Source organism: Taibaiella lutea (assembly GCF_008629695.1).
In the GTDB taxonomy this organism is placed as follows: domain Bacteria; phylum Bacteroidota; class Bacteroidia; order Chitinophagales; family Chitinophagaceae; genus Taibaiella; species Taibaiella lutea.
On record NZ_VWSH01000003.1, the window covers coordinates 367,359 to 425,029 of the forward strand.

Annotated in this window: 47 protein-coding genes and 1 tRNA gene (2 of these 48 cut by a window edge); 26 read left to right on the plus strand and 22 right to left on the minus strand. The window is 39.3% G+C overall.

What is annotated here, in order from left to right:
* Positions 1–1,942, minus strand: the 5' portion of a protein-coding gene (locus F0919_RS12825) for a dipeptidyl-peptidase 3 family protein (protein ID WP_150033165.1). It extends 191 nt beyond the left edge of the window; the window shows 1,942 of its 2,133 coding nt (coding positions 1–1,942); the start codon lies at positions 1,940–1,942; its stop codon lies off the left edge, out of view.
* A 251-nt stretch (positions 1,943–2,193) separates the two neighbouring features.
* Between F0919_RS12825 and F0919_RS12830 the strand changes: the two genes are divergently transcribed.
* A complete protein-coding gene (locus F0919_RS12830; protein WP_150033166.1) occupies positions 2,194–2,691 on the plus strand; it encodes a GNAT family N-acetyltransferase in 498 nt (165 codons plus the stop codon).
* 169 nt (positions 2,692–2,860) lie between these two features.
* Positions 2,861–3,673, plus strand: coding sequence for an LPS export ABC transporter ATP-binding protein (gene lptB / locus F0919_RS12835; RefSeq protein ID WP_150033167.1), 813 nt, complete (start codon positions 2,861–2,863; stop codon positions 3,671–3,673).
* A 19-nt stretch (positions 3,674–3,692) separates the two neighbouring features.
* Here the strand turns inward: lptB and F0919_RS12840 are convergent, their stop codons facing one another.
* The gene (locus F0919_RS12840) at positions 3,693–4,028 is read right to left on the minus strand and encodes a DMT family transporter (RefSeq protein WP_150033168.1); all 336 of its coding nucleotides are present in this window, start codon (positions 4,026–4,028) and stop codon (positions 3,693–3,695) included.
* 103 nt (positions 4,029–4,131) lie between these two features.
* Between F0919_RS12840 and F0919_RS12845 the strand changes: the two genes are divergently transcribed.
* The 5 genes from F0919_RS12845 to gldC all read left to right on the plus strand — a co-directional run bounded on the left by F0919_RS12845 (position 4,132) and on the right by gldC (position 6,494).
* Complete coding sequence (locus tag F0919_RS12845; RefSeq protein WP_150033169.1) at positions 4,132–4,371, plus strand: DUF433 domain-containing protein; 240 nt, start codon at positions 4,132–4,134, stop codon at positions 4,369–4,371.
* Positions 4,355–4,636: a DUF5615 family PIN-like protein gene (locus F0919_RS12850; RefSeq protein ID WP_150033170.1), complete on the plus strand. Its 282-nt coding sequence runs from the start codon at positions 4,355–4,357 to the stop codon at positions 4,634–4,636. The genes F0919_RS12845 and F0919_RS12850 overlap by 17 nt, the downstream gene beginning before the upstream one ends.
* Positions 4,637–4,696: 60 nt before the next feature.
* A complete protein-coding gene (locus tag F0919_RS12855; protein WP_150033171.1) occupies positions 4,697–5,518 on the plus strand; it encodes an NHL repeat-containing protein in 822 nt (273 codons plus the stop codon).
* A gap of 11 nt (positions 5,519–5,529) precedes the next feature.
* The gene (locus F0919_RS12860) at positions 5,530–6,060 is read left to right on the plus strand and encodes a hypothetical protein (RefSeq protein ID WP_150033172.1); all 531 of its coding nucleotides are present in this window, start codon (positions 5,530–5,532) and stop codon (positions 6,058–6,060) included.
* Positions 6,061–6,143: 83 nt separating this feature from the next.
* Positions 6,144–6,494: a gliding motility protein GldC gene (gene gldC / locus F0919_RS12865; RefSeq protein WP_150033173.1), complete on the plus strand. Its 351-nt coding sequence runs from the start codon at positions 6,144–6,146 to the stop codon at positions 6,492–6,494.
* Positions 6,495–6,566: 72 nt separating this feature from the next.
* On the opposite strand, the gene F0919_RS12870 is transcribed toward gldC, so the two are convergent.
* Positions 6,567–7,820 (minus strand): aminotransferase class I/II-fold pyridoxal phosphate-dependent enzyme, encoded by a 1,254-nt coding sequence (locus F0919_RS12870; protein WP_150033174.1) that lies wholly within the window; start codon positions 7,818–7,820, stop codon positions 6,567–6,569.
* A gap of 334 nt (positions 7,821–8,154) precedes the next feature.
* Positions 8,155–8,586 (minus strand): acyl-CoA thioesterase, encoded by a 432-nt coding sequence (locus tag F0919_RS12875; RefSeq protein ID WP_150033175.1) that lies wholly within the window; start codon positions 8,584–8,586, stop codon positions 8,155–8,157.
* A 25-nt stretch (positions 8,587–8,611) separates the two neighbouring features.
* Between F0919_RS12875 and F0919_RS12880 the strand changes: the two genes are divergently transcribed.
* Positions 8,612–9,220: a fumarylacetoacetate hydrolase family protein gene (locus F0919_RS12880; protein ID WP_150033176.1), complete on the plus strand. Its 609-nt coding sequence runs from the start codon at positions 8,612–8,614 to the stop codon at positions 9,218–9,220.
* Positions 9,221–9,359: 139 nt separating this feature from the next.
* Positions 9,360–12,311, plus strand: a complete 2,952-nt coding sequence (locus F0919_RS12885) for a ligand-binding sensor domain-containing protein (protein ID WP_150033177.1) — start codon at positions 9,360–9,362, stop codon at positions 12,309–12,311.
* A gap of 4 nt (positions 12,312–12,315) precedes the next feature.
* Here F0919_RS12885 and F0919_RS12890 read toward each other — a convergent pair whose 3' ends face one another.
* Complete coding sequence (locus F0919_RS12890; RefSeq protein ID WP_150033178.1) at positions 12,316–12,663, minus strand: helix-turn-helix domain-containing protein; 348 nt, start codon at positions 12,661–12,663, stop codon at positions 12,316–12,318.
* Between the two features lie 132 nt (positions 12,664–12,795).
* On the opposite strand from F0919_RS12890, the gene F0919_RS12895 reads away from it, so the two are divergent.
* The gene (locus tag F0919_RS12895) at positions 12,796–13,041 is read left to right on the plus strand and encodes a hypothetical protein (protein WP_150033179.1); all 246 of its coding nucleotides are present in this window, start codon (positions 12,796–12,798) and stop codon (positions 13,039–13,041) included.
* Between the two features lie 49 nt (positions 13,042–13,090).
* On the plus strand, positions 13,091–13,375 hold the full coding sequence (locus tag F0919_RS12900) for a hypothetical protein (RefSeq protein ID WP_150033180.1): 285 nt from the start codon (positions 13,091–13,093) through the stop codon (positions 13,373–13,375).
* Between the two features lie 82 nt (positions 13,376–13,457).
* Here the strand turns inward: F0919_RS12900 and F0919_RS12905 are convergent, their stop codons facing one another.
* From F0919_RS12905 to F0919_RS12930, 6 genes are all read right to left on the minus strand, one after another.
* Entirely contained in the window at positions 13,458–14,015 is a 558-nt protein-coding gene (locus F0919_RS12905) for a cysteine hydrolase family protein (RefSeq protein ID WP_150033181.1), read from the minus strand.
* Between the two features lie 30 nt (positions 14,016–14,045).
* Complete coding sequence (locus F0919_RS12910; RefSeq protein ID WP_150033182.1) at positions 14,046–15,320, minus strand: MFS transporter; 1,275 nt, start codon at positions 15,318–15,320, stop codon at positions 14,046–14,048.
* 63 nt (positions 15,321–15,383) lie between these two features.
* Positions 15,384–16,001 carry a TetR/AcrR family transcriptional regulator gene (locus F0919_RS12915; RefSeq protein WP_150033183.1) on the minus strand — a complete coding sequence of 206 codons (618 nt, stop codon included), beginning with the start codon at positions 15,999–16,001 and terminating at the stop codon, positions 15,384–15,386.
* Positions 16,002–16,137: 136 nt separating this feature from the next.
* Positions 16,138–16,210, minus strand: a tRNA-Ala gene (locus tag F0919_RS12920).
* A gap of 77 nt (positions 16,211–16,287) precedes the next feature.
* Positions 16,288–17,283 (minus strand): DNA polymerase III subunit delta, encoded by a 996-nt coding sequence (gene holA, locus F0919_RS12925; RefSeq protein WP_150033184.1) that lies wholly within the window; start codon positions 17,281–17,283, stop codon positions 16,288–16,290.
* A 9-nt stretch (positions 17,284–17,292) separates the two neighbouring features.
* Positions 17,293–18,036, minus strand: coding sequence for a 3'-5' exonuclease (locus tag F0919_RS12930; RefSeq protein ID WP_235903507.1), 744 nt, complete (start codon positions 18,034–18,036; stop codon positions 17,293–17,295).
* Between the two features lie 87 nt (positions 18,037–18,123).
* Between F0919_RS12930 and F0919_RS12935 the strand changes: the two genes are divergently transcribed.
* The gene (locus tag F0919_RS12935; RefSeq protein WP_150033185.1) at positions 18,124–19,047 is read left to right on the plus strand and encodes a hypothetical protein; all 924 of its coding nucleotides are present in this window, start codon (positions 18,124–18,126) and stop codon (positions 19,045–19,047) included.
* A 23-nt stretch (positions 19,048–19,070) separates the two neighbouring features.
* Here the strand turns inward: F0919_RS12935 and F0919_RS12940 are convergent, their stop codons facing one another.
* Both F0919_RS12940 and F0919_RS12945 read right to left on the minus strand, forming a co-directional pair.
* Positions 19,071–20,342: an O-antigen ligase family protein gene (locus F0919_RS12940; RefSeq protein ID WP_150033186.1), complete on the minus strand. Its 1,272-nt coding sequence runs from the start codon at positions 20,340–20,342 to the stop codon at positions 19,071–19,073.
* Positions 20,343–20,356: 14 nt separating this feature from the next.
* Positions 20,357–21,616 (minus strand): O-antigen ligase family protein, encoded by a 1,260-nt coding sequence (locus F0919_RS12945; RefSeq protein ID WP_150033187.1) that lies wholly within the window; start codon positions 21,614–21,616, stop codon positions 20,357–20,359.
* 185 nt (positions 21,617–21,801) lie between these two features.
* Between F0919_RS12945 and F0919_RS12950 the strand changes: the two genes are divergently transcribed.
* On the plus strand, positions 21,802–23,391 hold the full coding sequence (locus tag F0919_RS12950) for an Ig-like domain-containing protein (RefSeq protein ID WP_190277385.1): 1,590 nt from the start codon (positions 21,802–21,804) through the stop codon (positions 23,389–23,391).
* Positions 23,392–23,456: 65 nt separating this feature from the next.
* Here the strand turns inward: F0919_RS12950 and F0919_RS12955 are convergent, their stop codons facing one another.
* From F0919_RS12955 to F0919_RS12985, 7 genes are all read right to left on the minus strand, one after another.
* The gene (locus F0919_RS12955) at positions 23,457–24,689 is read right to left on the minus strand and encodes a hypothetical protein (protein WP_150033189.1); all 1,233 of its coding nucleotides are present in this window, start codon (positions 24,687–24,689) and stop codon (positions 23,457–23,459) included.
* Between the two features lie 60 nt (positions 24,690–24,749).
* Entirely contained in the window at positions 24,750–29,927 is a 5,178-nt protein-coding gene (locus tag F0919_RS12960; protein ID WP_150033190.1) for a hypothetical protein, read from the minus strand.
* A gap of 33 nt (positions 29,928–29,960) precedes the next feature.
* Positions 29,961–30,779 (minus strand): hypothetical protein, encoded by an 819-nt coding sequence (locus F0919_RS12965; protein WP_150033191.1) that lies wholly within the window; start codon positions 30,777–30,779, stop codon positions 29,961–29,963.
* Positions 30,780–30,800: 21 nt separating this feature from the next.
* Complete coding sequence (locus F0919_RS12970; protein ID WP_150033192.1) at positions 30,801–33,410, minus strand: hypothetical protein; 2,610 nt, start codon at positions 33,408–33,410, stop codon at positions 30,801–30,803.
* 107 nt (positions 33,411–33,517) lie between these two features.
* Positions 33,518–34,129 (minus strand): sterol desaturase family protein, encoded by a 612-nt coding sequence (locus tag F0919_RS12975; RefSeq protein ID WP_150033193.1) that lies wholly within the window; start codon positions 34,127–34,129, stop codon positions 33,518–33,520.
* Positions 34,130–34,246: 117 nt separating this feature from the next.
* Positions 34,247–35,188 carry a 1,2-phenylacetyl-CoA epoxidase subunit PaaA gene (gene paaA, locus F0919_RS12980; RefSeq protein WP_150033194.1) on the minus strand — a complete coding sequence of 314 codons (942 nt, stop codon included), beginning with the start codon at positions 35,186–35,188 and terminating at the stop codon, positions 34,247–34,249.
* 326 nt (positions 35,189–35,514) lie between these two features.
* Entirely contained in the window at positions 35,515–35,712 is a 198-nt protein-coding gene (locus F0919_RS12985) for a hypothetical protein (RefSeq protein WP_150033195.1), read from the minus strand.
* Positions 35,713–35,860: 148 nt separating this feature from the next.
* Here F0919_RS12985 and F0919_RS12990 point away from each other — a divergent pair, with 148 nt between their 5' ends.
* From F0919_RS12990 to F0919_RS13045, 12 genes are all read left to right on the plus strand, one after another.
* Positions 35,861–37,366 carry a malate:quinone oxidoreductase gene (locus tag F0919_RS12990; protein WP_150033196.1) on the plus strand — a complete coding sequence of 502 codons (1,506 nt, stop codon included), beginning with the start codon at positions 35,861–35,863 and terminating at the stop codon, positions 37,364–37,366.
* Between the two features lie 207 nt (positions 37,367–37,573).
* Complete coding sequence (locus F0919_RS12995; RefSeq protein WP_150033197.1) at positions 37,574–38,029, plus strand: ribosome maturation factor RimP; 456 nt, start codon at positions 37,574–37,576, stop codon at positions 38,027–38,029.
* Between the two features lie 56 nt (positions 38,030–38,085).
* Positions 38,086–39,342 carry a transcription termination factor NusA gene (gene nusA, locus F0919_RS13000; protein WP_150033198.1) on the plus strand — a complete coding sequence of 419 codons (1,257 nt, stop codon included), beginning with the start codon at positions 38,086–38,088 and terminating at the stop codon, positions 39,340–39,342.
* Between the two features lie 287 nt (positions 39,343–39,629).
* Positions 39,630–42,812 carry a translation initiation factor IF-2 gene (gene infB, locus F0919_RS13005; protein ID WP_150033199.1) on the plus strand — a complete coding sequence of 1,061 codons (3,183 nt, stop codon included), beginning with the start codon at positions 39,630–39,632 and terminating at the stop codon, positions 42,810–42,812.
* A 92-nt stretch (positions 42,813–42,904) separates the two neighbouring features.
* A complete protein-coding gene (locus F0919_RS13010) occupies positions 42,905–43,318 on the plus strand; it encodes a RidA family protein (protein WP_150033200.1) in 414 nt (137 codons plus the stop codon).
* A 112-nt stretch (positions 43,319–43,430) separates the two neighbouring features.
* Entirely contained in the window at positions 43,431–43,616 is a 186-nt protein-coding gene (locus tag F0919_RS13015) for a CsbD family protein (protein ID WP_150033201.1), read from the plus strand.
* Between the two features lie 185 nt (positions 43,617–43,801).
* Positions 43,802–44,437, plus strand: a complete 636-nt coding sequence (locus tag F0919_RS13020; protein ID WP_150033202.1) for a response regulator — start codon at positions 43,802–43,804, stop codon at positions 44,435–44,437.
* Positions 44,438–44,651: 214 nt separating this feature from the next.
* Positions 44,652–48,197 (plus strand): DUF7948 domain-containing protein, encoded by a 3,546-nt coding sequence (locus F0919_RS13025; protein WP_190277386.1) that lies wholly within the window; start codon positions 44,652–44,654, stop codon positions 48,195–48,197.
* A 337-nt stretch (positions 48,198–48,534) separates the two neighbouring features.
* Positions 48,535–50,514 (plus strand): DNA topoisomerase (ATP-hydrolyzing) subunit B, encoded by a 1,980-nt coding sequence (gene gyrB, locus F0919_RS13030; protein ID WP_150033204.1) that lies wholly within the window; start codon positions 48,535–48,537, stop codon positions 50,512–50,514.
* A 77-nt stretch (positions 50,515–50,591) separates the two neighbouring features.
* Positions 50,592–51,599, plus strand: coding sequence for a hypothetical protein (locus F0919_RS13035; protein WP_150033205.1), 1,008 nt, complete (start codon positions 50,592–50,594; stop codon positions 51,597–51,599).
* 256 nt (positions 51,600–51,855) lie between these two features.
* The gene (locus F0919_RS13040) at positions 51,856–53,835 is read left to right on the plus strand and encodes a BatD family protein (RefSeq protein WP_190277387.1); all 1,980 of its coding nucleotides are present in this window, start codon (positions 51,856–51,858) and stop codon (positions 53,833–53,835) included.
* Positions 53,836–53,845: 10 nt separating this feature from the next.
* Positions 53,846–54,610 carry a tetratricopeptide repeat protein gene (locus F0919_RS13045; RefSeq protein ID WP_190277388.1) on the plus strand — a complete coding sequence of 255 codons (765 nt, stop codon included), beginning with the start codon at positions 53,846–53,848 and terminating at the stop codon, positions 54,608–54,610.
* A gap of 75 nt (positions 54,611–54,685) precedes the next feature.
* Here the strand turns inward: F0919_RS13045 and F0919_RS13050 are convergent, their stop codons facing one another.
* Complete coding sequence (locus tag F0919_RS13050; RefSeq protein WP_150033208.1) at positions 54,686–56,716, minus strand: S9 family peptidase; 2,031 nt, start codon at positions 56,714–56,716, stop codon at positions 54,686–54,688.
* Between the two features lie 54 nt (positions 56,717–56,770).
* Entirely contained in the window at positions 56,771–57,121 is a 351-nt protein-coding gene (locus tag F0919_RS13055; RefSeq protein ID WP_150033209.1) for an ArsC family reductase, read from the minus strand.
* Between the two features lie 130 nt (positions 57,122–57,251).
* Here F0919_RS13055 and nadB point away from each other — a divergent pair, with 130 nt between their 5' ends.
* Positions 57,252–57,671 carry the 5' portion of an L-aspartate oxidase gene (nadB, locus tag F0919_RS13060; protein ID WP_150033210.1) on the plus strand. Its footprint extends 1,179 nt past the window's final position, so only the first 420 of its 1,599 coding nucleotides appear in the window; the start codon lies at positions 57,252–57,254; the stop codon falls past the right edge of the window.

The window sequence follows — 57,671 nt, forward strand, 5'->3', positions numbered from 1 at the left end:
GTAATTCCTGATTTACTTTTACACCATAAGTTTCGACAAGACCCTTTCCTGCGTTGAAATCGCCTTCGGATTTGATACGTTGAATTTCTCTCAGCAATTCTCCAAATAATACACGTAATTTATCATAATCATTTACCTGCACGTAAGTCTTGCCGTCTTTTTTCACGAATTCTACGACCTTGTCTTTTTTGCCCTTTTCATAAACCCAGTAAGCATTTAAAGCTCTGTTGCGCATGTGTGCTTCTTCAATATTGTCGCCCAATTTCAAACGGGTTAATTGTGTCATCAATCCATTCATCATATAGCTGTCATATTCAGCTTTACCAACTTCCAGAGATGGCATTACACCAATTTCTATCAATTTTGGATCCATGATGTAGTATAAACCGACTAAATCGGCGCGTGCTTCTTCAAGACAAGATGCATAGTTTTTCAACGTTTTATCCGGTGTAGCAACACCCGGATTTATTTGCCCGGAAGCATGGCCAATACATTCGTGCATATCGGTGTGTAAGTCACTGGCAAGATTTCCGTATTCTTTGATTCGTTTTAATCTGTCTGCATCTACTACAAATTCATCCAGCATTCCGCCACCTGCGCTTGATTCATTATAAGCATGTACAATGTTGCTTAATGCCACAGATTTAGAACCATGTTCTTTTCTTAACCAATCAGAATTCGGGAGATTGATACCAATCGGTGTGCTTGGCGCCGCATCGCCTGACTCGACAATAACTGTAATGGCTTTTGCTGTAATGCCTTTTACTTCTTTCTTTTTATGTTCCGGCATCAACGGCGAATTGTCTTCAAACCACTGTGCTTCTTTTGCAATGGCAGCGATTTTCTTGGTAGTTTCCATATCTTTTAAAGAAACCACAGATTCAAAACTTCCTTTCTTTCCAATCGGATCATTATACACTTCAATGAAGCCAAGGCTTGCGTCGATACGACTTTCTGTATCGTTTACCCATGCAATGTTGTATTCATCCCATTTGTGCAAATCGCCTGTTTTATAATATTCCGAAAGCAAAGTAAGCGCCTTCATTTGCTGTTCATTTTCAGCTACGGTTGCAGCTTTATCCAGCCAATAAACTACCTTCTGCAAAGCAGCATCGTACATGCCGCCAACTTTATAGGTTTTTTCTACTATCCGGCCATTTTCTTTAACTACTTTACTGTTCAATCCCCATTCAGGTTCCTGGTCGGTATGTGGAAATTTATCGGGATTGTTATAATAATCCTCCACTTCTTTTTGGGTTACACCTTCGTAAAAATTTACGGAAGAATTGGCCACATTATCTATGCCCGCACGCAGATCCACCTGTTTAGGCTGAAAATTAGGATCAAAAATAACAGGTTTCATCCTGGTTAAAAACGCATCTACACTTTCGCCGTTCATTAATGGCAACAAGCTTTGGTCACTGCTTTTAACCAATTGCGAGAAATAATCAAAAGAACATTCCGGAACGAATTTTTCTTTTCCGTAATGATGATGGTTACCTGTGCTGAACCATACGCGGCCGGCATAAGTTTTAAATTTATTCCAGTCATCGCCACTTTTATTGCCGGCATAACTGCTGTAAATAGCTTCAATGGTTTTACGCAGGGTCAAGCCATATTTACTTGCCTGATCATAATATATATCGCGGCCTGAAAGCGCAGCCTGATAAAGATAGTAAGCTAAGGTTTTTTGTTGCAATGTCAATTCATCAAAGCCGGGGACCTGATAACGTAATAACTGCAGGTCAGCAAAGGCTTCTGCATTTACCTGAAATTGCTGATTCATCTTAAATTTTGTGAGTGATTTGTTTGAAAACGATGTTTTTGAAAGTGACGTTCTTGAAATCGGTACTGTTTGGGTTTGGGCAATTGCTTCCATGCCAAGGCAAGAGAATAACAATGTTCCGGAAAGCAAAGCTGTTCCCAGTTTGGTTTTATTCATAATTATAGATTGTTGTAATATTCACATTAAAATTTCAGAAACAGGCTGTTTGCAAAGCATATTTCATATTTAAGAGGCGTAAAAATAGGAAAAAATGGCCGTCAGTTATGACATGAACTGAAAATCACCTCTTTGACGTTAATTCCGCTGATGCTTAAGAGAGATAAATTTGTACCATCTTTAAGGTACGCTGAAAATAGTCCTTACACAGATTTGCACAAAGAATATACTAAGCTTTCACAAAGAAAATTATGACCAGGAATCTCAATACCTCCAGACTTTCATTACAAACATTGACAGCGGAAGATGCAGCATTCATTCTTGAATTAGTAAATACTCCGGGTTGGTTACAATTTATTGGCGACAGAAATGTAAAGGATGAAAGCAATGCATTGGCTTATATCCAAAAGATACTGGATAATCCCAACGTTACTTATTGGGTAGTGAAATCTAATGTCAATAAAACATCTATCGGAATCATCACTTTTATGAAGCGTAATTACCTGGAACATCATGATATCGGATTTGCATTTCTGCCGCAATATAACGGCCAAGGTTTTGCTTTTGAAGCTGCAGAAATAGTGCTGAACTATGTTTTGGAAAAACATCACTGTATTTTAGCAACAACTTTGCAGGAAAACAGAAGTTCAATAAGGTTATTGGAGCGATTAGGGTTTACCTTTAAAAAAATGATACAGAGGGATGAAGAACAGTTGATGGTTTACAAAACTCAAAAGAAGAAACTATAATTCATCATTATCTGATTCTTTAAAGGAATCGTCAAGAGGAATCAATCTATACCCAAAATAACCGTTTATTATTCCTTCCAAACGGACAAATGTTCATACTACAATATTTTCTCAGGCTCTCCGTTAAACCTCTTACTTTTGTAAAACAATTAATAATAGTCTTTACATCTTGAAAGAAAGAATCCATACCGTCGAGTTGATTAAACGCTATCGTGGCCGCACGGTGGTGAATAAAAGTTCTATTGAAGTATCACAAGGTGAAATCGTCGGGTTGCTCGGCCCAAATGGTGCAGGTAAAACGACTTCCTTTTATATGGTGGTAGGTTTGGTAAAACCGGATGAAGGCGAAGTATTTCTGAACGATGTGAATATTACCAAACTGCCCATGTATAAGCGTGCGCAGATGGGCATAGGTTATTTGCCACAGGAAGCATCGGTATTCCGTAAACTTTCGGTAGAAGACAATATTGCGGCTGTTCTGGAAATGACAAAACTGAGTAAACAAGAGCAAAAAGATAAACTCGAAAGCCTGCTTGCAGAATTCCGGTTGGGTCATGTGCGCAAAAGCCCGGGAGATGTATTGAGCGGAGGAGAAAGAAGGAGAACCGAAATTGCACGGGCATTAGCCGTTAATCCCAAATTTATATTGCTGGACGAACCTTTTGCAGGTATTGATCCTATTGCCGTAGAAGATATTCAGGGTATTGTGGCCAGACTGAAATATAAAAACATCGGTATCCTTATTACCGACCATAATGTTACAGAAACTCTTTCCATTACAGACAGGGCCTACCTTATGTTTGAAGGTCGCCTGTTAAAAGCCGGCAATGCTGAGGAATTGGCTGCAGACGAAGAAGTAAGGCGCCTGTATTTAGGCCGCGACTTTGTATTGAGAAGAAAAGATTGGTTGCATGAAGAGGCATTGAAAGATACCAATGACGAAAAAAATGCAGCCCAATCCAAAATTGATTTATCAAAATAAAGCCGTTCTTAATTTTGACTTAGTGCGAAACCATCTTCAATCCCACTACAGAACCGATTAAAGTGAAGATGAAAAACACGCGCCAGAAAGTAACCGGTTCTTTAAAAAAAAGAATACCAATCAATACGGTTCCGACCGCGCCAATGCCTGTCCATACAGCATATCCGCTGCCTAAAGGTACCGCCCCAATGCCGGAAGTAGCTTTATAAAGCAAATACATACTAAGGCTAAGGCTAAGGAAAAAGCCCGCTATCCAAAGTGCAAAAGTATTTCCCTGGCTTTGATTGGCTTTGCCGAGACAAGTGGTAAAGCCAACTTCAAATAATCCGGCAATGATTAAAAGTATCCAATGCATTATATCTGTTTTCTTATGCCTGCGAAATTAGGTTATTGCTCCGGCTATATTTTTGTATTTTTTAGTGTATAATGTAGACTGTATTTTTTTGTAATTTTATAAAATGGATATCAGAGATTTTATTTCAGCCGATAAAGATACTTTAAGCGGGCAAACGGTATTTAAGGGAACACGGGTACCCGTCGAATCTATGTTTGATCATTTAGAAGCAGGCATTCCATTAAATGAATTTTTAGAAGACTTTCCAACTGTTTCTAAAGAACAAGCTATTGCAGTTCTGGAGTGGGCTAATAAAACTTTAAATACCAAAACATTGGATGCGTATTATGCGACTGTTGCTTGATGAAAACTTACCGAAGCGGCTGAAAGAAGATTTCAAGTTACATGAAGTTTTTACGGTACGTGATATGGGTTGGAATGGTAAGAAGAATGGGGCATTGATGCAATTGTTAATTGAAAATAATTTTGATGCACTTTTGACTTTTGATAAGAATCTTCAGTATCAACAGAACTTTGTTAAATATTCTATTTCTGTTATTGTACTTTCTGCCCCCTTAAATAGCTATTCGGTTTTAACCAAACTGAGCAATAATATATTGTGTTTTTAGATAAATAAATATTGCCAATTGTTGCTACCATTTTTCAAATAGAACAATAAATTTCAGGTCTTGAATAAAAATTACATTTTATACTCCCTACTATTATTCTTTTTTTTTCAGGATATAAATGCGTTTGCACAAAACCTTCTCAAATCTATTCCTACAGAAGAAGCAAGGTTTATTACTACAGACGAATTAGGGAATGTATATCTGGTAAGGGAAGACAATGCCTTGATACGATATAATAACAATGGCGACAGTACCGGGAATTTCAGAAGCATCCAGAATGGAGAGTTAAAATCTATAGATGCTTCCAATCCTTTACGCATATTGCTTTATTACAGCAATGCTTCCAAAATTTTGTTGCTCGACAGGATGCTTTCTGTAAAGAATGAACTGGATTTAAAAAAGCTGCAGATATTCAATGCCCCGGTAGTGGCTATGTCAACAGATGGCAAAATATGGGTGTATGATTATGTAAACGCCAGACTTAAAAAATTTGATGATCAGTTGAATATTACCAACACCGGAAATGACATGCGTCAGGAATCGCAAACGGTTCCCAATCCGGCTGTGCTGATTGAGAGAGATAGCAAAGTTTATATGGCAGATCCTCAGAATGGTATTTATACGTTCGATCGTTTTGCAGGTTATATCAATACACTTGAGATTAAGAATGTTTACGGACTGCAGATTTTCGGAACACAATTGGTTTACCCCGAAGCAGATTCTCTGATTTCGTATGATCTTCAAACACTTGCCAGAAAAGCTATTCAATTGCCGGGCGACAAAAAATTCCTGCAAGCCAGAATGGAGCGAAACCGTCTTTATTTTCTTTTCGAAACCAGGTTAGAAATTTATGAGATTGGTAATGAAGAAGGAGAGAAATAAAACGGAATTTAATGGATAGCAAATATTACGTAACAAAACGGTGTAAAAAATGCGAAAATCAAGATAGGTTTTATCTTACAAAGAAAGAAAAAGCTTTTGAGTTATTCGATCTTTCCAGAATTAGAGATACACCATGTACTAATTGTTATTCAAAAGAATATCTCTCGATCGGTGGCGATTTAATTGAATTAGATAAAGAGTTGTTTCTCGAATGGGCTTTTGATCTTAATCTTCAGTTTATGGAGCAAGATGAAGATCTTTTGATAGCAGAGAAAAAGTACATTGATATAATTCTTGACTTAATCGATAATTATGAAATTTTAAATGAAAAGAAGATAGTATTGATTGAGGCCTTATGTACAATAGTATATGACAATCTCAAAAATCAAGAAAATAAAGGCAGATTAGAAAGACAAATGCTTATTGATAACGTTGTTTATGAATTGAGAAAACGACGAGAACAAGTATTTGATGTAAGAGCTTCAATATTTGGCTATATAAAAGATGTTGTTTTCCCCCTAATCAAAGTGGATAAAGAGTAAATCTGCTTCTATTATCTGATATCTAAATTCTATTTTTCTCATTCCCGAATATTTCCTGACCTTTGCGGCTTCAATAAAATGCTATGAATAAACATTCGATAAATATCAATGTGCATCTGGATAATGAAAAAATGCCGGAACACATGGACTGGAGCGCAACAGGAAGCAATGCAGAAGATCCTAAAGCGGCCAAGGGCATGTTACTGTCTTTATGGGACGGAACAGAAAAAACTGCCTTGCGTATTGACCTTTGGACCAAGAAGATGATGGTGGATGAAATGAACGATTTCTTTTTCCAAACCTTAATGACTATGGCGGACACTTATACAAGAGCCACCCGCAATGAAGATCTTTCAAATGAAATGAGAACTTTTGCACGCGATTTTAAAACAAAAGCGGATCAAAAGCTGATGGATGAAGAAGCTGCAAAGTAAAATTCAAAAATCCATTTTAAAATAGAATGGCGGTTGCATTTGCAACCGCCATTCTATTAAAACCTTTAAAAATTAAGCTAAAGCATTACTAACCTGTGGAATCTCTTTAGGATACAGTTGCTTCTCAACTTTCTCGCGCACAGCAGTAAATGCCTCTAAAGTCAATTCAATATCTTCATCTGTGTGAACAGCCGTAGGAATCAATCTTAGAATCAATTGTCCTTTGGGAATAACGGGATACATTACCATAGAACAGAAAATATTATAATTCTCACGAAGGTCAACAACCAATTGTGTGGCATCCGTTACACCACTTTCCATATAAACAGGCGTTACAGGAGAATTCGGATTGCCGATATTAAAACCTCTTGCTCTCAAGCCTGATTGTAATTTGTTTACATTATCCCAAAGCTTTGCTTTCAGTTCCGGCATGGTACGAATCATTTCCATACGTTTCAAACCGCCGATAACCATTGCCATTGGCAATGATTTTGCAAAAATCTGAGAGCGCATATTATAGCGCAAATAATAAATCATATCTTTTGTACCGCCAATAAAGCCACCGACACCTGCTAAGGATTTAGCGAAAGTGGAAAAGTATAAATCAATGCCGTCTGTACAATTTTGTGCTTCCCCAACACCGGCACCTTTTTCGCCGATAGTTCCGAATCCGTGTGCATCATCTACAAATAAACGGAATTCATATTGGTCTTTAAGTGCAACAATTTCAGCAACTTTCCCCTGGTTTCCGTTCATGCCGAAAACACCTTCGGTAATAACCAAAATACCGCCGGGCGTACCTTCTACTAATTTAGTGGCACGTTCCAACTGCTTTCTGCAATCTTCCACATCATTATGGTTGAATTTAAAACGTTTGCCCATGTGCATACGTAACCCATCAATGATACAAGCATGGCTTTCCGCATCGTAAACCACCACATCATGACGCGATAATAAGGAATCAATTGCCGAAAGCATACCCTGATAACCGAAGTTCAGCAGCATAGCGTCTTCTTTGCCGATAAAATCTGCAAATTCTCTTTCCAGCTGGTCATGGTAATTAGAATTTCCGCTCATCATACGGGCGCCCATAGGATAAGCCAGACCCCATTTGGCAGCGGCATCCGCATCTGTTTTCCTGATTTCAGGATGATTGGCAAGGCCTAAATAATTGTTTAAGCTCCAGACTATTTTTTCTTTGCCACGAAACATCATTCTGTTACTGATTTCACCTTCCAGCTTAGGGAAAGCAAAATACTCATGTGCTTGTTCTTTATATTGGCCGATAGGGCCACCGTCTTTTTGAAATTTGGCAAAAATGTCCATTATTATGTGATTTGAACTATGATTTGAGCATGTTAAAAAAACTCAACGGCTCATAGGGTTATATAGTTTTATATTGTTAATGCAAATTCATTTTACAGTATGGAATTCTTTAGCGCTCAACAAATATTTAGTATCAATGTTTTAAAAATAATAAAAAACAGGTAACATTTTTTTTGAACATAAATAAATTTCGTATTTTTCTTATGGATTTAAGCGATAATTTATTAAGCATAAAAAATCAACACAAACTCTGTTTCTTTCACAACGGTGCAAATTTAATAAAATATAGATCAATATTCCTTTTTAGATTATAATGCTGTTTAAAGTCCGGGAGTTATTGCAACACTTCCAAAAGCGCGGTTGGTGTATTACATATTTTTTTAAGTTCATAATCATAACTGACCATTCCAGTCTTCGCTTCTGCAATTTCAATAGAAATCTCATTTCTTGTTGTGCTGATTTTATATAAGAAGTCAAAGGAGCGGGTTGTAATGTTATCAGAGTAAATTTCTATCTTCAATACATCGCCATATAATCCTTCGTTCTTATAAGCTATCATAACATCAGCCATTATCATACCTTTGCCATTAATATTCAGCTCTGTAAAGCCGAGTGAATGCAAAAATTGCATCCTTGCATCATGAATTATAGACAACATTGCATCATTTCCAAGATGGTTTCCATAATTCATGTCCGTAATCCTCAAAGGAATATGGGTAGTAAATGTGGGAATTTTGAAAGGAAAATTTAATTTTACACGAGCCATAGAAAACTGGATTTAAAAAACCGAGATGAAAATAATTTGTATCGGGCGAAATTACGCCGATCATGCAAAAGAACTGAATAACCCTTTACCGAAAGAACCCGTCATTTTTATGAAGCCAAAGTCTGCTTTGGCAAGACCCGGCATTCCTGTTCATTACCCCCAATTTACAGATAATTTACAATATGAATGCGAAGTGGTATTACGTGTATGTAAGAACGGGCGACAAATACCACAGAAATTTGCAAAACAATATTTTGACCATTGGACGGTTGGCATTGACTTTACGGCAAGAGATTTACAGAATAAGCTAAAAGAAGAAGGTTTGCCATGGGAACGGGCCAAGGCATTTGATGACTCTGCGGTTGTAGGCAATTTTGTACCTGTAGCAGAAGCTGATTTATATACTACTCAATTTTCTTTAAGTCAGAATGGAGTAATGGTTCAGAAAGGGCATACCTCCGATTTGATTTTTTCTTTTGAACATCTGATAAGTTACATCTCTCAATATTTTACACTTCAAATCGGCGATTTGATATTTACAGGAACTCCGAAAGGGGTGGGTCCCGTTTTGCCTTATGACAAGCTGGTTGGTTATCTGAATAATGAAAAAATGTTTGATATAGAAATTAAATAGCCACACAACGAAGTTGCCAGCTTTCAAAAAGTTGGCAGCTTTTTCTTCAATAAGTAAGACACATCATTATACCGCTTTATGGGTGAATGCAGGCTCAGAAATTTTGTTGTACTTTGTATAGGTTGAAAACGATATTCAGATGAATGTGAAAGTAAATATACAATGCAGCAGAATTATCAGAATGCTTTGCTATAGCTACTTTTTTTTGCTTTTAATCTTTGGCGCAACCGCTTACGCGCAGAAATACAATTTCATCAATTTTAATGTAGAAAACGGATTGTCCCAATCGCAGGTAACCGCCTTTGCGCAGGATAAAAACAATGAGCTGCTTATAGGTACTTTCGGCGGCCTTTCCATTTTCGATGGAACTAATTTTGTTAATTATAACAAAGCAAACGGACTATCTCAAAACAGGGTACAAACAATAGCCTGCGATAAAAAGCAAAATATCTGGATCGGTACGAATAACGGCATCTCGAGATTTGATGGCAAAAGCTTTAAGACTTTCAATCCCATTAATAAATCGGGCGACAATACGGTGCAAACCATCATTACGGATGTTGACCAAAATGTCTGGGCATTGGTTAATAGTAGTCTATATCGCTTTGACGGAAAGAGCTTTGTACAGGAGCGCATGCAGGATACTATAAGGTGCATTACGCTCGACAATACGGGAAAACTATGGATGTTCGCTTTTCATAAAGGCATTTATGTTTATAAGTCAGGTCGATGGCATCTTGAAATCGATGTAAAGAAAGATCCCGACCTTGACATTTTCAAGATGAATTTTGGTGCTTACAGTGGCACTCTTTTTACGTTTGGCAACCGTTATATACAGATTGCGGATAATGGTGAGCTGAAATCTCCCGATTGGCTAAAGTCCATGCCTGTACAGAATTTCGTATTAGACCTTATCGAAGATAGTAAAGGAAATATCTGGTTGGCATCTATTGATGGCGGTGCATGGCTTTTTACGCAAAAGGACTGGATTCATTACACCTACCAGAATGGCCTGACGGATGATAACGTAAATGACTTTTATGAAGATAATGAGGGTAATATCTGGATAGGCACCAATGGTTCCGGCATTTTCAGATATACGGGCAGCATCTTTACTTATTATGATCGCTCATCGGGCCTGGCTTCGCCAAGTGTGATGAGTATTACCCAAACAAAAAAGGGCAATATTTTTTTAGCCAGCAGCAGTTCCGGTTTGTATCAGCTGTCGGATGGTCATCCGCAAAGAATGGATTTGCCTGTATATTCCAGGCGAATCAGTACGGTGGTTATTGATTCTATGAATACGCTATGGATTGGAACAGAACAGACGGGTATCTGGAAATATAATAGCAGCGGTATTCATTTTTTCAGGCCTTCTTTAACGCAAAATGCTTTTAGCATTACAAACCTTTACAGAAACGGCAATATTATCTGGGTGGCCTCAAGCGGAGGCTTGTTCAGGTTGCAGAACGATAATCTGGTAAAAGCAAATACCGGAAAAAGTTTAGTGTACGCTACCATGTCAATCGGTACTGATTCTCTATTAGTCGGCACATTAAAGGGCGCTTATATTTACAGAACGGATATTGAAAAATTAATACCGCAACCTTTTATAGAAAATTCCGCTACTTTATGCTTTGCTACGGATGCTACTAATGTTTATGTAGGCACGGATGATAAAGGCGTAATGATCTGGAACAAAAAAACAAAGACATTTACCAATATCAATCATCAATCGGGGCTTACATGTGATTATGTTTACAGCCTTTTGCGTGACCGGAATGGTAATCTTTGGGTCGGGACAGGCTGCGGTATTGATAAAATCACATTTGCAGATAATAGTTATCATATCCGCAGCTTCGGAAAATCAGATGGTTTGTTAGGCGTTGAAAATAATGCCAATGCTTCTTTTGAAGACCGGGAAGGTTATCTGTGGTTTGGAACGACAAAAGGTGTTTTCAGATATAATCCTTATGTCTCAACGGCAAAGCAGCAAGCACCTAAAGTATTATTGCAAAATGTAAAATTGTTTTCAAAAGATATTCCCGCCGGAAAATATACGGACAGTACGACACCGTTCAACAATCTTGAATGGAATCCCATATTACCGCCGGGGCAAAATCATCTGACGTTTACTTTCAAAGGCATTTACTTATCTAATCCGGAAAAGATAAGATACCGCTATCAATTGGCAGGTATTGACAGAGCCTTTACAGAGACAGATCAGAATACCGTTGTTTACCCCAATCTTCCGCCCGGAAAATATCTGTTTAAAGTTTGGGCTTCTGATGCGGATGGTAATTGGTATGATAATGGAGTCAGCTACCCCTTTACTATTAACGCGCCTTATTATACTACCTGGTATTTCAGGTTGGGCGGAACTTTACTGCTAATAGGACTGTTTCTTGGAGGTGTATATTACCGTAACCGTCAAAAAGAATACCGTCGTCGCTGGCAGGAAAAATTAAGAGAAGAGCAACAAGCTATTGTAAGGCAGAAAACAGCAGAAGATTTTCATGATGAAATAGGCAACAAGCTGACGCGTATCAATTTATTGACGACGATTGCAGAAAGTAAGTTACAGAAGCCGCCGGAAGAGTTGCAAAAGATCCTGCATCAGATTCAACAAAATGTCAACTCTCTTTATCGTGGGTCTAAAGATATTATCTGGTCGTTGCAACCCGACAGTGATTATCTGAATGAAATCATTTTCCGCATTCGCCAGAATACGGAAGAGTTGCTGGAAGGCACCAATATTACATTCCGCTATAAAGAAAGCGAGGATTTAGACAGGCAGGTAAAAATGCCGGTTGACTATAGCAGGAATATGATTATGATTTTTAAGGAAGCGGTCAACAATGCAGTAAAACATGCAGATTGTACTATTATCACATTCTCTGTTGAAGTAAACGAACAGCATATTTTACTCAGACTTAAGGACAATGGCATTGGCTTTAATGCGCCCTTAATTAGTAACGGCAATGGATTAGGAAATATGAAGAATCGTGCAAAAAGAATCGGTGCACAATTGAATTGGAAAAGTGAAGCAGACAGAGGTACTGAGTTATCCCTTTTAGTACTGGTAAAGTAAACGGTTATTCTTTTTGCTTGCTTTCATTTAATAGCTTTCTGCTCAGTGTATCTTTTTCTTCAAGACAAGCGTTGTATTTTTCTAACAGGTTATAATACTTTGTTTTCCAATAAGTTTTGGTGTATTCTTCATCTTCATCTTCGTTTACAATAGAAATTCTGTTGTAACTCTTGTATTCTTCCACATCTATACCAAATACTTCATTTAATTTATCAAGAAATGAGTCGGTAATTGGCTGCCTCCCGCTCTCAAAATTTGACAAAGATGCACGGCTATAACCCACCATAGCCCCCAAGCCATCCTGTGTTAATCTTTTTTCCTTTCTAAATCTCTTTAAATCAAATTGATACATAGTTTAGAATAAAATATTTCATGTAATTACTTGGAATGTGTTGAAATGTGCTATAAATTAGTGCATATTTTACGTAGTCTCTCTGAGGCGGACGCATAATATGGCCTAAAAATAGAAAAAAATTCCACAATAATGGAAAAATCACGTAATTCTTCAGATCTGAGATACAATATAAAATTGCGTATGAAACCAATGAAAAGAGCTGCCAAGGCAGCTATAAAGAACAGCGTTCTGAAAGATTCCGGTATGTGTAAGAGTTCTTATTACAAAGCCTGGACACTAAAGCATAACGATCCGAAAGACATTCCGGCTAAAATGCTTCTTGCATTCTCAAAAGCGCTTAAAGTCGAAATGGAGGAATTGTTCAACAAAAAATGAAGGAAATCCATTTAAAACGAGCTTTCTTATTTTTTCAACACCTAAAAAGATGAAGTACGAAACAACAGAATTTTTGAAAATGAAAGTAAATGACCTGATACATGAAATAAGGGAAACAGATACCAGGTACCAACATTGGTATCATAAAGGTTGTTACCAACTGGCTTCATTATATAAGAAAAAGCTGGAAAGACTCTTTACCGAATTGTCGGATGCTAATACCTCTTTCCTCAAAGAAAAAACCACGGATCAATTAAACAGGATTTCAACTTGTGTATTACTTTCTGATATGGGAATTTCATACAATGAAGCTGATGGGCTTATATACATTTAAGCCATCCGGGATAAAGAGATTTTTATAAGTTTTTAAAAAGATCTTTTTATCCCGGAAATAATTGAGAGCAGTTTTAAATTTATCAAATCCATTCATCAACAGTTAGTACATCGGCCTGCGATGGAAAAACTTTAGTGGTCAATATGCGATGTACTTCTTCATCTCTGTCAGCACAGCAATCAGACAATACCGTCATTTTGTAATCTTTATCTGCTGCTTCACGCAAAGTGGACAATACCACTCCGCTGGTTGCAATGCCGGTTAATACCATATGCTGAATATCGAATGATCGTAGAATCATTTCAAGGTCGCTGCCTGCAAATGCACTGACACGACGTTTTATGACAGTCAGTTCGCCTTCTGCCGGAAATAAATCAGGATGAACCTTCATAAATTCGTCCATATCAACAGTTGAGAAATGTGCTTTGGCAGCAGAAAAGCCTTTATTCCTTTTGCTCACTTCAGGCGCTCCGTTCCTGAATCCTACAACCACATAAATAACAGGGATGTTATTATTGCGTGCTGCCTTTATTGCTTTGCTCACATTCTCTATAATTGCTGATGAATCAGGAAGCATAGCCACAATGCCGGCTTGCATGTCCATCACCAAAAGTGCTGTATTCGAGGTGTTTTGTTCCATTTTTTTTATTGTTGTTTTAATTGAAATCGTTTATTTATGCTCAGTTATCAATGCTTCTTTTTCCAATACTACGTTCCCCGCTTCCTGCTGTTTCTTCTTTTGCAATAACTTATAGAAAATTCCGGCAACAATAAGTGCAAACATTCCCTGACAAAGCATGGTCAAAGGCGCCCCTATTTTCTGAGAAACGATGCCGACCATCAGGCTGCCAAGAGGAAGCATTCCAAAATAGGCCAAAGCCACAAAGCTCATCACACGCCCTCTCATATGCGGAGCTGCTTCCATCTGTATAATAGTAATGCTGGTGGACATGGGCGTTATAGATCCCAGTCCAAGTATAACTGCAAAAGGTAAGGCTAATCCTAAGTAGTTCATACGGGAGAATAAAATCAATCCTGTGCCTAATACTGCTATACTCAATAGCAAAATATTTCTGTAGCTCGTTCCTTTTTTGGCCGAGGCCAGCAAGAAGCTCCCCGTCAGTGCACCCAATCCTATAAAACCGCTTATATAACCATAGGTCGTGGCATTGCCTTTAAAAACAACTTTAGCAAAAACAGGTTCCAAAGTATCGTACGGTAAGATGAACAGGCTCAAACACATTAGCAGAAGTATAAGTATACTGATAGCCGGCGTTTCCTTCAGGTAGCGAAGCCCTTCAGCCAATTCGGCAATAACTTTTTTCTTAATAGCCGGTGGTTTAAATTCTGGAAATTTCATCAGCAGTAAAGAAGTAATGACCGCTATGAAGCTCAATGCATTTAAACTAAAACAAACGCCTGCACCAAATTGCTGCAATACCATACCGGATAATGCAGGTCCTATTAATCTGGCCATATTCACCATAGCCGAATTAAGCGATATTGCATTGGCCAGATCTTCTTTATTATTTACCATATCATGAATCATGGGCTGTCTTGCAGGAACATCAAAAGCATTGATGATGCCCAATAATACGCTCAGGGTAAGTATTTGCCAGATGACATAATGATGGGTCAATATTAATATGGCCAGCAAAATAGCCTGTACCATTGATGCTGTTTGGGTTGCAAGCAGAATTTTGTATTTGCTGTATCTGTCAGCAACGACACCGCCAAACAAAGAAAGCAGGAATGAGGGAAATTGCTGGGCAAACACTGCGAATCCGATCATGGAAGCAGAATGGGTAAGGGAATAAATGACCCAGATCACGGCAGTACGCTGCATCCATGTTCCGATTTGTGAAATGGATTGCCCTGCAAAAAAAAAGGAATAGTTTCGGTTACTGAACGCACGGAAAGTACTGTTGGTTAAGTTTATTTTCATTAATTTTATTCCTTGGCCGTTTCGACATTTTTTGTCTTTTTGTCGAATGGGAGACAAAAATTTTTATTTTATTAATCCACGCATCAATAGCCGCGTCAATTGAGCCACAACAGGTTCGATATTTCTTACATTATTCTCAAGTCTCATTTCGGATTTCAGGCCATGCAAACTACTTAGCAATACAAAAATCAGGGATTCCATATCCTTTTCATCAATAGTTCTTAATTCGCCTTTTGCAATTCCGTCTTTTAATATCTGCATCATTAGAGCGCCTTCAAATTTCAGCGTCTGTTCGTGATGGACAATTTTAGCTTTACTAAAATAGGATATCGTATCTGCGTCCATACCGGACTCTAAAGTGCGGAAGAACGGACCTTTCTCACGTACGACTTTCAGTTTTGTAGTATAAAATGCACTGATTTTTTGTTCAACTGTTACTGCTTTCTCAATAGCTTTCTTCATGGCCGCCCTGACTTCGGAGAGTTCAAGGTTTATCACGCCATCCAATATTTCATCCTTGCTTTTATAATAATAGTACAATGAACTTCGGCCTTTGCCAACGGCTTTAGCTACATCATCCATCGTTACTTTGGCAACGCCATATATTGCAAACAGCCTTTTGGCTGCCTGTAGTATTTGTTCCTGAATGATATCTTCTTTTATTGGAGTATTTAAAGACATGAATGAAGTGTAAACTTATATCGGCAAATGTAAATAGTTTTAGACATTTTGACAAATTTTGTCGAATTGATTTAAAGCAACACCTGAAATTTCAGGCATAAAAAAGCCCCGCAAATTTTGCGGGGCTTTTTTACTGTGGAGGATACCGGAATCGAACCGGTCACCTTTTGCATGCCATGCAAACGCTCTACCAAATGAGCTAATCCCCCATGGCCGGGTTGCAAATGTAATCCAAATCAAGCCGTATTTCCAAATCTTTCAATAAATTATTTTTATCGAAACCGGCTTAATATCCGTACAAAACAGCGTTCAGTTTTGCTGTCATTTCGCGTAATAACGAACCGTCGCCACTGCTGTTGCCAATGCCTACCATCTTACGACTGTATTCTTCCAGCAAAGCTATGCTTCTGTGAATATGTGTCAGTGAAAAACGTTGCGAAGCCTTTCTGTGATGCGACCAGATTCCTAATTTCCTATCCGACTGAAAGTCTGCGGGCGAATAGTGACATAAATAAAGCTTGTTGAGATAACCATAAAAAGTTCCGATAACCAATGCCATAGGGGCAGATTTTGGATTGGCCGAAAAGTAGCTCACCATTCTCGCAAGTTTACTATTGTCTCCTCTGAATATTACATCAGGCAAATCAAAGACATTGTATTCCCTGCTGATGCCTACATATTTTTCAATATGCTGTACGGTTAATTTTTTAAATCCTGTTTCATTGATAACAATCTTTTCCAGTTCATTGGAAATTTTTTGCAAATCATTACCAAGATAAACGGCCAGCATTTCTGCTTCCTGCGGGCCAATCTCAAATCCCTGCTGTTTCCCGAAAGCCATTACCCATTGAGGCACTTCATCGTCTTTCAGTTTTTCGGAAGTAAAATAAATGCCCTTCTTAGGAATCAGTTTTGCAAGCTTGTTACGGCCGTCCAGTTTTTTAAATCTATGTTCAATTACAAGAATGGTGGTAGGCGAAGGATTTTCAATATAACCGCTTAATTCTCCCAAATCCTTCATTTGCCAGGCTTCTTTCAATATTACAACCATTCGTTCTGCAAACATGGGAAAACGGCGTGCCGCATTTACCACATCTTTCCATTCAGACTCCTTGCCATAAAGTGTAATAAGGTTAAAATCACGTTCTTCCGGGCTCAGTATTTTTTCTTCGAAATGGTGCAATAATTTATCAACATAATAAGGTTCTTCTCCATCCAATAAATAAACGGAGGCATAATTGCCTTTTTGTAAATCCTGAAATATCTGCGTGTATTCTTTCATGAACAATCTTTAAACATAATGCGCCTCGGGCAATGTGTCCGGCCAGCCTTTTAATTTCAGCATTACCAATGTAGTGGTATAAACATCTTTTAAACAATAAGAAGCGATTCGCCCTAAATCTCCTTCATGCCAATAGATATGCGCTACTTCACTTCCGTCAATATCATTCTTTGAAGTGGGCACCTGCAAAACCTGTGCCAGCAAATCAAGAGAAACATAACTTTTATAATCTCCGAAGCGCCATAGTTCCAGAGTATCCAGATGATTTACCTGCCATGGCTTCAGGCCTGAAATATTGAGACATGAGGGCAGTGGCAGTCCATTGATGATAAGCCGCCGGCAAATGTAAGGAATATCAAATTCCTTGATGTTATGTCCGCAGAAGAGAAAATCTTTTTGCTGTGCTTCATATTGTCGCAATAAATCACAAAACTCTTCCAATAACTGCTTTTCATTGTCATTTTGTATAGATTTCAATCTAACCACGTTCTGCCCGTCCTGTTTTGAAATATAGCCCAGACCGATACAAACTATTTTTCCGAATTCGGCATAAATACCGGCCTTGCTTTCAAAAACAGTGTTGGGTTGCTGTAAATCTATTTCATTAAGATACAGAAATTGTGTTTTATGAATCCAGTGATGTTGCAGGGGCTCAGGCAACATATTCCAATGTTTGGTAAGCGGTACTGTTTCAATATCAATAATTAATGTTTTGTGAAAAATTGTCTTTTCACTTTTCATTTGCGTCATCATAGAACTATATTTGTTAATCGAATTTAACCAATACATTCTTAAATATCACCTGAATCATTTTTAAAAAACAAAAAAACAGGAAAAGAAATGGAAGGAACAAACCAAAATCAAGAATTAACCAACAACTCAAAACCAAGACGTAGCAATACCTGGATTTATTTAGTAATTATTGCATTGCTGTTAGGAACCAACGTTTATCTCTATTTACAAAAAAATAAAAGTACAGAGCAGTTAGGAGTTTCTCAGGTAATGCTTCAACAGGCAGATACTTCATTAAACCAACTGCAGACTGAATATAATGCATCATTAGCACGTCTGGACGAGCTTACCGGTAAAAATGCGATGCTTGATCAGCAATTAAAAGATAAGGATTCCGAGCTTGGAAAAACAAAAGCAAGAATTAAAGAGCTTTTGACAAAATCTAATGCTACGAAGGCCGATTTGGCAGAGGCCCGTACGTTGATCAATTCATTGAATACTACCATTACAGGTTATGAAGAGCAGATTGCAACCTTGAAAAAAGAAAATACGGACCTTACCGGACAACGCGATTCTGTAGTAAAAACGAATAATGATTTATCTCAAAAAGTAGATCTTGCCAAAGTACTACATGCGTCTAATATCAGACTAAAAGGTATTAATCTTACACATAGCGGCAAGAAAGAAAAAGAGACAGAAAAGGCACGCAGAGTGGATTTGCTTAGAATAACCTTTGATATTGATGAAAACAGAATAGCAGAAAGCGGACCGAAGGAATTACAGATTTGCATTACCAATCCTGCAAATGAATTGTTGAGCAATGCAGCTTTCGGTTCAGGTAGCTTTACTACTGCAGACGGCGCTTCAAAATATTACTCCATCTCAAAAACAGTTAATCTGACAACCGGTCAATCTGTTACAGATATTAGCGCTGATTGGCAACAAAGCGCAGAATACGCAAAAGGAAATTATTCTGTGGAAATATACCATAAAGGATATCTCATTGGAAAAGGTACTGTTAGCTTAAGATAAGTTACCGAATGCTGAACAAAGTTTTATGGACTGACATTTGATTTATTAATCGGAATGTCGGTCCATAAATATATAAAGAAGAGAAAAACGAAAATCCCGAATTGTACTTCGAGCATCGGTTCTATCATTAACCCGAATAAAAGAATGACCCAGGTTGTTATGAAATAAATACTTCTGCTATTATTCTTTTCCAGCCAAGGAAAGAATACCATAGGAATTAAAGTCAATAAGGACAATACTATACCAATTGCCATTGCACCGCACAAAAATTCATTATGAGGTATTATCCGTGCATCTACATTTAATTTCGGAAAATCGCGCACATACAGCTTATCCATTTCCTGTTTCACATCGCCTGCCCCCACTCCGGCAACCGGATGCTGCTTTATTATTTTTGATGCTACTTTATATGAATTTAAACGAAGAATAACGGAACCGGTCTGATTTGCAACTGCTGTATCATTAGGGATTTCTATTACTTTTTTTTCGTCTGTAAAGCGGTTTATTTGAGTTGAAACGGAAGGCGTTTTACTGAAAGCATATTCTCCGGCGGCAAACAGCCCCAGATATATAATCATCGCCCCGAACTTCTTTTGACGGATGCCATAATCAAGAATAAAAGCAACGCTCAAAATACTAAAAGCCACGATTCCGGATTTGGCTGCCTGTATATGTATATAAGCGACTGCAATTAATGCCCAAACGATCAATAAGCCTGCTACTGCCTTAGGCAGCTTTAACTGATTGCTGTTATTAATGAAAAAGACAAAAAACATCAACGCCAATACAATAACAATGGTGAAACGAATATAATCGCCTTCCATAGGCGAGGGCATATGACCAATTGCAGAAATGGAATCAGGCTGAAAAATGGCAAAATAGAAACTATAACACATGCCTCCCAACAGAAAGATGAACAATCCAAAACCCACTATTTTAAGCCATTTGTTGTTCTTTAACGGCAGGCTGAACATTGCAAAAGGGAAAAAAAGAAAAGGTAGCTTTGTTTGTATAACCGAAAGCCAGCTGCTTTTGTCTTCACTCCAGAAGCCTGAAATCAGATAAGCTATGAAAAAAGATAATGAGGCCCATGCAAATCTTGAAGCTTTGAATTTCTGCCAGCATTCTTTTATCTGATTGGGATGTAGCGCATTTAAGAATAATAAAATCATGCCTACCGACAGCAACAGCCGGGAAAAGACCATACCGCCAAGCATAAGAAGACAGCTTAAACAAGACACCCAATCCTGCCATTTTAATGAATGTTCATTACGATGGTAAAATTCTTTTGGCATAAATGGTTTTGGTTTTATTGAACGGTTGGTTTTTTTAGAATACTAATCCACGTAAGAATGAAAAACAAATAGGTAAAGACGCCGAACTGCAATTCCAAAGGGGCTTCCACCATTAAACTTATAAACAATGCCAGCGCTGTAATAATCAGGTAGATTCTGTCATTTACCTTTAAGAAAAAAGGAGCAATACACATTGCCAATAATATAAGGCAAAGCGGAATACCTACCGAAAGTGCTGTAAATAAAAATTGATTAATAGGCCCGAATTGTTGTTCTTCACTTACTTCCGGATAGTATTTTCTATAACCTTCCCTCATTTCATCCATAAGATCTCCTGCACCCATGCCTGAAACCGGATGTTCTTTTATGGCTTTTATTCCGATATCATAAGTAATCATCCTGCCTGCATCACTCAGGGTGTAATCGTAATGTTTATCCTCTTTTGTTTTTTGTTGTTCATACCGGACATAATCAATCTTGGTTTTGAAAGTAGGAACAAAAATATAACCGAGAAACGGCAGGCTTGCAATTATCAATGTCAGCAATAAGGCAAGCAGTTTATTCTTCCTGCCTATTTTGAAAATTACAAAAACAAGCATTCCCAGATACAGGCAAAGTATTCCGGATTTGGCTGCCAGGATATGGATGTAAACAAAGAAAATACAAAGTATGATTGTCAATATCCATTTCGCAGATTTATTGATTAAGTCTTTTTTCTTTTCTAATAATAAGTAAAGCAAAAGGAAAAACGATAGCACCAAAGAAAGGCTGAACCTTATGTGGTCATTATATTTTGTGGTAGGAATCGGCCTTGAAAAGTGATAGCCTTTCATGTAATAATTCCAGTGTAAAGCCAATTCGGCAAGACTGTACCCGATCAGCAATAATTGCATAGCAGCTAAACTAATGATGATCAGCCGTTGTACTTTTTCTTTATGAAGCGGAACGGATAGGAAAGAAAACGGCAATATTACAAACGGCAATTTGTTGATGGTGGCTTTCAGCCAATAGTTGTGGTCTGCGCTCCAAAGCCCTGAAATAAAATAAGAAAAGAAGAAAGCCACACAAAGCATAAAGAAGGCATTTCTGCGCCATTCTTTCCAATATTGTCTTAAAAACCGGGGATGTAAGGCATTTACAAACATCACAAACATAGACAAGGATAGTAATGCCCGTGAGAAAAATAATCCGGCAATCATCAGCAAACAACATATTATGCCAATTTTTTCATGGATATCATTCCATTTATTCAGCAATTTAGTTGTCGGCTTCATTCAGTATTGTGAAATTATTTTAAACGGCAAAGTACGCTAAAATACATTTTGTGTACAAAAAAACGAATGCGGTAATATAAAGCTGCATTTTGCGTTATTGCAACGATTCATTTATTTAGCCTGTTCATTATTGGAATAAGCTTATTTTTGATGCCAATATTTTTCATAACTCCATCTGACATACTGTGAAGGTTTTAAAAAATTACCTTTTACCGCTACTTGTTTTTGTAATCTTTAATATGTGTAGCTGTGCCAATATGGTACCGCCATCGGGTGGTGTTACAGATACTATACCTCCGGTTTTACTTGCCATTGCCCCTGCAGATTCCGCATTGAATGCCAGGCCAACCAGAATAGAGCTGAGGTTCAATAAATTTATGGTGGTTAAGGAATTAGATAAAAATCTGGAGCTTTCACCAATTTTATCTGTTGCGCCGACTGTAACAGCCAATGGCAGAAGGATCACCATTAAATTCGCCGATTCTGTCCTGGAAGAAAATACAACTTACAGAATTGGCCTTGGCAACGCACTCACAGATAACAGGGAAAATACTCCTTACAAAAACTTTGTTTATGTTTTCAGTACGGGGCCTTATTTCGATTCACTGGAATTACATGGAAAGGTTTTTGATGCCCAGACAGGTAAAAACGATACGGCTGTACTTATAGCTCTTTATGCTACGACAGAGAATGATACTGCTGTAATGCGTAAAAAACCAAGATATATCACAAGAGTGGACGGTTCAGGTAATTTCAGTTTTAAATCTTTGCCAAAAAGAGACTTCAGAATGTATGCCATTCAGGATGCAAATAATAACTACATCTATGATTATGGTGAAGAGAAAATAGGATTTTTGAATTACAACGTAACGCCATCTTTAGAGAAAGACAGCAATTATGTTTTCTATACATTTAAAGAAGTAAAAGATACTGCCGTTGTCGTAAATACGCTGGATTCTGCAACTGTAGATAGTTTGGCAAAAAAGGCCGCTGCGCTTGCTGAAGGAAGAGAAGCCAAGAGGAAAAACTTTTTCGGTGTAAAGATGGGTAAACTATCTAAGACCAATATGGGTTATCGGGTTCTGGCTGATACAAGCGATCTCAATAAAAGAAGTTTTGATATAAGAACCGATTTAGTCATTCAAATGACGACAGAGATTGTTACGCTTGATTCTTCAAAAGTTTATCTGAGTTATGATAACAATGGCATTGAAGTGGAAGCTATTCAAAAGCTAAGCGTGGATTCCGAAAAAATAAAGATAAACACACAATGGCTTTACGACAAAGTTTATACGCTCAGGTTGGTAAAGGGCTGGGCTAAAGATTCTGCGGGAACAGAGCTGGCACCCGGTAAATATAAATTCAGGACCAAAGGCGAGCCTGATTATGGAAGCCTGATTCTTCATCTGGATAAGGCTTATGTAAGCGATTCGTTAGTGCTGAATGTTTATAAAGGAAAAGATTCTCTTATCTACGCAAAAAAAATAACCGACTCTATCGTTTCGCTGAAGCTGCTGGATCCGGGCGATTATAATGCGAGAATTATAATTGACGATAATAAAGATGGCAAATGGAATACCGGGATTCTGTTCAAACATTTACAGCCCGAAAAAGTGATAAATTACCCAGGTTCTATTTTGCTGAAAGCGGGTTGGGACAACGAAATTGACTTCAATCAAAAGAACGCTTCCGTTCCCGGAAGCAAAGACACAAAACCTGTTGCGGAACCTACTCCGAAAGATGCCCCCAAACAGAATGAAGCACCTGAAAAGTAAATAATCCTTATGGATACAAAAAAGAACCGAATGACATTCGGTTCTTTTGATTTTATGCAATTAAATTATTGAACAGGCGCCGGTACCGTATCTGAAGGATCAGTAGCATCCCCATTCCCTAAAATGTCATCAATGATATTTGCAGGTGCTTCATATACAAATGAAGCAATATTCCCATCGCTATTTTTTTGAGACTTATAATTTGTAACGGCATTTGTCAGGCAATCATATAATACAATACGCCCATCCTGGTTAATGAAACGATAAGCGCCTGTCATAGGTTTCGATTCGCCATCAGCATCAATCATCATTATTTTTTGCGGTGCTACATATTCGTTGTTTTGAATGTCTCCGACAAAACTGTAATAATATCCATCCGACAAACCTGCTATAATATTATACTTTACATTGGTTTTAATAGACTGCTTAACAATGCCATAAGTAGCATTAACAGCCGATCTCGGAAGATTATTGGTATGTAGTGAAATGTATTTTTCGCCTGTCGATGCATCAATGCTCATAGAACCTATAATAATCTTACGATAAATTGCTTTTAAATCTGCATTTTCGTCTTTGTTATTCTTCACTTCTTTAAAAGCTGTTTGATACAGGTCAAATTCCTTTACATTATCCACCACGTAATTTGTGTTTACATAACCTGTTTCTTTATTTTGTCCAAAGAGATAAGTAATGAAATTATCTTCTTTCAGCAGCACTTTACGGAAAGGAAACAATTGTCCGCTATTGTCAATGCTTTTATAATAAATCTCATCATCCTGCGCCTTTAATTTTTGAAACGATGGCGTAGAACCTTGCACCGGAAATAGATCCATCCTTGCTACAATCCTGTTATCGTCATTCCTGATGGAAACATTATCTGTAATAGTGTACAGGTATTTTGTGTTTTTAAAAGCAATGTATTTATATCCCAGAAAACATAAGAGTATCAATAAAACAGCCGTTCCGTAACGGACAAGCATTTTATTGCTTTTTTTCTTTTTAAATACCGGTTGGTTTTGTTGCATAGTATCTGATGGAGGTGCAACAATAACCGCCGGTCTTTTGACGGGAGCCGGTTTGGGTGTAAACAAATAATCCTTCAGGAAACTATTAATTTCCATTCGCTTGTCTTCATCTGTCAGTCCCCATGATTGAAAAAGTCCGCTTAATTGCGTTGCAATTTCATCATTGCTCAAAGCAGACCAGCCATCCAGCAATGCTTGTGGCGGCTCAGTGCCTTTTCTTTTCCTGAATAAGTACCTGATAAAATCAGCAATATTATTTTTATTGATTGACATTTTTTCTGACTATGCTTTTCCTGTTTTATAAAAGTAATTAAGGGAATTAATTTTGACCTATTAATTCCTGAAATAATTGGCAAATGAGTTAGATGCCATGGTTTCATTTAATATCTGGTTTAATAAGCTCCAATCGAAATCTTTATTGTTATCAATAGCGAAATACAAAGCATAAAGTTTAGTGTCTTTACTGCCGATGTTTTCTGGCTGTTGCATGTTTTTATTTGTTATTACAACAACAAGCCTTCTTGAATTGCGCACACCTGAACCCTGTTCATTTATCGTACCTGTTTTTGCATACACAAAATAACCCGGATGTGCTGCCGCTAAACCACCGATACCATGCGCTGTACCCCATGCACCATAAATCACATCGTTCATGCCTTTGAAAATATTCGCAGCAAGAAAACGGTTAAAGTTTGCATTGCCATTCCATGTTGTATCTACCTTCCATGCTACATTCCGCTGCGGGTTTTCTACTATGCTCAACCCGAAATTTCTGTTTTGAGTAAACAGAGAAAGATACATTTCCAGCATCTTATAAGCAGAAACCTGATAAGGATATCCGCCTAATGTAGTGGTCTTCAATCCGATATTAAAATTCTGATAAGGCTCTTTAAAGCTACGTTGAGATTGCAATAGCGAAGATTGCTCCGGCATACTCCATAAGTAGTAAATAGATTTATTGGGAGATAAAAAGCTATAGTTCATACTGTCAAGCATACTTTCTTTTCTGTAAGATGAAAGGAGCGTATCTTTCTGCATTACCGTTTTTGTTTGCAATCCTGCATTGGTTTGTAATCCGTTTGCCAATAACGAGTTTTCATTTCCGAAGAAATCTTTATGCTTTGCTTCTTCATCAGACGCCGGCCACGCTCCCCTTCTGTTATTATAATTAGGTAAGTGATAAGCAAGGCCATTTACTTCAAACAAAGGATAAGTATTGTTATTGCCGGCTTGTGTGCTCAATACGTTCCTGATGCTGGCCTTATTGTTTTTTATAAATGCATTGCGTGGATAAGAACCCAGAAATATCATGGCAGATTGATAGAAATTACTGGAAACTTCCAGGAAGCGACTAACGTCCATATATCCTGCACGATAATGGTCATCATTTTCCCAGGGCTTCAATAATTTGAATCCTGCATAGCTTTCATATTGCAATTCGCCCGGAGCCTGCATGTGCAACGATTCCCAGCCTGCATTTATCTGTGATGCGATAGCTGCTGTTGTTAATGGTTTTACAGAAGATCCGGGCCCTAAATGCAAAGCGATAAGATTGCTGTTGCCCCATTGGTCTCTTTCGTTCCTGATATTACTGAAGAAGAAATGCTTCTGTTGCAGTTTTTGAATGGCGTAATCATCGTTAGGATCTAATGGCTTTCTATTGGTTACAAAGTCATTCATCAGGCGTATATTGCCATTGCCGTCAGCGGCAATAACACTAAACCTGAAACCGCTGTTGTTTTGGGTTACATCGCCGTAAGTATTTTCAATTAAGTTTTGTGTGCTCTTCAGCAAGTTATAATCCAGGCTGATAGCCACATTCTTCTTCAGCAAAGTATCTGCTTCATAATTGCTGCGGATGGCATTCGCAAAATGATACAACCAAAAGCTTTTTTCCTTCAAAGGATATAAGATCTCATACCGGCCATTGATCCATTTGTTGATAGCAAAATGATTGCTGCTGTCATAGAGCTCAACAATAGAACCATTCCATACTGATTTATTTTCTACCGGTTGTAAATGCAGGTATAAATGGTCATTGTACAAAGCGCTGTATTGAAAACCATTATAAGTGATATACAGCGGATTGTCTATGCGCATGGCACTTGAAGGCTTTTCTACCAGTTGTTTCAAAATACTTCTGGTATAATTATCCGTAACAGAATCATTTAATAAGGCTTTGAAATTTTTGTCTTCAGCCATGATTTTCATGAGCCCCGAATAACTGTAACGCAATCGTTTTGCATCAAGGCTGTCCTGTATTTCGCCCATTACGGCATTCAAATCATTGTTGATCCTGTTCTTTGTTTTCTCTACAATAATCGAAAAATTATTACTGCTCAATTCATTGCTTTTAATAGTTGTTAATGCAAAAGCTGCTATCAAAACAGTAAAGAATGCATAACGCGTAAAGTTAGATTGAAGGTTCAATTGATAGGAACGATAAGTATTCGGCTGTTGTGTCAATGTAATGCCAAATAATATCAAAGGCAATACTACACTCAGTTTACTTGTAAGGCTGAGGAATGGAAAATCCTGTCCAAAAAATACAAAACGGTTTGTTGCAGTCAACCAGACAAATAAACTCGTTGTAAAGAATAACAATAAAGGTAAGATGCCTGCATAGCTTTTGTAGTTCAACTTGAAGTAAGCATCATCCGTAAGCCTATATGAAATTAAGTACAGAATCAGCGGCAGCAATGTAAGTATCAATGTCAGATACATAGTGAAGTTGCCTAACTCGCCAATTACAAAACGTGCAATCACCACATCACGCGTCTGCGTATTATAATTCACGCCTACTCTGGAATATGGCCTGAGATTTATAGTAGCATTGTTATTGTATTCCTTGCTTATATAGGAATTGATGAACCATTGGTTCTCTGCCGTCTCAATAATTTTTTGTGTCTGAAAAGATGAATACGGATTCTGTGAAAGCAGTTGGCTTAACGGCTGGTGAATGATGGAAGCACGATATTGCACATGTTTGATTGCCGCAGTGGCCCTGGCTTCCATCATATTTCTTGTCGGAGGTATTAACAATAGCAGAAGGTATAACGCTAAAACACCACCCAATATCTTTGTAATCTTTCCCTGTTTTTTATAGAAAAAAAACAGTATGATAAAAGGTATCAGCAATGCCAATCCTATTACAATCAGTTTGTAAGTCAGGAGATAATAGAAAAGCGATTTGAACGAAAGAATAGTCAGGTATGCAATCAAAGAAAGGATGCCGTAAATCCAGTAGTTGTTCGGATTGAAAACCATTCGCTTCAGGTTTGTTCTGGAAGAATCGAACGGCTTTTTAAGGAAGTTGAAAAAGATGTTTTTCAACAAAATAAATAAAGTAAACAGAATAGCAAATCCCCTGTCTGTGACGGCAAAAAAGGCAATGGTCAATATCGTTATTACGAATGTCGGGTTATTCAGGAAGTAGTGAAAATAAGCTTTCAGCTTTACATAGCCTTTCGATTCGCCTGCGTTTACCCACTCATGTTCAAAACTGAAATGTTTGTTGGCAAGCATTGCAAAATAGCAGTAACCAGCTACAGGAATAATAATCGAAATTATCCTTGTCAATATTTCGATATGCACTAAAGAACTATTGACAAAGAAAATCAGGAGGCATGCTCCGATAAAGTAAGCGTAGTATTTATTGATGCGCTTTGAATTGGTAAGTTTCCATTTTTGTTCAGGCGAAAACTTAAATGGCTTTCCAATGCTGATGCGATAACGGAAGAAAGCTAAAATTGCTAAAAATAAAAACACCCAGATTAAGGTAAGGGGTACCGGAAGCTTAATGCCCCATCTGTAATCGAAATTGAGAATAGTATTTTCCAGTTCGTACTTCGAAATATTTTCCAGTGGCGGAAACGTTGCCAGACGCCAATATAAAATGAGCCTTAGTATCAACAGCAGATATACAACAGTAAAAATGATGGGTTCTATTCTTACCAGATTTTTCCCGGGAAAGAATATTAATAAAGCCAGCATGCCCAGATATATCAAGGTAGCAAACAATAGTAACCTATGAAAGTGAAACCCATTTTGTGAAAAATCACGGATGTTAAAGAGATACTTTTCACCTGCATTAGTCGAATTCAAATAGAACTGATGACCAGCTATTTCCTTATGAATATTATTGCCGTTATGATCTGACACGCCAACTTTTAACGGAACATTCGGGCCTTGCGACAAATAGTCTATGTTGCCGCTGATACGGCCTCCCGTTTGTAATCCGTTATTGTTGAAATAGAAACCTTCACGTAAATCGGTTGCAATTATATCATCATTATTATTGGATACAAAACGCAGGTTTTTATTACCTGTTTGTTGTGAGTTTGCAGGGCTTGATAAAAGGTAGGACGACGGATAATCGTACATAAAAGCAATACTGTTATCACTTGCATTAATGCCGTAATCTGCGCTATTAATAGAAGTAATATAGTTTTTTGCCTGGGTATTATGGAACCCGATATAAAATTCTTTGCCAAATGACAGGTCAGCATTTACCTGCAATTCAGGCTTGACATCTGTCCCGTCTGCTTTTAGATGATATCCGTTTAACATAAAATCTCTGGAAGGAAAAATGGAATAACCTTTTCTGTCTTCAGATGTATAGTTCATTAGCAGATAACTATCTCCCAATTGACGTAACATAAATTCCAGCACAGCATAGCTTTCATTCTTGCCGGAGTTAAAGCTTTTGCTATTCAACAAAAGATTGTAAAGCGATTTTCCTTCCGTTAATTCCTGTTCTTCAATATGTAAATGGTCATTGTATGGCAACTGGATATTTTGCTCATCAGCTAATCTTCTGTCTTTCGAGCTTATTTGAATATCATAAACAATATTTGCCTTTCTGTCAGGATGTAGAAAACTGAAAAACCCTTTGGATTTGGCTTGTAATGTTACAGTGATGGTATTGATTCCATTGGAAATGCTAAACTCTTTTTGAAAGAGTTGCGGAAAAATATTGTTTACCGGAGTAAAAATTTTAGGTGTTTCCGTCGCAGCAAATACAGGTTCGTAGAAGTTGCTGAAATGCAACGCCGCACTATTGACACCATTTTTAGTAATCTTGATACTGCCTTCTGATTGTAAACTATCCTCAAACTTTTCCGTAAATGTCAAATCCTTGCTGAAGGCTATGCCCGTATTGCTGATGGCGTGATAATCATTATTGAAAAACCAGGGATGCGCGCCGGATGGGTTTGTTGTTCTGTAAATGCAAACCACACTACTTATAAATACAATGGTTAGTAAACCGGATGAAAGCAACACTTTATATTTCTTAATAACCTTCGCTGCATGGGCTTTCACTGCATCTGAAACATTTTCAACATTTGTTTTTTTGAAGATTAATTGCTCAATCCCGATTTGTGCAAAGAAATATAACAGACATGCAATAATACCGATGCTCAACATCCAGCTGATAGCGCTGCCGTACATTATGTTCAGCAGAACAATGATGATGCTTGGTATTGCAATATAAAGGCTTCTTAAATTCATAGTGTTCTCTTGAAGAGCTACCCGCTTTTCTGTTTAAAGGTTTTTTATCTTATAACCCGAAATAATAGATTCGTCCAGACCGGTGGATGATTGCTCGGAAAGAAGGTCAACAAGGACTTTTATGTTTTTGGGTATCTTATCAACCGGCGTATTACTGTCGATTTCGACCGCTGCATCATTCTTCATCCTTTGGTTCATCAGATATTGCATATTAGGTTCATCGTAAGCTTGCTTTTTTGCAATCTTATACCGTGTAAGGCTGCTGAAGTGGCTCATGATTTTCAAAAGCGTTTCAATGATTTCCTTTCTGGAACCTTTTTCCATAGCATCATTCATAGGCGAAATAAGCTTTCTGAATGCCTCGTTATAATACTTCTGGTCAAAATCAGTATAAACATCCAGGTTCTTTTTATAAGCTGTTGTTTCATTCTTCGCTTCTTCCAGCTTCAACTTCAGGTCTTTGATTTCCGCCTTTAGTTTCTTCACATCTGCTGCACTTATTTCTTTGTTGCCTGATTTTACTTCCACGCTTTCATCTATGAACAATTTTGAGTCAGGTATACGCTGTTCTTCCTGCGTTTTTTTCTTTCTGGAATTAAAATAAGATGTGATGCCAAGCATCAATACCGCTCCGATGGTTCCTCCTATTAATCCCGTCCATAAACCGCTTATTGCATCTTTATTGTTATTGGCTATTTCATTGGCATCAATGCCACCGGCTTCGCCGTGGTCGTTAACAATATCCTGCTGCACCGTATCTCCGGAGTTTGTGTCAGGCTGATGGGTTGTGTCTTGCGAAAAGCCTATCCATGGCGTCAGTCCAAGTATCAATATGAAAATTATTCGCTTCATTTCTTATAAATTTTGACAGACTTAAAAATATAATGGATTCTGAGATTGATTTGGCGTTGCGTCGCTTACATTGTTATTGTCCGGCGGCGCTACAGTAGTTATTTTTATATCGTCGCGCAACAAGCTGTTTAAGTATTTTTCGTCAATATAATTCGGGAAAAGACTTGGAACCACAAGGCTCATATCGCTGCTATCCGTATCATCAATCGCCCGCATCGGCGCAATGCTATCTATAACGCCATCATGCATTCTTCTTACGAAATAACCTTTATGCGTGAACTCAACATTGGCCTCATATTTGGTACCCGGCGTTTTTTGAAATATTTCATTGCCGCTGATCCTGTATGTTTTGGAGCCGATCAGGAATTGGCTGTTCTGTAATTTGTCAAATTTTAAATTCGTGTCAAATGCCAATACCTTTTCCGCCTGCTCAAAATTATTCAGGTCATTGAAAATCCTTGCAAACAAAGACTTCCGGTTAATCAATGGTTTCTTAGGCTCTTTCGTTTCTTCCTGTGTCGCTTCATCCGCAAAAATCAATTGAATAGGATAGCCCGTCATCTCTGCATTCAAACGGATAGAATTATTAAACACACCTTTGATACAGATATCTTTTAGTTCGTTGCTGTTCAATAAATTTATTTTAGAACCGTCAACGCCCAAATCTTTTGTCAGCTTGTCTTTCAGCTTATCCACCAATGGTTTAAACATAAAGCTGCGGCCCGTAAGTATTACCCCTGCACAATTAAAGTCTTTTTTATTTTCCTTTATAAGCTTTAAATAACTGACGGTACTTTCTGCTATAAAGTTGCAGGCATCATCCACATAATGATAGAAATCGGCAGCATTCTCAATGCCCGAAAGCAGGCTGATTAAGGTATTGATGCCATCGCCATATTCAATCAGATCTTTAAAAGTAATATCTCCGCTTTTTGCATAATCCCATGTGCTTCGCACCTGGTCATTCATGTTGATGCCTTTATAATTAAACTTCAGGCGTTCCAGTTCTGTATAGAAATTATTCTTGCGTTCTAAATCATCGCTCGTTAATATGCCTACAATCCTGTCTTTTATAAACTTGATGCTGCTTTGTTTTGTTTCCGCAGTTTCACGTATATAATGCAGCAATGTTTCGAACAAAGCATAAGTAATCATATTGCCCGCACCAGAAAAACCATTGCGGTATATAGGTTTCAGGTCAAAAATGCTGTCCTTCCCTGTTCTGATAATAGAAAAATCCGTTGTGCCTTTTCCCGAATCTATAATAATATAATCCCTGTCTTTTTCAACATGAATATTGCTCTTGTTAATGTACCCGATAAAGCTTGCATCACTTTCAGAAATAGTCAGTACTTCCCAGGCCAGGATCTTTCCCTGATATTCCGACTCGCTTAATTCCCTGAATATATTACCTAACTGATGCTGTATATAATTAATGTCGTTAGTGTCATAAATGTTCGGAACCAATAACATTAACCGGATAAAGCGGGTGGCATTATTGTACCGGATAAACTCTTTTTTCAGGAAAGAAGTTATCATGACTTTCAGGATCGTATTGTAAACCTTTTGTTTGATTTCACTCATCTTGATAGGAATGCCATAGCCATCCTTTTCAATTTCAAAGCTGATGCCATTCAATAAGTCTTCATGCTTGTGAATGATTTTCAGGTTAGGCAGCTGATGAAATTTCTGTTCCGTCAAAGTATTGAACCCGTCTTTGGTATTAACCAGCATCTTTAAGTTGTCGGCAATATTTTTAATGAAGACCTCTTTGTCTATATCTTCATATTCGCCGCTCAGCTGCTCTTTCAGGAAGAACAGGGATTTATAGAAATTCGTATTCTTTTCTTCCTGATAGAAATCCACTATTTCATTTTGTGAAACCCAGCCATTGCTTTTATGAAAGGATACGATATTGCGAAACAGATTTTCAATTTCAGGTTTCTTTTCCAGCAAATTAAAATCATTGGAATAACGCTTAACCGCCATCTGGCTCGATTCCGAACCGAAGTCCAGCGCAATACCCAGAAACTGTGACGGATGTGCCAGATAAATATCCAGTGTATTGGAATAATTTTCTCCGTTAACCTCCAGTACTACTTTCAGGCTCACTTTATTACGGTCAAAAAGTTGCTGGTCAATTGCTTTTATCTGGCGGCTTTTAATATAAACGCCCATTGCCTTCGATTCAAACGAAAGATTCAGATGGCTGTTGGCATTTCCTAAAATCTCCTGTTGCTCATGTAGGGTAAACTTATTTTCAGGCGTTGCAGGTGCTAATTCCGGTAAAAAATCTTCAAGATCTTCATAGCTTAATTTCTCTTTTTGTTTTTCCGGTTCTGCTGCCTTCTGTTCTTTGGGCTTTTCCGGCTGACGTTCATACAGGCGAAGCGTCACTACATTGTTCTGGTAGCTGCAAGCGGCATCCATTTGTGCCATGTTCAGGTCACGACTGCCTTCTACAAACGTTTTTATGACGCTCGATCTCAGTATGGAAAGCAGGTTAAAGCTCGTAAGGCTCGGCACTTCCACAATATAGCTGCTGTTCCCCGTTGTAACACTCGATTCTGTCAGTTCAAGCAGGATTTCTCTTCTGTCGTTTATGATTACCGGTATGGAGTAGAATTTCATTTTCGCTTATTTTTCATTCTAAAAAATGTAAACAAATGTAATTAAAATAGTAGAGACGTTGCATTGCAACGCCTCTACTATTCTGTATTTTAAATAATCCGGTCCGTTTATTTCTTTGGAGGAATGGTTCCAAAAACATGGTCCCACATAACAGAGCTGACACCAAAACCTTTTTCCGGATATTTGTAATGATGCAAGTGATGGTTACGCCACAAGGCTTTAAGAAAGGTTGGCGGAGTAAAAGCATGGATAGCGTAATGCATGCTGCCATAAAGCAGATAGCCGAAAAGGAACCCGGAAAAGAACCCTAACACATTCCAGCCGAAAATTAAATATTGTAAGGAAAAAAAGAAAGTAGCCACAATAAGGCTTGGCACCGGCGGCATAAACAAACGTTCCCTGTCTCTGGGATATTCATGATGAATGCCATGCAGCTTATAAATAGCACGCTGTACCTTAGGGCTATCAGATACGATATGAAAGATAAAACGGTGTATGATATATTCTATCAGCGTCCACGCAAACAAACCTGCAATAAAGAAAGCAGCCATGCCTGCTACAGACAGTTCTTTATAAACTACACCGTAATATAAAAGGAAGACAATAGTTGGAACATACATGCTGTAGATTACAATAGGATGCGTTTTAGTCATCATTTCCAGATATTCGCTCTGGAAAACCTTGCCTTGTCCCTTGTTTTTTATCTTTTCAATATGCATCTGGTTGGGCGGTTATTGTGATACGAAAATAACAAAACGAATGCTAAAAAGTTTGTAAAAACAGAAAGGCAATTCCGGAGAATTGCCTTTTAATAATTTGATAATGATGTAGTTTTGTTATGCCGCTTCCTTTTTTGCCTTGCGTTTTTCGGCATGGGCCTGCGCCGCTTCTCTTACCCATTCGCCTTCTTCCCATGCCTTTTTGCGTGTTTCCAGTCTTTCTTTGTTACAAGGGCCGTTTCCTTTTACCACATTCCAGAACTCATCCCAATTGATTTCACCGAAATCGTAATGGCCTCTTTCTTCATTCCACTTCAAATCTTTATCAGGAATGGTAAGGCCCAATATTTTAGCCTGTTCCACCGTTACATCCACAAATTTCTGGCGTAGTTCATCATTGCTGAAACGTTTAATTTTCCATTTCATGCTCTGAATAGAGTTAGGACTGGCATCATCCGTCGGCCCGAACATCATAATAGAAGGCCACCACCAGCGGTTCAGCGCATCCTGTGCCATTTTCTTCTGAACAGAAGAACCTTTGCTTAAAGTCAGCATAATTTCATAACCCTGGCGTTGATGAAAGCTTTCCTCTTTGCAAACCCTTACCATGGCACGGCTGTATGGACCGTAAGATGCACGACAAAGCGGCACCTGGTTCATAATAGCAGCCCCGTCTACCAACCAGCCAATGGCGCCCATGTCGGCCCATGTGATAGTCGGATAATTAAAGATAGAAGAATATTTTGCTTCGCCGCTATGCAGCTGGCTGTACATTTTATCGCGCGAGATACCTAAAGTTTCGGCAGCGCTGTACAGGTACAGGCCATGTCCGGCTTCATCCTGAACCTTTGCCAGCAATACCGCTTTACGGCGTAAAGACGGTGCGCGCGTAATCCAGTTTCCTTCAGGCAGCATACCGATGATTTCGCTGTGCGCATGTTGGGAAATCTGACGGATTAAAGTCTGGCGATATTTTTCAGGCATCCAGTCTTTCGGCTCGATGCGCAATTCGTTATCTATTTTTTCCTGAAACTTTTGTTCCAAATTAATTTCAGCCATAAAACAAAGTTGAAGAGGCAAAGTTAAGGTAATTCTGCCATTTACTTTAATGATGTGCTATAGCCTTCCTGTAAGGCCGGGTTCTTCTTGTCGAAGTGCTAAAAGGGACTGACGTTTGACGGATGCTTTAATTCTTTGCTTACTGTAGCAAAAATGTTTGCCACTTCTTTTTTGAACAATCTCACCTGCCTGAAAAAATACACAGGCAATACGATTGGGATGAGAAATAAAATAATTCACTATCAATAATTGTTTCAATGTTTTTGCGGATAGCTTCCGCCTCCCACCTTGTCATACCGAGGCGGGATCTTTTAACGCAATTGTCATTAACCCCATTCACCAAAATAGAAAACCCTGAAAGGGTGAAAGACAATAGCGATGGGTGCAACCCATCGTAAAAATGTAATTGCATTTGCCACAAATGGAAACTCATTTGTTGCAGACGCATTACTATTTGCTTTAAATCGAACTTCATTTGACACACATGGAAACTCGTTTGCCACAGATGCATAATAATTTGCCATTAATCGTTATTCATTTGTTACCGGTGTATTAATATTCGTCCGGCATGCACTTGATTAAGGTCAATTTCCATTTTCCGCAGGCATTTCTTAATCTGGTTTATGGCTAAACGATAGATAAATTCTAATTTTGCGCCCTTATTTAACCGAAATGACAAAGAAATCAGAAGACCAAGTGGTAGATGTGGTGCTTATCGGCGCAGGCATCATGAGCGCAACATTAGGCGTTTTCCTGAAACAATTACAGCCTGATTGGAATATAGAGATACTGGAAAGATTGGATGAAGTAGCTGCCGAAAGTTCTGCGGCATGGAACAATGCAGGTACCGGCCATGCCGCTTTATGCGAGCTGAACTATACCCCGCAAAAAGAAGACGGTTCCGTTGATTGCAGCAAAGCCTTTAAGATTAATGAACAATTTGAAGTTTCAAAACAGTTTTGGGCCTATCTCGTAGAGCATGACCTTATAAAACCCGATTTTATAAAACCCGTGCCGCATATGAGCTTCGTGCGCGGTGCCGAAGATATTGCTTACCTGAAGAAACGCCATGAAGCCCTTACGCAACATGAATTGTTTAAAGGCATGCAATACTCGGAAGACCATGCCGTATTGAAGCAATGGTTTCCCCTCATGATGGAAGACCGTGATCCCACCGAAGAAGTAGCGGCAACAAAAATGGACCTCGGTACCGACGTTAATTTTGGTGCATTGGCCTGGTCTATGATTCAGTATCTGTTCAGCCGCGACAGATCCATTCTGAAGCTGGCGCAGGACGTAAAAGATATTGACCGCAGCAAAGACGATAAATACTGGGAAGTAAAAGTAAAGAACCTCACTACCGATGTTACCCGTATCATAAAAGCAAAATTTGTTTTCATCGGCGCAGGCGGCGGCGCCTTGCATCTACTGGAAAAATCCGATATCCCCGAAGCAAAAGGTTATGGCGGATTTCCTGTAAGTGGCCAGTGGCTGCGTTGCACCAATCCTGAAGTTATAGAAAGGCATCATGCAAAGGTTTATGGTAAAGCAGCTGTAGGTGCGCCACCAATGTCCGTTCCGCATCTGGACAGCCGCATGATCAACGGCGAAAAGGAATTGCTGTTCGGGCCTTATGCAGGATTCTCCACCAAGTTTTTGAAGAACGGCTCCTACATGGACCTGCCTACTTCCATTAAGTTCGGCAATATCGTTCCCATGTTACAGGCAGGCATACACAATCTTTCGCTTACCAAATACCTGATTCAGCAAGTACGCCTGTCTCCGGAAGAAAAACTGGAAGTGCTGAAAGAATTTTATCCCGATGCAAAAATGGAAGACTGGGAGCTTGCCATCGCAGGACAACGGGTACAGGTAATCAAGAAAAATGCAGAAGGCGATGGCGTGCTTGAATTTGGCACCGAACTGGTAAGCGCTGCCGATGGCTCTATTGCAGCCTTGCTCGGCGCATCTCCCGGTGCATCTACAGCAGTTTCGGTAATGTTGGAATTGTTGAAAAAATGCTTCCCTGAACAAATGAGTTCGGCTTCATGGCAAAGCAAAATCAGGGAAATGATTCCTTCCTTTGGCCGGGAATTAGGAAACAACCCTGACTTACTGCACGAAATGAGGAAATGGTATTCCGGAGTTTTAAAGTTGGATACTGCTGAAACTGTGTAGAATGGTCACTCCAAAAAACAGGACGCATTTTGGAAAAGAAGGGCGCTGTTTTTTGAAAATGATAAACATAAATTCAAAAATATTTTTTGAATAAAAAAGAAAAATATTATACATTTGCATAGAATTTCGAAAGAGAGGGGGCTACTAAAGCCCCCATTCTTCGTTTTAAACCGGAATCGGAATATTAAACCTCGTCTTTTAAGGCAAATGGAAAACAGTATAGTAAAGCAATTAACGGAAAAAACAGAAGCGCTCATTGCTGATTCAGCTTTGTTTTTAGTAGAACTGACCGTATCTCCTGCAAACAATATCAAGATATTTATTGATGGTGATGCAGGCGTAACGATTGAAGCCGTTTCAAAAATAAACAGAGCCTTGTATCGTCAATTGGAAGAAGAGGAATTTTTGAACGGAGATTTTTCGCTGGAAGTAAGCAGTCCCGGTGTAGATGAGCCCCTGAAATTTTTACGCCAATATAATAAAAACATCGGCCGTAAAGTGGAAGTAACCCTAAATGAAGGCGAACCGGTTGAAGGTAAATTGATGGCAGCAACGGAAACCGAGATCACTATTGAAGAAACCATCGGCAAAAAGAAAGAAATAAAGGAAACGGTTATTCCTTTTAGTAATATCAAAAAAACAGTAGTTCAAATCAGTTTTTAACATTGAATAGAAATCAGCAATTCAGCTATTCACTATTCACTATTCACTAAAGTAAAATGGCAAGTATCAACCTTATCGAATCTTTTCAGGATTTTAAAGAGGCGGAAAATATTGACCGTCCCACGTTAATGAAGGTATTGGAAGACGTTTTCAAAACCTTGTTGCGCAAAAAATACGGCTCAGATGATAATTTTGACGTAATCGTAAATGACCAGACAGGTGATTTGGAAATCTTCCGTCGCCGTATCATTGTTGAAGACGGTTTTTCTGAAGATGACTTGGCCGAAGTGGAACTGGCAGAGGCTTTAAAACTTGACCCGGATTATACCGTTGGTGAAGAACTTTATGAAGAAGTAAATGTATTTGACTTTGGCCGTCGCGCCATCCTTGCTGCAAAACAAACATTGGCAGCACGTATCAGCGACCTGAAGAAAAACAGTTTATTGCAAAAATATGCTGACCGCGTAGGTGAAATCATTACCGGCGAAGTGTACCAGATCTGGCGTAAAGAATTGATGTTGCTCGATGACGATAACAACGAGTTGTTATTGCCTAAAGGAGAACAGATTCCGGGAGATTTCTTCAAAAAAGGAGAACCTATCCGTGCCGTAGTAAAGAAAGTGGAAATGCGTAACAATACACCGGTTATCATTTTGAGCCGTACGCACCCTTCTTTCCTTGAAAAACTACTGGAAATTGAAGTACCTGAAATATTGGATGGTTTGATTACCATCAAGAAAATTGTTCGCGAACCGGGCGAGCGCGCTAAAGTAGCCGTTGAAAGCTATGATGACCGTATTGATCCGGTTGGCGCCTGTGTAGGTATGAAAGGTAGCCGTATTCATGGCATCGTTCGTGAGCTGCATAATGAGAACATTGACATTATCAATTATTCTCAGAACATCCAGTTGTTGATTCAACGTGCATTGACACCTGCAAAAGTGAACCGTATTGACGTGAATGCTGAAAACCACCATGTAGATGTTTATATGGATACGGATCAGGTTTCCCTGGCTATCGGTAAAAAAGGCGTGAACATCAAATTGGCACAACAGCTTACAGGATACGGCATTGACGTATTCCGCGATGTGAAGGAATCTGCAGACTTCGATATTGACCTGGAAGAATTCAGCGATGAAATTGAAGAATGGGTAATTCAGGAATTCAAGAAAGTAGGTTGCGATACTGCATTAAGCGTATTGGAGCTTTCTGTTGAAGAACTGATTCGCCGTACCGACCTGGAAGAAGAAACCGTTCGCGATGTGCGCCGCATATTGGAAGCAGAATTTGAAGATGATGGCACAGAAGCATAGTTCTCTTTTTGTGAACAATATAATTGCTCATAAAGACACAGGTCTTACTTTACTTTTTGGAATGTCCCTGTGTCTTTGTATGAAACATCAATGTTATGAATAAGTCATTGATGTTATTATTACAATTTAAAAGCTGCATCAGTAGGGAAATTAACTACATTTGCAGGTTTATACAATAAGTACCGCTCTCTTTGGTTTTCAACCGGATCTAAAGATGGGCTATTGTCAATAAAAATTGCTAAAGGGAATGTGCCCGATAGCCCATAAAGGTTGAAGCTAATTAAAGAATGTCCATAGGAACAAACACACCACGTTTATTGGCAGCTGCCAAGGAATTTAACATCGGAAAGGAAACACTCGTTGATTTTCTGAAAGGGAAAGGCTTTGAAATTGATGCAAGCAAGCCAACAGCAAAATTGACGGAAGAAATGTATTCAGCTCTTCAAAATCAATTTGCACAGGCTAAAGATGCTAAGAAGAAAAGCGAATCCATCGCACTTCCTAAAGGTTCGCTGATTGACAGCCTGCATAAAACACAAGAACAACTTGACATTACTGCCAAAGATAAAAAGGAAGAGAAACCTGTTGAAGCCAAAAAGGTAGAAAAGGCGGAACCTCCGAAAGCAGTAGAAAAGCCGGTTGAAAAACCTGCGCCTCAACCGGAACCAAAGGTGGAAGAGAAACCAGCACCTGTTGCAGAAAAACCAGCGGAACCGGTTAAGCCCGAGCCTAAGCCGGAACCAATACCGGAGCCTGTTGTGCAAAAAGCAGAACCTGCTCCGAAACCTGTTGAAGAGAAAAAGGCGGAACCACAGCCTGAGCCTGCTCCTGCAAAGGAAGAAGCTGCAGAGCCTGAGCATATTGAAATGCAATCTCCGAAACTGGAAGGCCCCAAGGTGCAAGGGAAAATTAATTTAGACGATCTGAATCTGAGCACGCGCCCTAAAAAAGGTGCGCCTGCCAAAAAGAAAGAAGAGCCTAAAAAAGTTGCAGAACTGAAGAAGGAAGCGCCAAGAAAAGAAGCGCCTCCTAAAAAAGCAGAAACACCGCAAGCTCCGGAAGTAAAGGTAGAAGCTCCGAAACCCGCTCCTGTGGCTGAAACGCCTAAGGAAGTACCGGCTCCTGCTCCGGAAGCAATAGAAGATAATACGCCGGAACATATTGAAATGAAGGCTCCGAAACTGGAAGGCCCGAAAATCATCGGTAAAATTGACTTGCCTGTAAACACCGTTGGTGGCAAGCAGGAACGTAAAGATAAACGCAAACGCAAACGCATTCCATTAGAAGGCAAAAAGCCTGAAGGTGGCGGTAATACTCATCAGGGTCAGGGTGGCGGACATCAGGGTCAGGGACAAAATCGACCTCCTCGTCCTGCAGGTCAGGGTGGAGATAACAGGAATCGTCCTGCAGGCCAGGGCCAACAAGGTTCGGGTCAGGGCGGTCAGAATCGTGGTCCCCGTCCGGGTGGCGGTTATCAGGGTCAGGGCGGTCAAAACCGTCCGGGTCAGGGTGGCGACAGAAACAGGCCGAACCGTAATGCTCCCGTTGCAGATCAGGAAATTGACGCAAAAGCAATTCAGGACAAAATCAGGGAAACACAAGCCAAACTTTCAGGCGGCGGTGCCCGTAATAAAAATCTTAAAGCAAAATACCGTCGTAACAAACGTGAGGAAATGGCCGAAAAACGTGCCGCAGCCGAACAGGAGAACGATGGTAGCGTAATACAGGTAACCGAGTTCATCTCTGTAAGTGAATTAGCAAATTTACTGGATGTAAGTTTTGCCGATGTCATCAGCAAATGTATGAGCCTTGGTATCATGGTGTCCATCAATCAACGTCTGGATGCAGAAGTTATTGAATTGGTGGCAAGTGAATTTGATCGTGAAGTAGAATTCATCAATCTTGAAGAAAGCTCTGATGATGAAGTAGAAGATATAGATGCACCTGAAGACTTGAAGCCGCGTGCGCCAATCGTTACCATCATGGGTCACGTTGACCACGGTAAAACATCCTTGCTGGATTATATCCGTAACGCAAGCGTTGTGGCAGGTGAAGCAGGTGGTATCACACAACACATCGGTGCTTATAAAGTAACAACAGAATCCGGTAAAGAAATTGCCTTCCTGGATACGCCGGGTCACGAAGCGTTTACCGCCATGCGTGCGCGTGGTGCGAAAGCTGCGGATATTGCAGTTATCGTTATCGCTGCGGACGATGCTATCATGCCTCAGACGCGTGAAGCCATCTCCCATGCTCAGGCTGCAAACCTTCCGATGATTTTTGCTATCAATAAGATAGATAGAGAAGGTTCTAATCCTGAAAAAATCAGGGAACAGCTTTCTGCTATGAATATCCTTGTGGAAGAATGGGGCGGTAAATTCCAGAGTCAGGAAATTTCTGCCAAGAAAGGAACGAACATAGATTTATTATTAGAGAAAATATTATTGGAAGCCGAATTGCTGGAACTGACTGCTAACCCTAATAAAGAAGGTGTCGGTTCTACCATTGAAGCATCCCTCGATAAAGGACGTGGTTACGTTTCAACCGTATTGGTTCAGTCAGGTACTTTGAACTCAGGCGATATGATTGTTTCCGGTCAGTATTTCGGTAAGATAAAAGCCATGTTCAACGAACGTGGACAGAAAATCTTAACCGCAGGACCTTCAACACCGGTACAGGTATTAGGTTTGAACGGAGCGCCACAGGCTGGTGAGAAATTCAAAGTTTATAAAGATGAATCGGAAGCGAAAAACGTAGCCAATCACAGAGCGCAGATTATGCGTGAGCAAGGACTACGTAGCCGTAAACATATTACCCTTGATGAAATCGGTCGTCGTCTGGCATTGGGTAACTTCAAGGAATTGAATGTTATCATTAAGGCTGACTTTGACGGTTCTGCAGAGGCATTGAGCGATTCATTACAAAAACTATCTACCGAAGAAGTTGTAGTAAATGTAGTATTGAAAGGTGTTGGTCAGATTACGGAATCAGATGTAATGCTGGCTTCCGCATCCGATGCAATCATGTTGGGCTTCCAGGTTCGTCCTTCTCCTCAGGCTGCGCGTCTGGCTGATCAGGAAAACATTGAAATTCGTTACTACTCCATCATTTACGATGCGATTGCAGAAATCAAATCGGCAATGGAAGGTTTATTGGAACCATCAGTTGAGAAGAAAGTGGTTGGTAATATCGAAGTGCGCGAAGTTTATAAAATCAGCGGCGTAGGTACGATTGCAGGTTGTTATGTTACGGATGGTAAAATCAGCCGTCAGACCAAAATCAATATCATTCGCGATGGTATCGTAGTACATACAGGAGAACTGGCATCATTGAAACGTTTCAAAGACGATGTGAAGGAAGTGAACTTCGGTTATGAATGTGGTTTGAGTATTAAGAACTACAACGATATTCAGGTAGGTGATGTCTTGGAAGGTTACGAAGAAGTAGAAGTAAAACGTAAATTGGCTTAATGAAGTAAATATCTGAAACGCCGGTTCTTACGAACCGGCGTTTTTGTATTCATAGATTCCCATTCTCAATACTAATTTTCTATCTTTGCCCCATGTCAGAAAAAATATCTACCGATAAAGCGCCAAAACCCGTAGGCCTTTATCCGCATGCCCGCAAAGTCGGCAATTTATTGTTCTTGTCAGGTATTGGTCCGCGCACGGTTACGGATGAAATACCCGGTTTGAAACTGGATAAAAACGGCAATTTCCTTGAATTCGATTTCGAAGCCCAATGCCGTAATGTATTTGATAATGTAAGGATTGTATTGGAAGAAAGCGGCAGCAGCTGGGATAAATTAGTAGATGTAACCGTCTTTTTGGTGAATATGAAACGTGACTTTGCTGTTTATAACAAAGTATATGCAGAATATTTTAAAGACAATCAACCTTGCCGCACAACAGTGGAAATCAATTCATTACCTACGTCGATAGCTATTGAGTTGAAATGTATTGCAACCATAGACTAACGGATTAACACAAGCTTATAAAGCCTTTCACAAACACTAAATCTCTTTTATTGTTTTCTTATTGTCTTATGCGCAACAGACGATTTGATTTTTAACCCAATAAAAGATTTTTATGAATACGCAATCAATTAAAGGAAACTGGAACGAGTTGAAAGGAAAGCTGAAGCAAAAATATGCGGATCTGACTGATGATGATTTGCTTTATACAGAAGGAAAAGAAGACGAATTATACGGAAAACTTCAGCAGAAGCTTGGTAAAACAAAAGATGAAGTAAAAAAGGAAATTGATTCTTTGTAAATGCTGCAATGATATCATTGCAGGGAATTATTCAGCAAGATGGGGAAAATCGAAGCCCTCATTAAGTTGAATAACGAGTGCAAAGTTCAAAAAGTGTGGAGGATTCATCCTTCACGCTTTTTTATTATTAGGAATGGTGAAATTATGTTTAGTTTTGAATATTCATAATTATCAACCTTCCGGCTATGAGCACAGCAAGCTCCGATATCAGAATTGTCATTATCGAGGACGATGAAACCATCAGGGAATCTTATGCTTATCTTATCAATGAAACAGATGGCTATAGCGTTGTCAATACTTATTCTTCAGCGGAAAACGCCCTGAAAAGCATTAAGGTGGATGATCCGCACATTATTTTGCTGGATGTGGAATTGCCGGGAATCAGTGGCCTGGAAGCCATTCCCAAAATAAAAGCACAGGTTGAAGATATTTACATTATCATGCTAACGGTGTACGACCATCAGCAAACGGTATTTGATGCATTGGGAAAAGGCGCTGCCGGCTATCTTACAAAAAGCACGCCGCCGGCAAAAATTATAGAAGCACTTGGTGAAGTCATGGAAGGCGGTGGCCCTATGAGTGCAAATATTGCAAGAATGGTAGTTCATTCATTTCAACGCAGCCAGGAATCTCCGTTGACCCGCCGAGAAACAGAAATACTGGAGCAGGTCGCCGACGGCAAAACCCGCAGCCGTATTGCTTCTGAAATGTTTATCGATCTGGAAACAGTAAAATCCCATCTTAAAAATATTTACTCCAAACTGGATGTCCATTCACGCGCAGACGCTATTAAAACCGCAAGACAGAATAAATACATTTAATCTCACGAAAATTTTGTTCGAAAAAGGTACTTAACCTCTTAAAATCAAAGGCATAATACGGATTATCCCAACAAATCGGGATGGCAGCCCGTCTTTATAAACATTGGGTTTAATTTATTAATTTTATACCCGTTCCATTTTCAATTCACTTTGCTTTATAAAAGATATAGGTGTATTGTCAATGGGAATCTTTATTAGTATAAAATCAGGCTGGATGAAAAAACTTTTTATTTTCCTTACTTATATCTTTTGCCTTTCCATCACTGTTTTAGCACAGCAAAATAGCGGGCCCCTGCCATTGCTTTTTGTAGAGAATCAGGGTCAATGGCAACAACCTTTTCTGTATAAAGGCATATCGGCCAATGCAGATATTTATTTGGAAAATGGAGGCATAACCTATGTGGTAGGAGATGCCGGCAATCCTGAAAAAATACATGCTGTTAAAGAAGATGGCTTACAGGATGCTACATTAAAATACCACGCCTATAAAATGAAATGGATAGGCGCCAACCTGAAACCAACAACGGAAGGCAGTAAAAAACAAAGCTTTTATCATAATTACTATTTAGGAAAGGATGCTGCGCACTGGAAAAGCAAAGTGCCCGTTTTCGGAAATATAGATTACAAAAACATTTACCCTAAAATAGATTTACATATCAGTTCTGATAAAGGACATGCCAAATATGATTTCATTGTAAATGCAGGAGCTGATGCCGCTCAAATCCGTGTTGCCTTTGAAGGTTTGAATGGAATGAAAATTAACCAGGGAAGTTTGCTGCTTCAAACTTCAGTGGGAACCATTACAGAGATGGCTCCTTATGCTTATCAATACATAAATGGCAGCCTGAAAGAAGTACGTTGCGAATATAAATTATCAGGTAATGAATTGACTTATACTTTTCCTGACGGATATGATAAGGCGCAAAACTTAATCATCGACCCTACAGTTGTCTTTGCAACATTAACAGGTTCAACGGCAGATAACTGGGGCTTTACCGCTACCTACGATAAAAACGGCAATTTCTACGCAGGTGGTATTGTAGGTGGTTTAGGCTATCCCACAACTACCGGGGCATTTCAGGTTGTATTTCATGGCGGTACAACTCCAAGCACAGAGTTGCCCTGCGATATTTCAATTACAAAATTTAATCCCGGCGGAACAGTGCCCATTTATTCAACCTATATCGGCGGCGCACAGGACGATTTGCCGCATAGCCTTGTAGTGGATCAGAATGATAACCTTGCTTTGGTAGGCAAAACACTATCTATTGACTATCCGGTATCTTCAACTGCTTTTGACGGTGTTGCCAATGGTGGTTATGATATTATCGTTACCAAGTTCAACGCAACAGGAACCGCTTTAATCGGTTCTACTTATGTGGGAGGTTCGAATGATGACGGAACCAATGTGACATCCGGGTTTTATGGAAATCATGGCACGCTGAGATATAACTATGGCGATGCTTCACGTAGTGAAATTCTTTGTGATAAGCAGGGCAATGTATATGTTGCCGCCAGTACGCAATCCGGTAATTTTCCTCTTACGCCTACGGCAGCAAAAAGTAACTTGGGTGGTACTCAGGACGGAGTGTTTTTCAAGTTGAATACCACACTTTCCACAATGACTTACAGTACCTTCATAGGAGGCAGTAATAATGATGCTGCGTATGTTCTGGCATTCGATACTGCACAGGCAAATGTATATGTAGCAGGCGGAACACAAAGTTCAGATTTCCATACGTCAATCATGACCGGAGCATATCACAATGTTTATCAGGGTGGTTTGGCTGACGGATATATCCTTAAATTTTTAAACAGCGGTAACTATGCCTTGCAAAAAGGAACATTTATCGGCACCTCTGCTTACGACCAATGTTATGGATTGCAGAATGATCTGGAGAATAACGTTTATGTAATGGGGCAAACCCTTGGCGCTTTCCCTGTCTCAGCAGGCGTTTATTCAAATGCCGGATCACGTCAGTTCCTACAAAAACTGAACAGCAATCTGACTACATCCATATATTCTACCGTGTTTGGTACAGGAGCGACAAGTACCCCTAATATTTCACCTGTTGCATTTCTTGTAGATACCTGCCAGAATGTTTACATCTCCGGTTGGGGCTCCAATATTCCATTGGATGACGGTTCATCTTCAGGACTGACTACCACCGGTCTTCCTATTACAGGCAATGCCTTGCAAAGCACCACAGATGGTAATGATTTTTATTTTATCGTACTTAGTAAAAATGCATTGAGTTTGCTTTACGGCACTTATTTTGGAGCAGCAGGCAAGGGTGAACATGTGGATGGCGGTACAAGCCGTTTTAATCCGGATGGTGTGGTTTACCAGGCTATTTGTGCAAGTTGTGGCGGTGGAACGGGTTTCCCTGCGACACCAGGCGCTTATTCCACCGTTAACGGAAGTAACAATTGTAATTTAGGGGCTTTGAAAATCGCATTCAATCTCGGTAGCGTTCGTGCCCAGGCCGATGCCAATCCTAATGCTACAGGCTGCGCACCATTGACCGTAAATTTTGGTAATAACTCCAGCAACGCGACTTCTTATTTCTGGGATTTTGATGACGGAGGTGCTACATCCACTGCATTTGCACCGACACATACTTTCAATACGCCTAACACTTATGAAGTGATGATGGTCGCTATCAATCCGAATGCCTGCAAGACTCACGATACCGTTTATCTTACAGTAGTTGTGCTAACCGATACCATCCATGCCGATTTTAATTTTCAATTACTGGATACCTGTACAAACCCGCATATCAATATCACTAACACTTCACTGCCCTTGCAAGGCCAGACACAGGCCAATTCCACTTATCAATGGTTTTTTGGTGACGGAGGTACTTCAAATGCCGTGAGTCCCGGTTCGCATAATTATTCGGGTCCCGGAACGTATAATGTGATGATGATTATGACAAATCCGGATGCGTGTAATTCTCCTGATACCGTTGTGAAAACATTGTCCTTTGAGCAACTATTTGTTGATGCAGCTTTTAATATGCCAGATTCTATATGTTTGGGCGATTCCGCAACATTTGTAAATAATTCCGTAAACGGAGTTACATACAATTGGGCATTCACTGATGGTCAGGACATTGCTAATACACAAAGCACAGGTTACAGGTTCAATACTGTCGGAACCTTTACTGTCAAATTAATTGTTACAAATCCAGGATCCTGTAATGGAGTTGATTCGGCAATGCATACTTTGACGGTGTTCCCTAAACCGACAGCAGCTTTCAGCTACAATCCGGTTATTCCGCAAACAAATGTGCCAACGACCTTTGTAAATGCAAGCCAGAATGCCACGCGGTATAATTGGAGCTTCGGCGACGGGCAAACCAGTTCCGAAGTAAATCCTGTGCATGATTATGCCAGAACAGGAACCTATAATGTGTGTCTGACCGCTTATAACGAAATCGGATGTCCTGATGAAATGTGCAGGAAAGTAAGCGCCGACATTACACCTTTGGCAGATATTCCGACCGGATTCAGCCCTAATGGCGATGGTTCCAATGATGTTTTGTACGTAAGAGGTTACAGTATAGCCACTATGAATTTAAAGATCTATAACCGTTGGGGTGAATTAGTATTTGAATCAAACAGCCAGGATCATGGCTGGGATGGCACCTATAAAGGCAAGCCACAGGAAATGGAAGCCTATGCCTTTGTGCTTCAGGTTACATTCCTTGACGGAACAAATTATCATAAACAAGGAAATGTTACTTTATTGAGGTAATTTCATTCTTTTAAATAAATAAAGCACTGATTTTTAATGGATTTCAGAATAAAATGACCATTTCATTTTTTCTGATATGTTCCTGAAAATCAGTGCTTCTTTTTATCAGGATATTAATGCATTTTCAAGGAAAAGCCTTCCACATTTTATCCTCAATCAAGCCATTATTACATGGCAAAAACATTTGATAAAGCCCTTATTTTTTAGTACTTTTGCGTAGTAAATTTCAGATTCACAAAACAATTAATTGTTTTGTTGCGGTTCAAATTATTATGGCCGCAAATATGGTACTGAATTTCATTTCTCAAACAAAAATTTCGTTGTTTAAAACGCAAGAATGAGTACAGAAAATCAAGAAGTAATTACGCCCGCCAATCCGGGATATGGTGCAGATAGTATTCAGGTATTAGAAGGTTTGGAAGCGGTTCGTAAGCGCCCTTCCATGTATATTGGCGACATTGGGGTCAAGGGTTTGCACCATCTGGTTTATGAAGTAGTTGATAACTCTATTGACGAAGCACTTGCAGGATTTTGTAAAAACATTACTGTTACCATTAAAGCAGACAATTCTATTCAGGTAGATGATGATGGTCGCGGTATTCCTACAGGTATCAATACAAAAGAAGGCAAATCGGCGTTGGAAATGGTTATGACCATGTTGCATGCCGGTGGTAAATTCGATAAAGATACTTATAAGGTTTCCGGTGGTTTGCATGGTGTGGGCGTATCCTGCGTAAATGCGTTGAGTAACCCTTTACACGTAACTGTTTACCGCGAAGGAAAAATATTTGAACAACAGTACAGAGAAGGTATTCCGGAATATGGTGTACGTGAAATCGGCGATACCGACCGCACCGGCACAACGGTTCATTTCAAACCTGATGCAACTATTTTCAAGGATACCGTATATCATCGTGATATTCTTGCGGGTCGTTTGCGTGAATTATCGTTTCTGAATAAAGGTATTCGTATTATTCTTATTGACGAAAGAGCCAATGAGGAAAATGAAGACAATCCGAGAGAGGAATTTTATAGTGAAGGCGGTATTGTAGAGTTTGTGCAATTGCTGGATGCCAATGGTAAACGCGATGCGTTATTGCCGGCACCTATTTTTGCCGAAGGACATGATGAGACCTCGAATGTGGCTGTAGAAGTAGCTTTAAGCTATAACACTTCCTACAGTGAGCATATTTTCTCTTATGTAAATAATATCAACACCATTGAAGGCGGAACACACGTCGGTGGTTTCCGTCGTGCTATTACCCGTGTTTTCAAATCCTACGGTGATAAGAACAAATTGTTTGAAAAAGCAAAAGTTGAAATCTTGGGTGATGACTTCCGCGAGGGATTAACTGCTATCATTTCAGTAAAAGTTCCGGAACCGCAATTTGAAGGGCAGACCAAAACAAAATTGGGTAACAATGATGTTGGCGGCGTGGTGGATTCCACAGTAAGTAAGATTTTAGACTTCTTTTTAGAGGAAAACCCGAAAGCTGCAAAAATCATTATTGATAAAGTAATTCTTGCTGCGCAGGCACGTGCTGCTGCTGCTAAGGCGCGCCAGATGGTACAACGCAAAAGCGTTTTAACCGGCGGCGGATTGCCCGGTAAATTGGCGGATTGTTCTGAAAAAGATCCTGAAGCTTGTGAGCTTTACTTAGTCGAAGGAGATTCGGCGGGTGGTACGGCCAAACAAGGTCGCGACCGTTCTTATCAGGCTATTCTGCCGTTAAGAGGTAAAATCCTGAATGTAGAAAAAGCGCAGGAACATAAAATCTACGAAAACGAGGAGATAAAGAATATGTACACGGCATTAGGCGTAACCGTTGGCACACCTGATGATCCAAAGGCATTAAACCTTACCAAACTTCGTTATCATAAAATCATAATCATGACCGATGCCGATGTGGATGGTTCCCACATTGCAACATTGATTTTAACTTTCTTCTTCCGTTATATGACCACATTGGTGGAACAAGGCCACGTTTATCTGGCACAGCCACCATTGTATTTGGTTAAAAAAGGAAAAGATTCCGAATATGCCTGGACCGAAGAAGACCGCAAAGCTGCTGTGGCAAGAATGGCTAATGGCAAGGAAGACAGTGTAGGTATTCAACGTTACAAGGGTCTTGGAGAGATGAATGCAGAGCAGCTTTGGGAAACTACTATGAATCCGGCGACACGTAACCTTAAACAGGTAACTATTGAAAGCGCCGCTATTGCAGATGAGGTCTTCTCTATGCTGATGGGTGAGGAAGTAGGCCCGCGCCGCGACTTCATTGAGAAGAATGCGAAGTACGCCAAGATTGATATTTAACTTGATTATGAATTTATACACAAAGTTGCCAATTTTCGAAAATTGGCAACTTTGTGTATATAAAACCTATACCTATTATGAAAAAAAAGAAATTTCCCTTACTTGTAATTATTAGCGTTTTTTCATTTTTTAGCTGCAAACATGAAGATAAGCCAACTCCAACCCCGTCGACTACCACGGATATCTACATTGCAGGAAATAAAAACTATAGTTCAGGAAATCCGATTCCGGTATATTGGAAAAATGGGGAAGCCCACAACCTTTCCTTAGGAAGCTATTCATCCGGAATTGCAAAATCAATTAGCGTTTCAGGAAATGATGTCTATGTTTGCGGATCAGTAACCGAAGGCATATATAAAGCTGCGGCTTATTGGAAGAATGATACATTGCACACATTAACGGATGAAGTCCATGATGCCATTGCAACGGGAATTACAGTTGAAAACAATGACGTTTATATTTTGGGTCAGGAGTATAATGCTTCAACTATCCGGGTGCCTAAATATTGGAAAAACGGATTAGAAACGGTTCTCACTAATGGAACGAATGATGCTTTGGGAGAAAAGATGATAGTTAAAAACGGAGAGGTTTATATAGCCGGATATGAATATGTTGGCACTACAATGATACCTAAATATTGGAAAAACGGTGTAGGGATAGAGCTTCCTTCAGTCGATTCCAAGACCCGGGCATCAGCATTAACCTTTGTCGGTAATGATTTGTATATAGCCGGGAGTAATTTTCAAAATGGAGATATGGGAGTTATTTATTGGAAGAATGGAAATCTGCAAGTCCTTTCACAAGGATTGTCTTATGTGCATGTCAATTCTGTTGCTGTTTCGGGGAATGATGTGTATATCGGCTATACCGATGAATTGCAAGCCGGAAAATATTGGAAAAACAATACACTTATTCCACTAATGGATGGAAGTTCGGTTGCGTCATTGACAGATTTATATTCTTATGAATCAGATATTTACATGCTTGGAAATGTTGGAGAAAATACCATTTTATGGAAGAATAATTCCAAAATTGCAACTGATACCAATGCCAGCTTTGAAGATATACAGATAGTACAACATTAATGCAATCGATACGACCTATAAAAATTCTGATTTAAGATAACTCCAGAAAAACTTTTGCTCTTTCAGATGTCTTAATACTTGTTTGCCAACTTCTTAAAAAGTTGGCAAACTCATTCTCTAAAGGTTCTGGTTTCGCCATTTAACGCGGTTTTAACCCTGCCTCAGATATGGTATTTTTATTTTTGTACGTTATAAAAACCAATTATAGTATTTTGCTACAGATATGATTAGGAAAGGTTTCATTTGGATATTTATATTGGCATGCTTTCATCTGAATGCTTTAGCGCAGGAAATGGTTTTTTCTGCTCAGGCGAGTTCACAACAGGTTGGCACTAAAGATCAGTTTCAGGTTACTTTTATTCTTACCAATGCCGAAGGCGCAAGTAACTTCAGGCCGCCTTCTTTCTCCGGATTTTCAATTGTGGGCGGCCCATATCAATCAAACAACAGTAGCATCACTATCATAAATGGGCAGACGAAGCAAACCAATTCTTTAAACATTACTTATGTTTTAGTGCCAAATAAAGCAGGACTTCTTACGGTTGGGCCTGCAAAAGTCAGCTACAATGGTCATGACGTAGCTTCCAACGCAATTAATATCCAGGCTGTAAACGGAAGCCTTGCACAGCAGCAGCCACGCAGGCGGCAAAGCATGGATCCTTTTGGGGACGAAGACGACCCTTTTGCACAAATGCAAAGAATGCGTCAGCAAATGATGCAGCAAATGTCGCAGGCACAGCAAAGCCGCAGGCAACAGGCACAGCAACAAAACGACCAGTTGCAGAGCATGAGCGAAGAAAATATCAATAAGAACATTTTTATAAAAGTTCAGGTTGATAAGACGAATCCATACGTTGGCGAGCAGATAACAGTGAGCTATAAGTTATATACAAGATTGGCTATGAACGTAAGTCTTTCCCAGCTGCCATCATTGAATGGTTTCTGGAGCCAGGATTTCCAAATTCCCAATCCGCCCAAACCTGTTGAAGAAGTTATAAACGGACAACGATATCAGGTTTTTCTGCTTAAAAAAACAGCCTTGTTTCCACAGCAAGACGGTACCCTTGTTTTAGACCCTGCAAAGGCTGATGGCGTTGTGCGTGTAGTACAGCAAGTAAAAGGCCGTAATCCATTTGCCGACGATCCTGCTTTCGGTTCTTTTTTTATGGACGATCCGTTTTTCAATCAGGATATGTTTTCAGGATATAATTATAAGGATGTTCCTGTAAAACTTTCGAGTACACCCGTCAAGATAAATGTAAGACCATTACCGCTCGAAAAACAACCGGCTTCCTTTACAGGCGCTGTTGGTAATTTCACGGTAAGTACGGAAATGGATAAACATTCCTTAAGTACGGATGACGCGGCGAAATTCACTTTTACTATTAAAGGTAGCGGTAACCTGAAATTGATAGTTAATCCAAAAATTCAGTTTCCGGCAGAGCTGGGTGTATATGAACCTCAGGTAACAGACACCATCACCAGCAGGAATCCGGCTATTACAGGAAGTAAGATATTTTCCTATAACATGAATCCGCAAACCCCGGGCGATTATGTAATTCCTGCTGTTAAATTTTCCTATTACGATGTAGCAACCGGCAGCTATAAAGAGTCTGTAACTGAGCCTATCAAAATACATGTAACGAAAGGGAAACATTATAATCCCAATGCGGCAAAAAGCCTGGCATTGAGCGATATCCACGATATTAATAAAGCTGCTTTTGTAACCAATAGTGGCAATACGAATCCGATAGTAACAAGGCCGTGGTATTGGATGCTGTACGGCATAAGTTTAATCGGTTTGATTGTACTACTGATGCGTAAAAAGCAACAGGAAGTTTATGAAGGAAATCAGGCCTTATTTAAAAATAAAAAGGCTAACAAGATTGCATGGAAGCGTTTGGCTACGGCACGCAAGCTATTGCCGCAACAGCAACATAAAGCTTTCTATGAAGAGGTGTCAAAAGCAATATGGCTGTATCTCAGCGATAAATTAAGTATTCCGTTATCGCATCTCTCCAAAGAAACGATGGAAGATGAGCTGACGCTTAAAAATGTACCGGCTGCGCAAGTAAACAGAGTAAAAAGTCTGGTATTGGAATGCGAGATGGCCCTTTACAGCCCTTCCGGCGGTCAGCAACAGCGTCAACACACCTTGGAAGAAGCGGTAGGAACCATAGGTGAATTGGAAATCGTATTGAAAAATAAGAAAAATGCTACGCAGTATGCGGGTTAAAGGATTGTATATGAAATCGAATTTCAGGAATTATTTTTTGATGTTTGTATTGTTGCTTATCAGCGCTCCTGTTTTTGCTGCTGATAACGATGCTGCATTATGGAAAAATGCCAACCAGCTTTATGTACAAAAGAGTTATGATAGCGCTGCCAGGATTTATGAGACTTTATTAAAGACAAACGAAGGCAATGCGCAGCTGCACTATAATACAGGCAATGCTTATTTCAGATCGAATAAAATAGGGCTTGCCGTTTTGCATTATGAAAAAGCAGCACGCCTTGACCCATCCAACAAAGAAATAAGTGATAATCTTTTATTGGCCAGATCAAAAGTGCAGGACAATATGCAGGAAACAAACCCTATCTTTTTTGTAGCCTGGTGGAATGCATTGAATCATGCTATCAATGTTGATATGTGGGCTATTGTGACATTGATTATCTTCTTAGCAGTTCTTTCATTGTTATACTTTGCCCGTATGAAGAAGGGAAGTTTTTCCAATGCCGGCAGATGGATTTCATTGTGCGTAGCTATATTCCTGCTTTGCGGTACTATGACATGGATTTCTTACAATGAATTTGCGCATCCGGGCAAAGCAGTTGTTATAACTACTAATGCGGTCTTCCTGCAAACGCCACAAAGTAATGGTAAAGTAATAGGCAGCCTACCTGAAGGCTTGGTAATAGAGATTTTGAAGAAACAGGACGGGTTTTATAATGTAGCATTGCAAAACGGAAAATCCGGCTGGATTGCAGCAACGGAAATTGGAGAAGTGTAAAACAAAAATCAGTTTAAGATAAAAAAAGTTGATGGTTTGTTGCCATCAACTTTTTTGTTTTGCTTTATATATTTCCTACAAAGTTTCTTTCAGCCATTTAAAGAATTCACGTTGCCAAACCAGGCCATTGTGAGCGTGTAATACCCAGTGATTCTCATTTGGGATATACAGTAATTTGCTCTTAATACCTTTTAATTGCGCTGCCTGAAAAGCTTCCAATCCTTGCTCTATCGGAACACGGAAATCAATACCACCCTGAATAATCATAATAGGTGTATTCCATTTCGCAATGTAATTAGACGGATTGTATTCACCGTAACTTTTAGGAGTTGGGCTGTCCCAATAATTACCACCTAAATCAAAATTGGCAAACCACAATTCTTCCGTAGTACCGTACCAGCTTTTCATGTCAAACAAACCATCATGTGCAATGAATGTTTTAAAACGATTATCATGAATGCCTGCCAACATGTAAACGCTGTAGCCACCATAACTTGCACCAACACACCCTAACCTGTTTTTATCGACATAGCTCTCTTTAGATACATCATCAATAGCGGCAAGATAATCGCGCATCGGCTGGCCACCCCAATCTTTAGCAATGTCTTCGTTCCACTTTACACCCCAACCCGGCATACCGCGACGATTTGGTGCAACAACGATATAACCATTTGCAGCCATCAGCTGAAAATTCCAACGCACACTATAGAATTGAGTAAGCGCTGATTCAGGTCCACCCTGGCAATATAATAATGTCGGATATTTTTTTGATGGATCAAAATTAGGAGGATAAATAACCCATACACCCATTTCCTTACCATCAGAAGTTTTTACCATTCTTAATTTAGTATCACTCATTGCAATGTTGCTGTAAACAGCATCATTCACATGCGTCAAAGCTTTCATTTCACCGCCTTTCAAATCAACACTGAATAATTCAGTGGCATGATTCATATCCGTACGCGAAACAACAAGCTGATTACCGTTTTGCGCAGCTATACCTGTAACATCATAATCGCCTTTTGTTATCTGAGCTACTATCTGCTTCGATTTTATAGTGGTAAACGGAGGAACATTTGTACCGAATAATTGAATAGTGCCTTTTATTGCAGCATTGAAATAAATCCTGTCGTCTTTGGCAGCCCAGAAAAATCCGCCATCAACAGTCTCATCCCAATCGGCAGTTAAATTTGCTTTAGCTTTTGATGCCCAATCCATAACCACAATATCATTTTTATCTGCTTCATAACCATCACGTTTCATACTAAGCCAGCCCAGTTTTTTGCCATCGTTACTGAAAGCAGGCGCTACATCATAGCCCACCATCCCTTTTGTCAAATTGGTTGTTTTCGCATCGCCAATATCATAAGCATAGATATCTGTATTGGTGCTTTGTGCGTAAGCCTTGCCCACAGCCTTTTTGCAGACATAAACAATTGTTTTGCTGTCCGGACTGAAAATGAAATCTTCAGCACCGCCAAAAGGCTTTTGCGGACAGTCATAAGGTTCGTTTTCCAGAATATCACGTACCGGCGTACGTGGATTATGGATGCTTAATACAAATACATGCGATACTTTGCCATCATTCCATTTGTCCCAATGACGGATATTCAAATCGGTATAGATCTGCGCTGTGCTATTCTTTACATCATCATAAATTTCTTTGCCTAAAACTTTAGTCGCGGAAACTTCTTTTGAAAAAGCTACCCATTCACCATCCGGAGAAATGCGTACATTCTCTGCGTCTTGTAACCGGTCGCAAAAAGGAGCCCAGGTTTTACCCATATCCTTGCTTACAAACACCTGATTGTCCTTTTGTGCATATAAACCATTTTTATCCCATTGAACAAAAGATTTATCTCCCATCACATCTGTTTTGGTCGATTGGCCATTATCAAGATTGATAAAGAAATAATCATGTGCAGTCTTCTCGGTGGCAAGATCTACTTTCCCCACACTGTACAAAAGGGTTTTACCATCGGGGCTTGAACCCAAAGATGCAACTTTGCCCAATGACCATAATAGCTCCGGCGTCATAAGATTTTTACCTTGACCGAACATAACAGCCGGCATCATTAATAAAAGGAATAGAGATATTTTTTTCATCCTGCAAATTTGAATTATTTTATTTAGATATGATTCCCCCCTTTGGGTGATATTTTATAAAAACACTTTTTGATATTCAGCTTCATTAAAGCGGATGGCAACAATGGCATCATCTTTCATAATAATGGGTCTTTTAATAGCGCTTGTATACTCCATCATTACATTTATTGCCGCAGCTTGCGTTGTTACATCGTTTTTAATTGCTTCGTCCAGCTCCTTCCATGTTGTACTGTTTTTATTTATTAAATTTTCCCAACCAAGTTGTTTGCTCCATTGTGTAAGTTTAGCCTTGGAAATGCCTTCTTTTTTATAGTCGTGAAATGTATAAGGAATGCTGTTTGCTTCCAGAAAAGTTCTTGCCTTTTTAACCGAATCGCAATTGGGAATACCGTAAAGAGTGTACATTATTAAATTTGAAATTAGAATAAATGGAATTTAATTCAATTCTTGGCTTACAAAAGTAAAGAATAAGCGGAAGGAATTATTGGCTAAATTCGCAATGGACATAGAAAGTATATTTAAAAATAGAGAACAAATGCTTCAGACAGATTTTTTGATTATTGGCTCCGGTATTGCAGGATTAACTTTTGCAGTAAAGACAGCACAACGATTTCCGGATAAAAAAATAACGATACTTACCAAAGTTAATGCAGACGAAACCAATACCAAATATGCGCAAGGTGGCATTGCCGTGGTAAATGATGACGAACATGATAGTTTTGAAAAACATATTCAGGATACATTGATTGCGGGTGATGGCCTATGTAATGAAGAGGTGGTGAGAATGGTAATAACAGAAGGCAGGCAGCGCGTTGATGAAATGATTAAGTGGGGGACCAAGTTTGATAAAGATGAAAGTGGCGAATACCTGCGCGGTAAAGAAGGAGGGCACAGCGAATTCAGGATATTACATCATAAGGATATAACAGGCTTTGAAATTGAACGTGCTTTGCTT

Bases quoted from the DNA above. Each gene is read 5' to 3' on its own strand.
- F0919_RS12905 (WP_150033181.1), bottom strand. From the start codon at position 14,015: ATGGAACAAAACACCTCGAATACAGCACTTTTGGTGATGGACATGCAA.
- F0919_RS12960 (WP_150033190.1), bottom strand. From the start codon at position 29,927: ATGAATTTAAGAAGCCTTTATATTGCAATACCAAGCATCATCATTGTT.
- F0919_RS12885 (WP_150033177.1), top strand. From the start codon at position 9,360: ATGAATGTGAAAGTAAATATACAATGCAGCAGAATTATCAGAATGCTT.
- F0919_RS12990 (WP_150033196.1), top strand. From the start codon at position 35,861: ATGACAAAGAAATCAGAAGACCAAGTGGTAGATGTGGTGCTTATCGGC.
- F0919_RS12975 (WP_150033193.1), bottom strand. From the start codon at position 34,129: ATGCATATTGAAAAGATAAAAAACAAGGGACAAGGCAAGGTTTTCCAG.
- F0919_RS13035 (WP_150033205.1), top strand. From the start codon at position 50,592: ATGAAAAAAAAGAAATTTCCCTTACTTGTAATTATTAGCGTTTTTTCA.
- F0919_RS12880 (WP_150033176.1), top strand. From the start codon at position 8,612: ATGAAAATAATTTGTATCGGGCGAAATTACGCCGATCATGCAAAAGAA.
- F0919_RS12895 (WP_150033179.1), top strand. From the start codon at position 12,796: ATGGAAAAATCACGTAATTCTTCAGATCTGAGATACAATATAAAATTG.
- F0919_RS13050 (WP_150033208.1), bottom strand. From the start codon at position 56,716: ATGAAAAAAATATCTCTATTCCTTTTATTAATGATGCCGGCTGTTATG.
- F0919_RS12945 (WP_150033187.1), bottom strand. From the start codon at position 21,616: ATGAAGCCGACAACTAAATTGCTGAATAAATGGAATGATATCCATGAA.
- F0919_RS12995 (WP_150033197.1), top strand. From the start codon at position 37,574: ATGGAAAACAGTATAGTAAAGCAATTAACGGAAAAAACAGAAGCGCTC.
- gyrB (WP_150033204.1), top strand. From the start codon at position 48,535: ATGAGTACAGAAAATCAAGAAGTAATTACGCCCGCCAATCCGGGATAT.
- F0919_RS12850 (WP_150033170.1), top strand. From the start codon at position 4,355: ATGCGACTGTTGCTTGATGAAAACTTACCGAAGCGGCTGAAAGAAGAT.
- F0919_RS12910 (WP_150033182.1), bottom strand. From the start codon at position 15,320: ATGAAAATAAACTTAACCAACAGTACTTTCCGTGCGTTCAGTAACCGA.
- F0919_RS13055 (WP_150033209.1), bottom strand. From the start codon at position 57,121: ATGTACACTCTTTACGGTATTCCCAATTGCGATTCGGTTAAAAAGGCA.
- F0919_RS12875 (WP_150033175.1), bottom strand. From the start codon at position 8,586: ATGGCTCGTGTAAAATTAAATTTTCCTTTCAAAATTCCCACATTTACT.
- F0919_RS12940 (WP_150033186.1), bottom strand. From the start codon at position 20,342: ATGCCAAAAGAATTTTACCATCGTAATGAACATTCATTAAAATGGCAG.
- F0919_RS12900 (WP_150033180.1), top strand. From the start codon at position 13,091: ATGAAGTACGAAACAACAGAATTTTTGAAAATGAAAGTAAATGACCTG.
- F0919_RS12840 (WP_150033168.1), bottom strand. From the start codon at position 4,028: ATGCATTGGATACTTTTAATCATTGCCGGATTATTTGAAGTTGGCTTT.
- paaA (WP_150033194.1), bottom strand. From the start codon at position 35,188: ATGGCTGAAATTAATTTGGAACAAAAGTTTCAGGAAAAAATAGATAAC.
- F0919_RS12970 (WP_150033192.1), bottom strand. From the start codon at position 33,410: ATGAAATTCTACTCCATACCGGTAATCATAAACGACAGAAGAGAAATC.
- F0919_RS12860 (WP_150033172.1), top strand. From the start codon at position 5,530: ATGGATAGCAAATATTACGTAACAAAACGGTGTAAAAAATGCGAAAAT.
- nusA (WP_150033198.1), top strand. From the start codon at position 38,086: ATGGCAAGTATCAACCTTATCGAATCTTTTCAGGATTTTAAAGAGGCG.
- F0919_RS12830 (WP_150033166.1), top strand. From the start codon at position 2,194: ATGACCAGGAATCTCAATACCTCCAGACTTTCATTACAAACATTGACA.
- F0919_RS12935 (WP_150033185.1), top strand. From the start codon at position 18,124: ATGGAAGGAACAAACCAAAATCAAGAATTAACCAACAACTCAAAACCA.
- F0919_RS13015 (WP_150033201.1), top strand. From the start codon at position 43,431: ATGAATACGCAATCAATTAAAGGAAACTGGAACGAGTTGAAAGGAAAG.
- F0919_RS12930 (WP_235903507.1), bottom strand. From the start codon at position 18,036: ATGATGACGCAAATGAAAAGTGAAAAGACAATTTTTCACAAAACATTA.
- F0919_RS13025 (WP_190277386.1), top strand. From the start codon at position 44,652: ATGAAAAAACTTTTTATTTTCCTTACTTATATCTTTTGCCTTTCCATC.
- F0919_RS13020 (WP_150033202.1), top strand. From the start codon at position 43,802: ATGAGCACAGCAAGCTCCGATATCAGAATTGTCATTATCGAGGACGAT.
- F0919_RS12915 (WP_150033183.1), bottom strand. From the start codon at position 16,001: ATGTCTTTAAATACTCCAATAAAAGAAGATATCATTCAGGAACAAATA.
- F0919_RS12870 (WP_150033174.1), bottom strand. From the start codon at position 7,820: ATGGACATTTTTGCCAAATTTCAAAAAGACGGTGGCCCTATCGGCCAA.
- F0919_RS12890 (WP_150033178.1), bottom strand. From the start codon at position 12,663: ATGTATCAATTTGATTTAAAGAGATTTAGAAAGGAAAAAAGATTAACA.
- F0919_RS12965 (WP_150033191.1), bottom strand. From the start codon at position 30,779: ATGAAGCGAATAATTTTCATATTGATACTTGGACTGACGCCATGGATA.
- holA (WP_150033184.1), bottom strand. From the start codon at position 17,283: ATGAAAGAATACACGCAGATATTTCAGGATTTACAAAAAGGCAATTAT.
- infB (WP_150033199.1), top strand. From the start codon at position 39,630: ATGTCCATAGGAACAAACACACCACGTTTATTGGCAGCTGCCAAGGAA.
- F0919_RS13010 (WP_150033200.1), top strand. From the start codon at position 42,905: ATGTCAGAAAAAATATCTACCGATAAAGCGCCAAAACCCGTAGGCCTT.
- F0919_RS12845 (WP_150033169.1), top strand. From the start codon at position 4,132: ATGGATATCAGAGATTTTATTTCAGCCGATAAAGATACTTTAAGCGGG.
- F0919_RS12955 (WP_150033189.1), bottom strand. From the start codon at position 24,689: ATGTCAATCAATAAAAATAATATTGCTGATTTTATCAGGTACTTATTC.
- F0919_RS13045 (WP_190277388.1), top strand. From the start codon at position 53,846: ATGAAATCGAATTTCAGGAATTATTTTTTGATGTTTGTATTGTTGCTT.
- F0919_RS12985 (WP_150033195.1), bottom strand. From the start codon at position 35,712: ATGGCAAATTATTATGCATCTGTGGCAAACGAGTTTCCATGTGTGTCA.
- gldC (WP_150033173.1), top strand. From the start codon at position 6,144: ATGAATAAACATTCGATAAATATCAATGTGCATCTGGATAATGAAAAA.